This is a genomic window from Polluticoccus soli (assembly GCF_029269745.1).
Taxonomy (GTDB): domain Bacteria; phylum Bacteroidota; class Bacteroidia; order Chitinophagales; family Chitinophagaceae; genus Polluticoccus; species Polluticoccus soli.
The window spans coordinates 1840827-1898497 of record NZ_JARJHT010000001.1; the positions used below are offsets into that span (position 1 = coordinate 1840827).

Sequence of the window (57671 nt, forward strand, 5' to 3'; positions counted from 1 at the left end):
CCGGCCTATACCTATGCTGCAACCGCGCTCACTGTTATACATGCGGGTGCCACGCCCATTATGGTAGATGTGTTGGAAGATTGTACAATAGATCCGGAGGCAGTAAAAAAAGCAATTACGCCTCGAACAAAGGCAATACTTGCGGTTGATTTCGGTGGTTGGCCATGTAACTATACCGAATTATTGAAAATCGTGACGTCGCCGGAGGTTAAGACCGGATTTACTGCCACTAATGCTGTGCAGCAAAATTTTGCCCGACCCATCGTTATTGCCGATGCCGCGCATTCGCTCGGCGCTCAATACGGAGGGGCCGCAGCTGCGCTCGCTGCCGACCTTACAATATTCTCCTTGCATGCGGTGAAAAATATCACGACTGCTGAAGGTGGATTGATCTCATTGTCTTTACCCGAGCCTTTTGATAATGAGGAGGTTTACCATTGGATGAAATTGCATTCATTGAATGGGCAGACTAAAGATGCATTTGCTAAGAGCAACGAAGGAGCCTGGAAGTATGATATTGTAACTGATGGGCTGAAGATCAATATGACGGACGTGTGTGCAGCTATGGGTCTGGCACAATTACGCAAATACCGCGATCAGCTCCTACCTGCACGTAAAGAGGTGTTTGGCTATTATTCGTCGCTGCTGTCTGAAAAAGAATGGGCAATGATACCTGCATGTGAGGATGATAGCAGGGTGTGTTCGTATCACCTATTCCCATTGCGGATACGACAAGTTGATGAATCTCAAAGAGATAGGATAATTAAAGCACTGGCTGATAAAGGCATTGCCACCAATGTTCACTTTATCCCGCTGCCTATGCTGACCTTGTTCAAAAACATGGGTTTCAAGATTGGCGACTTTCCTGTTGCCTACCGTTGTTATGCCAACGAAATATCGTTGCCGCTATATCCAACGTTGAGCTTTAACCAATGCGTCTATATTGCAGAGCAACTGGAAAAAGCATATCTTGAAGTCATATAAGGCATGACGAGATTATTTGACATTTTATTATCTCTACTAGGAATTATTATTTTTTCGCCCATTTGGGTGCTCATTGTCATAGGGATAGCTCTAGATTCAAAAGGTCCGATCCTATTTCGGCAGCGGAGGGTGGGAAAAGATGGGGTCGAATTTAAGATGTTTAAGTTTCGCACCATGCGGGTGAACGCCGAACAAAAAGGTTATCTCACCGTTGGTAATGAGGACTCAAGGATAACAGCATTCGGCTGTTTCCTGCGCCGGTATAAACTGGATGAATTGCCACAACTGCTGAATGTACTGCGAAATGATATGAGTATTGTTGGTCCTCGCCCTGAAGTTAGAAAATACGTTGACCTATATAAGCCAGAAGAACGTGCCGTATTGACCGTGTTGCCTGGAATAACCGATTTCGCTTCCGTTGCTTTTAGAAATGAAAACGACCTTCTAGCTAAACAGCAGGACCCGGAAAACTATTACATCCAGTACATAATGCCCGAAAAGATCAGGTTAAACCAGACCTTTATTTCGGAACCCACTGCTACCAATTATTTCAGAGTAATCATTCTAACGCTTAGGAAGGTGTTTGAGCCCATATCGAGAAGCTAGTCAGATAGCTTGTCAATCTTTATTGACCCGTATATCGAATTCGCGCTTACAAACTCCGGCACCAGTTCCTTCATCTGTCCTACCGTTTCCAGCGTATAGTGCTGTTTCGCACTGGCAATCAGTTTCTCTACTTTTTCTTTCACGTAACCAAAGTCGTATTCCTGCACTTTCGCGATCATTATCTTATCGTGGTATGTGGGCTGCACATTTTCAGACAGATTCAGCAGTTCTTCGTATAGTTTCTCACCTGGACGCAGGCCGCTATACACGATCTTGATGTCGACGTCTGGTTCCTTGCCTGCCAGCTTGATAATCTTTTTGGCCAGGTCTATGATCTTCACTGGCTCACCCATATCAAATACGAATATCTCATTGCCCTGTCCCATCACACCTGCTTCAATAACCAGTTGACAGGCCTCTGGTATGGTCATGAAATAGCGTGTGATCTCTGGATGGGTAACCGTTATCGGACCACCCTGGCTTAGTTGCTGTTTAAACCTTGGAATAACTGAGCCGTTAGATCCAAGCACATTCCCGAACCTGGTAGTAACGAATTTTGTAGGACGAGCACCCTTATTAAGTGCTTCAATGTCTTTCAGGAGATTGGTATAGAAACTTTGCGTGAATATCTCGGCGATCCGTTTAGTGGCGCCCATTATATTGGTCGGGTTCACCGCTTTATCAGTTGACACCATCACGAACTTCTCAACACCATATTCTACTGACAGCTCAGCCAATATTTTGGTACCCAAAACATTGTTTAGTACTGCTACCGATGGATTGTCTTCCATCAATGGAACGTGCTTATAGGCAGCTGCATGGAATACGACGTCAGGATTGTAAATCTCGAACAGGTGCTCCATACGAACGTGGTCACAGATATCGCCGATGTATGCCTTGATATTGGTTTTCGGATAGTTGTCTTTTATTTCGAGGTACAGATCGTGCATTGGCGTTTCAGCCTTGTCGCAAAGAATGATGAGCGTGGGTCTGTAGCCACAAAGCTGTCTTACCAGTTCGCTGCCAATAGAACCTGCAGCACCTGTAACCAATATTTTCTTTCCTTTTAGCTCGAAATGTATTTTCTCGTTCTGGATGCGGATCACTTCACGTTCCAGCAAGTCCTCAATGTTGATATCCTTCAACTGTTGGGTATCAAGCTTACCATTTAGCCATTCCTGAACCGGAGGCACTTGTTGCACCTTGATGCCAACGTGCAGGCAGGTATCAACCAGGCGGTTAAGTTTATCTTTTGCTATTTTCCTGTTGGCAATTATCAACAGTTCCACTCCCTCGGCCTTCAGTTTTTTTAAGCTTTGTTCGTCGGTATTATATATAGGAATACCCTCCATCAACTTGCCTGTACGACTAAGTGCTTCATCCAGAAAAGCCACTACAGTAATACCGCTCTGGAAATCGTTGATCACCTTTTTGGTTTGTAGGCCATGCTCGCTTGTATCGTACACGGCCGCCTTTTTGGCTACTACACCTTCACTACCTTTCTGATGCATTTGGTAGTACCGGAAGCAATAACGCACAAGTAGTCGATATGTAATTACTACAAAGTTGGTTATGAAGAAGTTAATAACCACTACCGAGATAGGGAACAGTAAAATGCTACTGAATGAATAGCTGACAATAAAATTGATCGAAAAATAGAATATGGCTGCAATAGAGTTTACGATCAGTAGCCTGAAGGTATCTTCAATATTAGTATAGCGAATGATTCCGGCGTAGCTTTTTAGCAGGTAAAATAAGCTAGCATTCAATAGCAGGGCCACACTCAATATCAGCGACATATTGTAAGTCGCAACATCCTCAAGGTTAAAATTGAATCTTAAAACAAAAGAGAAGAAGATCGAGAACAACACGCATACCAGGTCTAGTATGAATATTAGCCAGCGGGGTAGTATCCGGATCTTATAGTGCATGGTTCTCGTCTAAAATTGCAAAACAGTTACATTGAATAATTACCCCATCTTAAAATGGTCCGTAAAGATAGCAGGAATTACATGTGGTCTGTCATCGCAACAAAAATATTAAAGACAGATCATTTTATTGAAAAAAAAATGTTTTTTATCGGTTAATAAAGTTGGTGCTATTTCCTGCAGAGTAAGCTGGTAGCGGTTGCTGCACATTGACTTAATTTCACCATATGGGAAATTGTATTAGTTTAGTACCTCATGCAGGAACCATTGATAGATTTCGATTTCCTACGGGAGATCTCGGGAAATGACCCCGAATACATGTTTGAGGTAATCCAGATATTCCTGGATTCTACACCTGCCGGCATTCGGAAACTAGACGAAATGATACGCGATCCCAAAAATTGGGATGATATCAGCAAACAGGCCCATTCGCTAAAATCCAGCGTCAGTGTCATAAAAATTCGTGGCGTATTTGAACAACTGGCTGAAATAGAGGGGCTTACGCGACAGAAGCAAGACCTTGCTGAAACTGAGAAAGAGCGTGTGAGGGAGTTAATGAGGGCGATCGCTACTACTTTTGGCGAGGCCGAACCGGTATTGGCTGACGAAATGAATAAATACAAACCCGTTGGGGAATAAATAAAAAAAGCGAAGTACATGCTTCGCTTTTTTTATGTTCTGTATATCAACGCATTACATACCGCCTATCCGGAACCCTATGCAATATGGGTTTTGCACAAGCGCATTTTCGTGCATAGGAGTAAGCTGGTAGCTGGCATAAAGCCTGAAATAATTGTCTAAACCGATTTCGGCTGTCAGACAGCTATTGAAATCACTAAAGTTGAATTTGTCGTGATTTTTTACTTTGCCTTCTTCGCCCGACACATGCTTTGTCCAGCTGGCTATACGGTAACCACCGGTAATGCCAACGCCGTATACCAACCAGGCCTTTTCCGCCAGTTTTGTTTTGAAAGTAGCCATCAATGGCACGCTCAGGTAGGTGAACGCTAGCTTGTTTTTGGTAAAAGGAACTGGCGACATGGTAATAGATGGAGTGCTGTCTACATAAACAATATCCTTGCTGAACCTGAAATTATACATCTGCAAACCCACGCCGGTAGAGAGGTATATCTTTTGTTTCTCAGTTTTTGACAGTCGGAATTTTGCAAGGATCGGATACACGTTTACGTTGATCGATTTGGCATTGTCGAGGGTAAACAGGTTCTCATTTTTCTGTGTGGCGTCTACACGCAAGAAATTTTTTGCTTCCTGGGAGTTATAGTCCGTTTGGTCGCGCAGGGCGTTTATGCCAAGCTCTACCATGCCCACCTCTATTTCAAATGGCTTTTCTTCTTTTTTGGCTTCCAGGTCGGCGCTATCGTTACCGATTTTTATGGCATTAGGGCTTATCGAAATGTATTTTACTTTTTTCCCCTTTCCCTTTTCCTGGGCAAATGAAGGGATAGAAATAACCGCTAATCCCAATGCTGCTATGACTTGTATCGGTTTCATAAATATCATTTTTAGAGTCTTACTGTAAGTTCTTTGTTTCCGAAACGGAACTGAATGTCCGTGTCTTTTATTCGTGATGTAATATTTTTTACTTTTTCTACTTTCTCGTTTACTGCTTGTCTAATGTCAGAAAATCCCTCAAATTTTTCCTGAACTGGCGCAAACGCTATCAACGATTGTTTTTGTTTGTTTTCAATTTTCGGAGCCGACAAGTTTGAGTTTTCAATTTCAGGTACCTGTACATATTCTTCGATCTTCTTCTCTGGTATAGGATCAACCTGGGTTGTTGGTTCTTGTTTCTGAGGCGCTACGGCAATATTTCCTTTTTCAATTACCTGTGCAGGCTCTACTATGTCGTTCTGTATGGTAACGGTATTTTTCTTTTTTATTCGTGCTATGATTTTTGACCGTTGCAACTGTTTGTTTTCAATAGCGACAGGGCTGTTAGGTGTTGAATGGAGCTCTTCTCCCGTTGTGGTTTTTGTATCAATTTTTGTTGGCTCTGTAGTGTGGGCTATAGTGTTAACAGGGTCATCATTACTCGGCTTTCTGAACAGTAAGATGGCAAGGGACAGGCATGCTGCTATTGCACCATAGGTCCACCAACTGCCCAGGCTTATTGTACGCTTGCCGGGCCCGGGCAGTGTTTTCATCAGGTCTTCTTTGCCCTCGTACACAATACTGGTATCCGGCTCCAGTTTCAATGCAGAAAAAAGTTCCATTTCATTTTTCAGTTCCGGGTGCTGATCCATGAATGCCTGCAAGGCTTTTTGTTCGGCTTCAGTCAGCTCACCATCTGCTTCCAGCAGCATATACTCTTCATAATTCCCCATGTTCACCATAGCTTTCCTGTTTTTTTATATTACGTGTTCAACACTTACTAAATATTCCTTCAAAGTTTTGCGCGCGCGGTGCAGGTACACTTTAACCTGTGTTACGGACAGGCCTGTTATTTGTCCTATTTCTTCGTAACTGTAGCCTTCGTAATCTTTCAGTAATACCAATGCTTTTTGCTGGTCATCCAGTCTGTTCAATGCCCTATCCAATACCCTTTTCAGGTCGGAATGTCCCGGTTTATGCACCTCTTCAGATTCCGGCTGTTCTTTATAAGTAACCCTGCTTTGTTTTCGGTAGTTATCCACGGCCTGCCGGTAAGCTACCTGGAAAAGAAAGGCCTTAGCTTTTTCGGCAGGGACGTCTCCCCGTTTTTGCCATAGTACCTCGAAGCTGCCTTGAACCACATCGCGTGCGTCCTCTGGGTTGCCCGTGCACTTGTAGGCAAACCTGAAGAGGGCATCGGCCCACTGCTTTACGCTCGCGTTGTATTCAATTAGCTCCATTCACTAGTATATCGGTACTGCACGCAAAAGGTTACAGAAACAATAAAATTTCTTTGTGAGCACTAAAATAGCAGTAAAATAGCGGCTTTAATAGCTGAAACGAACCATGAGACCGACTCCGGCAAATCCGTACTGTGGCCAGGTTGTGTCGCTTTTCTGGTCAAAAGGTTTGAAAACCTGGAATTTTCCAGTCAACCCAGTGTACCAATGCCTGCGCACCCTAAACAGGAAGCCAAATTCCGTTGATGCACCCCAGCTCAAGGTTTTTTGAGCCGAAAGGTGTTGTGAATGTCCGGCATTATAGCACGGCAAAAAATCTAATGTTGTAATGATCTGAGCCCGGTCGTCGCCCATAAGAAAGCTTAGCCCGATGGGGACATAAAGAATATTGGCAAAGCGGATACTATCCACCAGGGAATCCGCCGTGGCTAGGAGTCGACTGTTGAGCCGGGTAAATCCCAATCCCGTATTCAAATGCCAGTAACTGCCGATCTGGTACACGCCTTTGACTGCTGCTGAGTAACCTATACCAGCGCGATCCCCTTTCTCCACCCGAGAGCTTCCTGTCACAAAATCTATCTGCGGCGATACTTGGTATTTTTGCGGTGATACGATCAGTTTGCTTTGTTCAGGTGTGAGATAGGTGACAGTATTTCCAAAGGCATCGGTTTTGTATTGGCTATGTGCAGGCAGCGCAAAGCAGGCGAAAAAGCCCGACAACAGGTAAGGTATACAGTAAACGATAATATTATTAAGTGCTTTCTGCATATGAAACTCCTTACCTTTGCCGACTACACAGTTTTTTAGAATGAGAAAAAAGCCATCTTCCGAAGGAAGGAAATCAGATCAGGGAAAATCGTATAAAAAAAATGCCAGCGACAAGCGTGGCAGTGATGAAAGAAAGTCATTCAGGAAGGAAGGTGGCAGTGACAGGTCGTTCGGCAAACGTTCTTTTGATGACCGCGAAAGTTCAGGCGATCGTAAAGGACCGAAGCGTCCATACTCAGGTAGAGATAGTTTTTCAGGCGGCGACGATAAGAAAAAGCCGTATTCGGGCCGTAGTACTGATAAAACCACTGACAGATCTGAAAGGCCACGTCGCTTTGAAGAAGATAAACCCAAACGCAGTTTTTCAGATAAGGGCAAAACCCGCGATTTCGGCAAGAGCGAACGCCCTCGCCGCTTTGAAGAAGATAAACCCAAGCGCGGCTTTTCAGACAAGGGTAAAGCCCATGATTTCGACAAAAACGAGCGCCCACGTCGCTTTGAAGAAGACAAACCCAAGCGCAGCTTTTCAGATAAAGGCAAGACCCGCGATTTCGACAAGAGCGAACGCCCGCGTCGCTTTGAAGAAGACAAACCCAAGCGCAGTTTTTCCGATAAAGGCAAGACCCGCGATTTCGACAAAAACGAGCGCCCACGTCGCTTTGAAGAAGACAAACCCAAGCGCAGTTTTTCCGATAAAGGTAAGGCCCGCGACTTCGACAAGAGTGAACGCCCACGTCGCTTTGAAGAAGACAAACCTAAACGCAGCTTTTCCGACAAAGGTAAAACCCGCGATTTCGATAAGAAGAACAGCCGTAGAGACGACAGGGAAGAGAAACCTGTACGTGGTTTCGAGGAAACACTGAAGAAAGCGTTTATTGATCCAGATCGCCAAAAGAGGTTGGAAGAACAGAAACCGAAAGGGCCGGCTATAAATAAGAAGATAAAAGAACTGGATGAGGATAAGCCGGCAAAAGAAGAGAAGTTTGAACGTAAAGTAAGCGGTCCTTTCCGCAAGAAGTTCAAAGAAGACGCTGAAAAATTTGACCGTGAAGAGCGTCAATATAAAAACATGCGCTACGACGAGAACGAGCCGGCGAAAGAGATGACGCTGAATAAATACATTGCTCACAGCAGTACCTCGAGCCGCCGCGATGCCGCAGAGATGGTAAAACAAGGCAAGGTGAAAGTGAACGGTGAGTTGATGTTGGATCCTAGCTACAGGGTACAGCCGCACGATAAGGTCACCATCGCCGGTAAAAAACTCACACCTCAGAAAAACCGTACGTACGTATTGTTGAATAAACCTAAAGGGTTCATCACCACTACTGAAGACCCTGAAGGACGTAAAACGGTGATGGAACTGGTAGAAGGAGCAAGCGAAGGCCGCTTATACCCAGTCGGCAGGCTCGACCGTAATACAACAGGTCTGTTGCTGTTGACAGACGATGGCGACCTGGCACAAAAACTATCGCATCCTAGTTACGAAACCAAGAAAGTGTACCAGGTATCGCTTGATAAGGCACTTACCAAAGCAGACTTTGAAAAGATAGTTGCTGGTTTAGAATTGGAAGATGGTCCAGTACATGTAGATGAGCTGGCTTACCTCGAAGATAAAAGCGAGATTGGCATCGAGATACATAGCGGACGTAACCGCATTGTACGTCGAATATTCGAATCGCTGGGCTACGAAGTAGAGAAACTTGACCGTGTGATGTATGCCGGACTTACTAAGAAAAATCTTCCTCGCGGTACATGGCGTTTACTTACTGACAAAGAAATCATTTTGCTGAAACACTTCAAAAGCTAACAGCCCTTGTTACTGACAGCAGATAAGATACACGACGGCCACAGGTGGCTGCCTGCAGGAACTGTTGTTGAGGTGGATGATGCCGGAAATATTGTTGCGCTTCATGCTCATGGTAAGCAGGAAGCGCAATTTTTTGATGGAGTGTTGTGTCCGGGCTTTGTCAATACGCATTGCCACCTCGAGTTGTCGCACCTGAAAGGCAAGATACCCGAGCGCACTGGACTTGTTTCGTTTCTGCAACAGGTTATGGCTCTGCGTCCGCAGTTCGATCACCCTGAGCAACGAGTTGAAGCGCGCCGAAAAGAATTCCATACAATGTATGAGAATGGTATTGTAGCGGTGGGCGATATCAGCAATACCAACGATACACTTGACATACGTGGTGAGGGCAAGGTACACTTCCACACCTTTGTAGAATCCATAGGTTTTACTGAGACCCCGCAAAAACAATTTGCTGGCAGCACGGAAGTGCACAGCAACTTCACTACACAGGCAAGCGAAAAAGTGCGGTTGGTTCAATCTATTGTTCCGCATGCGCCTTATACGGTTTCGCACGTCCTCTTTCGTATGATCGATAAACACGACACTGGTTCGTTGATCTCCATTCACAACCAAGAAAGCCCTGCTGAGGATGATTATTATTTCATGAAGAAGGGCGGAATGCAAACGCTGCTACATGGCGTTGGTATTAATGATGATTTCTTCGTGCCTTCAGGCAAATCGTCATTGCAAACCTATCTTGAGTGGATGTCTCCCACTCATCCGTTCCTTTTTGTGCATAACACTTACACTAAACGCAACGATGTGGAGGTGGCCAAGACTTTGCTGCCGGAACTTTCGTGGTGCCTTTGCCCCGGCGCTAATTTATATATCGAGGACGCGCTACCTGATATAGGTATGTTTATACAGGAAGGTGTGAAGATCTGTATTGGTACGGATAGCCTGGCATCCAACCACCAGCTTTGTATACTTACAGAGCTGTCCACTATCAAACAACATTATCCTAATATTGAGTGGGCACAATTGCTGCGCTGGGGAACATATAACGGTGCCCACGCTTTGCAGATGGATGATCTCGTTGGCACCATTGCGCCGGGCATGCAGCCTGGTATCCTGCAACTGCAGGGCCTCGATTCTGATCAAAAACCGACCGTCAAACGTATTATATAAAAATAAAAAAGCCCGAGATCAATCACGGGCTTTTTTATTTATGTGATTGCTATTATTTAGTCATTGGCTCATCCTGCGACAGGTTGAACTCGCGTGTCACTTCTGTTTCTGGTCCTTCTACCCGGTTACCATTTTGGTCGACCAAGGTCAGTGTTATGCTGTTCTTACCCATCGGCAAGTGTTGCAGGAAACGTGGTTTCCATTCAGTCACCATAAATGTTGTATCCAGCCCGTTGCCAGTGACATGAGCTTTCACCTGGTGGCCGGTTGGGCTCAGCGTAGTATTCAACACGTAAAAATCGAATAGCACATTTTCTACATCCTTGCCGAGGTAGTCGCCTTTGGGACGGCTATAGAATACCATCGGGGTTTTGAGCGTAGGCGATTTCTGCAGTTTGCCATCAGCGTCCACTTTGAAAGAATACAGCTTAGATGCGCCTTTGCTTTTTACAGACTCATGGTATGAGCGCGACAGGAATACAAGCACGTTATGCTCGCTGTTCTTAGCTACTACTGTCTCGTGTTTAGCCTCATACAGGGCAACATACGGCTTATTGTCTAAAATGAAATGTATGTGCTGACCCTTATCTGAGTTGTTGCACAGCTTGCCGCCGGCATCAGATGTTTGAGCTTTCAGTTCATAGTTCTTCACATTGAAATTGAAGGTCAGCTTTACCGAATCGGCGCCTTGTGGAGTAGCAGCCACATTGCCAATTGTCAGCGAAGCGCCCGGATATTCAGGCGAAGGACTCACATCACTTAAGGTAATTGAGTGCTGCTCAGGAACCTCCATAACGGTAGTCGTGTCAACAGGTGACTCTACAGTTGAATCTGTGTTGCCGCACGAGGCGAACAATAAAGCGCTGCCAAGGGCAACGGGCAATAAATTCTTCATAGTCATTCCAGATAAAATTTGTTCAAATCTAAGCGGTTTGATTAATAAACATCACATTATGATTTTCAGAAAATTTTAAGTTTTTGACTCTGGCGTACAAACGGCAGAACTGATTACATTTGTTCTTTAAAATTAAAGGAAATGCCCGGCTTTGAACTATTTGGCGCAGAAGAGCGCAAGGAGGTAAACGACGTACTGGAAACTGGTATATTGATGCGCTATGGATTTGATGCCCAGCGCAATGGGATATGGAAGGCAAAAGAGCTGGAGCAGGAGATCACTAAAACCTTTGGCTGTGAGCATGCGCAAGTGGTGAGTAGCGGTACCGCAGCCCTGACGCTGGCAATGGCCGCACTCGGACTGGGGGCAGGTGATGAGATCATCATGCCGACATTCACTTTTGTGGCCAGTTTTGAAGCAGTTGTTTCAGTAGGTGCAATACCTGTGTTGGTTGATATAGACGAAACGCTGACGCTGAATCCTAAAGCAGTTGAAGAAGCCATTACACCACGCACTAAAGCTGTAATGCCGGTACATATGTGCGGCAGCATGGCCCAGCTCGATGAGCTGAAGGCAATTTGCGACAAGCATAATCTTATTTTGTTGGAAGATGCCTGCCAGGCGATAGGTGCGACATATAAAGGAAAGGCTGTAGGTACTATCGGCGCTGCCGGTACATTCTCCTTCGATTTTGTAAAGATCATGACCTGTGCTGAAGGCGGTGCTGTGCTCACCAGCAGTCACGAATTATACCAGAAAGTCGATCAGTTCAGCGACCACGGTCACGACCACCTGGGCAAAGACCGCGGTGCAGATTTGCACCCTTATCTTGGGTACAACTTCCGTATATCAGAACTGCATGCGGCTGTGGGCCTGGCGCAGATCAGGAAGCTGAACACCTTCGTTGAGATACAGAAGAAGAACAACCGTATTATATACGACGCACTGAAAGACGTACCGGGCATCACTTTTAGGGTTATACCTGACCCCGCTGGCGATACCGGTTCTTTCCTCTCATTCTTCCTGCCTACAGAAGATATGGCCCGTACAGCCGCTGCAGAACTGGCTGCTGCTGGCATAGGTGGCAACTTCTATTGGTTCGACAACAACTGGCACTACCTGCGCAAATGGCAGCACCTGCAGAATGGAGCTTTTATGAACCGCCTGCCGGAAGAGCAAAGGAAGCAGGTAATGCACTATGCTAATATGGCTTACCCCGCTAGCGACGCTATCATGAGCCGCTGTATCTCTTCGTCGGTCAGTTTGCTGTGGACAGAAGAGCAGGCAAAAGAGCGTGGAGAGAAGATCGCCGGCATCCTTAGAAACGTGATCGAAAAAAGTGTGGTGAACATTTAAGAGCATTTTTGCATTTTGACTGTTACATTGCGTTCCTGATTCATGTTGACCACTGCTGAAATACTCAAAAAGGTTAGACGGATTGAGATAAAGACGAAAGGGCTGAGCAACCACATCTTTGCCGGCGAGTACCACTCTGCCTTCAAAGGTCGTGGTATGTCGTTTAGCGAGGTGCGCGAGTATACACCGGGCGATGATGTAAAAGCCATCGACTGGAACGTAACTGCGCGTTTTTCTCATCCTTTCGTAAAAGTATTTGAAGAGGAGCGGGAGCTGACGGTGATGTTGCTCGTAGATATCAGCAGCAGCTCTCTGTTTGGTGTGCATCAACGCTCTAAGAGGGAGCTCATTACCGAGATTTGCGCTGTCATTGCTTTCTCTGCAGCTACTAATAACGACAAGGTAGGCGTCATCTTCTTTAGCGATAAAGTAGAGACGTTCATCCCACCTAAAAAAGGCCGCAGCCATATACTTCGTATCATCCGTGAACTGATAGCACTGGAGCCCGAACAAACTTCAGGTACCAATGTGCAGTTGGCTTTGGATTATCTCAACCACATACAAAAGAAGCGTTCGATAACTTTTGTGTTGAGCGATTTTATTAGTGGGCCGTATGACCAAGGACTACAGCTTGCAGCGCGCAAACATGACCTGGTGGGAATCCAGGTATACGATAAGTATGATCGTGAGTTGCCTTCAGCCGGTTTAGTACAAGTGATGGATGCAGAAACGCGGCAAATGGTCTGGCTCGATACAGATGATAAGAACGTTCGCTACCAATACTCAGGGCAGTTTGAACAGCATAAAAAATATTGCGTGCAGGCGTTTCGTAAAAGTGGCGCAGCATTAATGGACGTGCGTACGGACGAAGACTATGTAAAAGTGCTTCAAGGCTTTTTCAAAGGAAGGTAATTAAGACATGAAGTCATTGGTCAATAAACTCTTTGGAACTTTTTTTGTTGTATTGTCGACAAGCATCGCTGCCTATGCGCAGGGCGATGCCAAAGTAGACGTCAAGATGGACGCTAGCCAGATACTGGTAGGCGACCAGGCACGTTATTTCATAGAGGCGCAGCACAATGCCTCTCAAAGCAAGCTGCAGTGGGCTACGATACCCGATACTTTTAACAACCTGGAGATAGTTGAGAAGGGAAAGATAGATACGATCAAGCAAGGTGACCTTGTTACGTATAAACAACGCTTGCTCATCACAGGTTTTGATTCAGGGATGCACGTGATCCCTTCTTTTGTATTTCCGGTAATCCCCAATAGTGGCACAGCTTATACCATTCAAACTGATTCCTTACCACTATTAGTACAAACGGTAGCTGTAGATACAACCCAACCATTCAAAGGCATTAAGGAGATCATGCCGGTGAAAACGAGCTGGCTGGATTATATATGGTACATCCTTGGAGCATTGCTCTTTTTATTACTGATCACGGTTGTAATTATCTATTTCGTTCGGAATAAGAAGGTAGCTGCGCCGGTAACGACACCTCCACCACCTCAGGAAACGTTACAGGAAAAGGCCCTCCGTATGCTGGCAGAGCTGGAAAGAAAACATCTTTGGCAAGGCAACCAGGTAAAACAGTATTACGTAGAGCTGACAGATATATTGCGCGGCTATATAGAAGCACGGTTTAACACGCCGACTATGGAGTTGACAACCGATGAACTGCTACAGTCTGTCCGTCTAAACCGTGAGCTGAACAAACATGCTGAATTGTTGTCTGCTATTCTGTATACAGCCGACCTGGCCAAGTTTGCCAAAGCACAACCACTGCCTCACGAGCATGCAAACGCAATGGAGTTGGCTATAAAATTTGTAAACGAGACAAAACCTGCCGAAACGCCTAAACAGTCATGAGTGCTCTGTTAGATTGGAAATACATCAACTTTGCGCACCCGTATTTTTTAGGGTTGCTACTACTTATTCCGTTCATGATATGGTGGCAGCTGAGGAAAAAGAAAGGCGATCAGCCCGCTATGCGTTTGACAACATTGTCAGGCATGGCAAAGGCTAAACCTTCAGCGAAAGTGAGGTTACGCCCGGTGTTGTTCATACTGCGCATTATTGCCTTTACGGCTTTGATCGTGGCACTGGCGCGTCCTCAATCTAGCAACGTAACAGAATCAATAGATAGCGAGGGCATAGATATAGTCCTTTCTATTGACGTATCGGGTAGTATGTTGGCCGAAGATCTTCGGCCCAACCGCATAGAAGCTGCAAAAAAGGTAGCTATTGATTTCGTGGATCAACGCCCTACAGACCGTATTGGCCTCGTGGTGTTTGCTGGCGAGAGCTTTACGCAATGTCCTATCACCATCGATCATAACGTGCTCAAGGAGCAGATCAGCAATATAAAAAGCGGCGTACTGGTAGATGGTACTGCCATTGGTATGGGCTTGGCGACCGGTGTTGACAGGTTGAGAAATGCTACGGGTAAAAGTCGCGTGCTCATCCTGCTGACTGATGGTGTGAATAATACCGGGCTGATAGATCCAAGTACAGCCCTGGAGATCGCCAAAGCGTATAAAGTGCGTATATATACTATAGGTGTAGGTACGCAAGGCAACGCAGCCTATCCTGTACAAACGCCCATGGGCATGCAAAAGCAAATGATGCCCGTGCAGATAGATGAGCCATTGATGCGTAAGATAGCCGGCGAGACAGGGGGTAAATACTTCCGTGCTACCAATAATAAATCACTTGCTGCTATTTACACCGAGATCAACCAGCTGGAAAAGACGAGGATAGACATTAGTACCTATAAGCACTATGCAGAGCTTTTCTTTCCATTCGCGCTTATTGCCATTATTTGCCTGGTGCTGGAGCTGGCGTTGAGATACACTTACTTCAGAACCATTACCTAGTTTTTATTTGCTAAAAGTGGATTTTTGTTAACCGGTGGTTATCTGCGGGTTAATAAGATGGTAACGCGGTGTAAATCACTTACTTACCTGAAAAGGCTATATATATTTGACAGAATATTAGTTTCCGTGTCATTCAGATCTGCCTTATTTGTAGCCCTTGTCTTCTGCATTTGCAGCGTAGATCTTTTTTTCTTTTCCGGCGTATCTAGTCGGGCTTACGGAGCTTTTACGTTGTGTTCCCTGGTTTTGCAAAAGAAACAGCAACCTGTCCACAACGCAATTACATATTCCCCGCATACCGGGCATTAAACGTCTTATTATTCAACATTTATCCGTCATTAAAATATAAATAATAATATTATTGATAATAAATAATATTATTTGTAATTATTGGCAGTTAACTGCTGGTTATTGCTGAGTTAATGTGATGCTAATTTGGTGGAAATCATTCTTTTGCGATTTTGGTGTATATACATTTGTCGCAAATAGAATTTATGAGCTATAGATTTACATCAGCCTTAATATTTATTTTTTCGTTGTGTACTGTTGAAATGTTTGCTCAGTGCCCTACGCTAGAGTCTTACAACCAGGGAAACGGTGGCTCTCAAAACTGCGCGGGTGTTAGTGGAACTGCTGTCAATGCGGACTTCTCCGGGACAACCTATGCCACAGTACCTGCAGGAGGAAAAACCGGCAACTTTACCGCTCGTTGGGCCTCGACTCCTACTCCTACCCCAGCAGTAGCAGGTTTTTATGAAAATGCCCTTAAACTTACGCAAGTTGCTGGTCCTTCAACCGTACTTACTACAATTGGGGGAGGGTACGCTGGTTCTTATTGTTTTTACGGATCTGGCAACCTGCCAACTAATACTACCATCAGCGTGATGTATGTGAACCCTTCTACGGGGGCGCTTATGTATACCTGCAACTATACCATTCCTAACGGTAACAACGTGACTGCGTCCAGTGTTGCTGGCCCATCTATTACCAGTCAGCCAGTAAGCAAAGTTGGCTGCATTGGCTATGCAAGCAGTTTTTCCGTTACGGCGTCACCGGGCAATGCAGGTACGCTTAGTTATCAATGGCAGAAAAATGGTACGGATATCTCAGGTGCAACAAGCAGCACTTATACTATCAGCTCCGTATCTGTGTCAGATACGGGCACTAGTATTTACCGGGTTGTTGTAAAGGAAACAAAAGTCAGTACTGTAACGCTTGTGTCAAGCAATGAGGTGTCACTTACTCTCAATAGAGAAGCCACATGGGTAGGCACAACCAACAACTGGGCTACCTCAAGCAACTGGGTTCCTGCCTCATTGCCAGATTCTACTACGCACGTGTATGTTCCTTCTGGTGCCAGCAATATGCCGGCAATTACCAGCGGCACAGCAAAATGTAAATGTTTGACACTGGACGGTAGTTCTGTGATGGTGAATGGCGGAACGTTGGAAATAGCTGGCCGCATTAACCTTGTAAATAGTGGTAACATTACTGCTACTAACGGTACAATAGTATTGAATGGCACTGAGCTTGCTCAGGCAATACCTGCTGCGACATTTTCGTCAAATACTGTAAGCAATCTTACAGTAGCCAATACAAATGGCGTCACCTTAGCTGGTACGGTCAACCTTACAGGCACTTATACGCCTACATCGGGTATATTAACAACTGGTGGTTACCTGACGTTGAAAAGCAACAACACCGCTACTGCCCGCGTTGCAACGGGTAGTGCGTCAAGTGGTTATATTTCGGGGAATGTTACTGTAGAGCGCTACATCCCTGCGCATACTAACCGTGCATGGCGCTTGCTTGCTCCGGCTACATCAGGTACTCAAACTATCAAACAAGCCTGGCAGGAAAATGCCTCTAGTATCAACGACAATCCTAACCCCGGTTACGGTACGATCATAACCTGCAATGGTAACTATAGCACTTCTGCCGGTTTCGACCAGGTAATGCCTTCCAGCTCAATACAGGTATGGAGCGTAGACAGTCAAAGCCTTACCAAAGTGCCTGTTACAAATACCAATATTAAAACGCTGAGCAGCGAACAGGGGTACTTCCTATATATACGTGGCGACCGTACAGTAATGCCTTCTAATTCAATAGCTAGTCCTACTGCAACTATTTTACGTTCAACTGGTACTGTAGCTACTGGTGATCGTTCAGCCGTGTCTGTACCTGCCGGTAAAAAAGTATTGGTCGGCAATCCATATCCTTCTGCGATCGATTTTTCGACCATATCGGGCTCGGACAAGACCAATGTTGGTAACAAGTTCTGGCTGTGGGATCCAATGATGACAGGAAGTTATGGTCTTGGAGCTTATGTGTTATTCGATGCTGCAGCAAGCTGGGCTCCATCGGCGCCGGGTGGTAGTTATCACAGTGCCAATAGCACAATTCCTCTGGGAATGGCCTTTTTTGTTGAAAGTGCAGGTTCTGCAGGCAGCCTCACGCTTCGCGAAGCACACAAAGTGAGCGGCAGCACCAGCAACGGTTTTAAAACTACAGCAAACAGTGAGCAGCTGCATATACAGTTGAGCTACATTAAAGACAGCGCAACAATTATTCCGGCAGATGGTGCATTTGTTGTATTCAATTCTGCTTATGCAGACACCGTGGATGTTGATGATGCACAAAAGCTTGCGAACCTGGGTGAAAATATTGCTATAGGCAGCGGAGCAAACGACCTTGCACTGAATGCAAGATCGAACATCACTGACGATGATACAGTTGCATTGAAGCTCTGGAAGCTGAAGAAGGTTAACTACCGCTTAACAATTAAGCCTAGCTTCCAAACGCTGGGACTTGAAGCCAGGTTGGTAGATAAGTACCTCCAAAAGGATACTGCGCTGGACCTTACAGTACCAACAGTAGTAGACTTCAAGGTGAACAATGATACGCTGTCTTACGCACCTGACAGGTTCTACATCGCGTTCAGAATAGACCACGTAGTCTCGGTTAACGAGCCAAGTTTTATAAATAATGTCACTGTTTACCCTAATCCTACCGATGGTAAGAGCATCAATATCAAAGTAAAGAATGCACCTGCCGGCAATTACAGTGTCAAGCTGATGGATAATTCTGGTCGAATTGTATTCGTCGATGAGTTTGCCCATAATGCTGGGGTTTTGACCAAAAGTTGGCAACCGCGATCTCATCTGCCTTCCGGCACGTACTATATTGCAATTACAAACGACGGACTCCCCGTCTGGACCCAAAAACTTATCATTCACCAGTCAAACTAGCATTTCATGAAAAAGTCAATTCTATTGGCGATGCTGCTCGGCATCTGCACACTTTCTTTCGCTCAAGTCGATCCCGGCGATAACCCAGACATCGAAGTTCCCCTTGACGGCGGCGTTTTAGTAATGGCTGCGGCAGGCGCCGTTTATGCAGTGAAAAAACTCAGGAATTCAAAAGAACTTAAACAAAACGAAAGTAATCTCTAGTGAATAATCGGGGTGTCGGCGGTGTAACATATCGATTTGTGCTGCTGTTTTGTCTTTATTTCGGATTGTTTTACGGCTGCAGCTATTTCGTAATAGGTATTACATCGCCGACTCACCTTTATTCATCGATTATTCATGAGCGTCTCGATTTCATCTCCTCCTTTCGTAGCCTGCTGTTGCACGGCGCATCAGCGCTATTAGACATCCTGGGCATTACAAATCAGATAATTGACCATTCTATAAGCGTCCCTGACAAGATCCGGGTGACTGTGCATACTGCCTGCCTGGGTATCGGTATTTTAAGCTTTTGGTGGGCAATTGTTCTGGCCTATCCTCATAGCCTTAAGCTCAAGTTCAAATTTTTGCTGTCGGGCAGCGTTTTCCTGGTAGGTCTCAATATCCTCCGAATATTCTTCCTCGCGTATATCTACGCCGTGGGCATCGGAACGCGCTACAGTCACATTGATCACCACCTGGTCTTTAATGTAATTGTTTACTTGATCCTGGCAGCAATGGTCATTAAATGGCTGAACGCGTCGCCCGTTAAGCCGGCCCCAAAAGATGAGTCAGTACCAGTGCCGGTGATTCAAAAATAACCCCCTTTGAGCTTTCAGCACCGATCCTAATCATGCTCTGCTGCTACTTTTACCTTTTAACGGAGCAACTGGTCAGTCCTTCATTTTCCAATAAACACGTTCTGGATTCGTTTGAATAACCTCTGCCTTATGTTTATTGCGGAGATGTACTGGCGTTTTTTTGGTTTGCCTCAGCTTAATTCTGATCGTTAAAAAGCTATTGTCCAGTTACAGCTTGATGAGGTGTAAACAATCGATTAAACTATCACTGCTTACCCTCCCGTAAATCCTTTATATGTTATTACGCCGTTAGTGCGTAGTTAAATCATAGCAAACATACAATCTTTTTATGCTGTTTGGCACTAATAATTTTGTTAAAGCAGTTTTTGGTATCTCATCAATTAGTAAAAGAATTATCGATAACTGATTATTCTTGTTATAAACATTTATATGTTATTAGAGCGTTAGAATCCAGTTAAGTGCTTGCAAAGCCGCACCCAATAAGGCTTTCATCGTTTGCAGCGCGCATATTTTTGGTGCAAAAAAATATGTTTATGCGCAGCAAGTATTTTACCCTTTTAACGATGGCCTTGCTCCTGGTGGGGGCGAAGGTCTTAGCCCAATGTCCAACTCTCGAGAAATTTAACCAGGGTAACGGTAATCCCGGTAGTTGTGCAGGTGTGAGCGGTACTCCGATACCGCCAAGCTTTATCGGCACACCTTATGGCGTTGTACCACCGGGCTCCAAAACCGCCGAGCTGAATGCCAGCTGGCCTACTAGCCCGAACCCGTTACCTGCCGTTGGTGGCATTTACTTTAACGCGATGCCAACTGCGCACAAGGCTGGCCCGCCTACCATACCGGTTCTTCAGGGTGGCAAGTACAAGTCTCAGTATTGCTTTTACCATCCAACCGGTGCAGCCATTCCTAGTTTCAAAACGATCACTATTGTGTACATAGATCCTATACCTGATACGGTATTGAGAGTGTGCTCGTACGATCCGGGCGGTAATGAAATACCACCTCCTGTTATCACCAAGCAGCCGGAAGATCAAATAGGATGTCTGGGCTATAAAAGCAGGTTCGTGGTTGCGGCTATAAAAGGTGAACCTACCGATACCGCTGTCCACTACCAGTGGATGAAGGACGGTGTAGACATGCCTGGTAAAACCGACTCCATTTTAGAGATCGTGGTAACTGCTGCAGATACCGGAACAGACCGCTACCAGTGTCGCGTGATAGGTATGCCTAGCTTAGGTGTTGCGCTTACTGTAGAAGTGTCTCTGTTTTTGAACAAACCGCATATATGGACAGGTGCGATTAGTACCAACTGGAATACAGCCGGCAACTGGATACCTGCTACTATTCCCGACTCAACCAAACATGTGTATGTAGGTCCCAAGCTCAACAAACCGTTCATACCACTGGCCGACACCGGTCGTTGTAAATGCCTCACGCTGGATACCGGTTGGGTAAATCTTGATGGTAGGCTGGAGGTAGCCGGACGTATTCAATTGCTTGATTCGACAAGATACATATCAGCTCTTACCACCGGTCACCTGGTATTGAATGGTACCGAGCTTCCGCAAGACATTCCTGACGGTACGTTTTTACAAAACAGGGTCTTTGGCCTTACAGTAGCCAATGCGCTTGATGTGCACAATATCGATACACTGGATATTTATGGATTCATCAACCGTATTTTAGGTGTACTGACAACAGCGGACAAAATAACCTTGAAGAGCGTGCCTACCGGCACTGCCCGCGTTGCCCAGGGACCTGCACTTGGCGGATACATTTCGGGACAAGTGACCGTAGAAAGGTACGTACCTGTAGTACCCGGTGGTTACCGTGCATGGAGGTTCCTGTCTGTAATGACTATCGGAACACAAACGATAAAACAAGCATGGCAGGAAAACGGTAGCGGTATCTTTGATAACCCTTGGCCTGGTTACGGTACGTTCATTACCTGCAGTGCTGCCTCTGGCTTTGGTCCTGCTCAAGGCTATGATTTGGTCATGCCAAAGATGTCGATACAGACATTTGACGAAGGTGCTCAAAGCTTCACAAACACCAATGTTCCTAATACGAATGCAAAACTACTTAGTAGCGAACGCGCATATTTCCTTTACGTGCGTGGCGACCGCACAGTGCTACCTGCTCCTGTTTACGACCAGGGTGGTTCAACTACACTACGGTCAAAAGGTCTGTTGAGGATCGGTGACCAGTTGCCAATCGCTATACCTGCCGGCAATTTTGCAGCATTGGGCAATCCATTTGCAAGCCCTATAGACTTTTTGTCGCTCGACGCGCCTGAGCAGTTGGCTGTTGGTAACAAGTTCTGGTTATGGGATCCAAGACGCAGTGGTAGTTTCGGCGTAGGCCAATGGGTTCTGTTTTCTCTTACAAATGCTTTCCTGCCTCAAGCGGCTGGTGGTAGCTATCCAAACGTGCCCAATACGATCATTCCGTTGGGTATGGGTTTCCTGTTACAAGGTGGTCTTATCGGCAGTAACATTACGGTAAAGGAAGCTGCTAAATTCGCCAGCAATACCAACAATGGTTTTAAAGCTCCTAACAACGATCGTTTCCAAATAGCGCTCGACTATGTGAAAGACGCTACGACCGTTATTCCTGCTGATGGTGCATGTGCTGTATTCGGTAATTATACGAACGATATCAACGCAGATGATGCCGGTAAGATCGCAGGTGCAGGTGAGAATATTGCTATCAGCCACAGCGGCAATGACCTGACGCTTGATGCCCGTCCTGCTATCACAAATGATACGGTTAAACTGAAAATGTGGAACCTGGTGTATACGTATGACTATCGCGTAACTATCAATCCCATAGTAAGCACGCAAGGTATTAAAGCAACGTTTGTCGACAAATATTTGCAAACAACGATGCCTCTTGATATGACGAAACCTACGGTGATCGATTTCAAGATCAATAAGGATACGGCATCATTTGCGATCAATAGGTTCTATATAGCACTGAGTGCGGCCCCTGTTGTAACACATATTGGTGATCCGTCTGCAGCCGAAGTTGAGATATATCCTAACCCGACCGATGCACAAAACATCAATGTCAACATCAAAGCTGCTGACAAAGGTGAATATAGCTTCAAGATCATCGATGGTCAAGGCAGGTTAGTCCATGCAGAGACGTACAAACACGTAGGTGGTTCACTGAACAAGAGTCTGTCAGTACAAGGTCGTCTTGTTCCTAGCAATTATTTCGTTGTCGTATCGAAAGACGGACATGAATTGTCTACGAAAAAATTAATTATTAACAAGTAAACCGACCACTATGAGAAAGATACTGTTACTGATAGCTCTATTTGTGAGCTCAAGCATCATAGCGTTTGCGCAGCCAGACCCGAACGACAACCCGGATATAGAAGTGCCGATAGATGGCGGGGTGCTGTTTATGGCGGCAGCTGGTGCAGCCTATGCAATTAAAAAACTAAAAGCATCAAAAGCCGGACAAACTGAAGACTCGTCCGGTACTGAAGAACTCAAATAAGGGATGAGGGACGATTAACGTGTCTACGTTCGATCCATTTGCTGTGCGCTTGCTACTTTCTGGTTTGTAGCAGGCGCGCAGCCTTTTTATGTTATCACGTAGTTATTGCCGGGTTAACATACAGTAAAGCTGTCTGTTAGCAATATGTTGTTTGGCATATTGCTACGCTCTTCGAAAATTATTCTCCAGTTTTTAATCAATTCTATCGCAGTCAAAGACTTGATGAATCGATATGTTAAGGCCGGGTTAGCGAGCGGTTAAGTGCTCGCAAAGTGGCCACCCAAAAGCACTACAGGGGCTAGCTGTACATATACATTTGGTGCAAAACCAGAAATTTTATGCACGGCAAACTCTTTATCCTTATCGCCATGATCATGTGCCTCCTCAGCACTAAAATCTCAGCCCAATGCCCTACCAGGATTGAAAACTACACCTCAGGTAGCGCAAGCGCAACCAGTTGCCCAGGTGTTAACGGCAACGCCACCGCTGCCAACTTCGCCGGTACCTCTTATGCTACAGTTCCAAGTAGTACTAAAGCCGGAAACTTTCAAGCAAGGTGGGGCAGTGCACCAAGTCCTATTCCAGCGATAAAAGCATTCTATGATGATTCTGTGTCAGTAGCCGATACTGCTGGGCCGGCTTCGACATTAACTGTCAACGGCTCTAATAACCGGGTCAATTATTGCTTGTACGGCTCGACCCCCTTACCTACTAGCACAACCTATTCATTGATATTCGTAAACCCTCAAACGGATACCATACTCTACACCTGTTCTTTCAACAGCGCCAACGATGCCATTGCTCAGCCGACCATCACAACTCAGCCACAAAGTGTGGTCGGCTGTGTCGGATATAAAGCGACGTTTACGGTCGCCGCAACAGCTGTGGGCGGGCAAACCATCACTTACAGATGGCAGAAAAACGGCGTGAATATAGTTGGTGCAACAAGCACTACGTTTACCATCAATTCAGTTGCAGCTTCAGATACGGGGACCAATATCTATCGCGCAGTTATCGTACAGAACAATGGCGCTATACAAGTCAGCAAGGAAGTATCTCTTACGCTAAACAAGGAAGCGATATGGACAGGCGCAACAAGCACCAACTGGAAAACAGCAAGCAACTGGAGTCCCGCAACCATTCCTGACTCAACGAAGCAGGTATATATACGCAACACTACTAACAAACCCAACATTGCAGTGAGCGATACAGGACGGTGTAAATGCCTGACCCTGGATACCGGTTTTGTGACCGTAGTTGGACGACTGGAAATTGCCGGAAGGATCAACTTGTTTGCTTCAGGGCTTATCAAGGCATCTACCGGAACAGTTGCTATTAATGGAACCACGGTTGCGCAAACAATACCTGCCAGCAGTTTTGAGAATAATACGGTAAACAACCTGGTGTATGCGAACGCCACCGGAGTTACTATCGGAGGAGCAACAAATTTTACCGGAACACTTACAAGAGTGTCAGGCATACTAACAACTGGGGGCTTCCTTACGCTCAAAAGCACCAGCTCAGGAACGGCGCGGGTGGCGCCTGGCGTCGCAGGAGGAATTTCCGGTGATGTTACCGTAGAGCGTTACGTGCCTGTAGTGCCCGGTAACCAACGTGCGTGGAGATTGCTTGCGCCAGTCACCTCGGGATCTCAAACGATACTGGAATCATGGCAGGAGAATGCTACAGGTCTTCACCACAATCCCAATCCGGGGTACGGAACGATCATCACATGCGGTCCAACGTTTAACATCAGCGATGGCTTTGACACAGTAATGGCGAATATGTCCATATTAGCCTGGAGTGTATCTAATCAGAGTCTTACCAGTAACCCGGTCAGCAATACCAACACAAAACAGCTGAGTAGCGAGCCAGCATATTTTCTGTACATGCGTGGTGACCGGACCGTGTTGCCCGGTGCAAGTACATCGGAGGCAACAGCAACCACCTTGAGGTCAAAAGGTACGCTCAAACAAGGTGATCAGGCTGCGATCCCTATAGATGCAGATCAGTTCGTAGCGCTTGGCAACCCTTATGCGTCGCACATTGATTTCTCGACAGTATCGGCATCGGATAGGGTGAATCTTGGGAATAGGTTTTGGTTGTGGGATCCGAGATTAGTGGGCAGCTATGGCCTGGGCGGTTACGTGATGTTCGACGGAGGCGATGGTTTCTTCCCATCGGTGACAGGCGGTAGCTACAATAGCGCCAATTCTTTGATCCCGATGGGTATGGGTTTCTTTGTAAAAGCTACCGGAGGGAATGGCAGCTTCACTGCACGCGAAGCGCAAAAGGCGGCGAGCAGCAGCAATGTTGGGTTTAAGACTACCGGCAACGCAGAGCGCTTGCGCATGCATCTAAGCTACATGAAAGATGGCATAACCCCGGTGATAGCAGATGGTACGCTCGCGCTTTTCAATAGTGGTTTTGCTAGTGGCGTTGACGCCGATGATGCAGGAAAACCTGAGAACATGGGCGAGAACATAGGTATAGTCAGAGACAATGAAGTGTTAACCCTTGAAGCTCGTCCCAATATAACTGCGAGTGATACCTTGAACTTAAAGCTGTGGAAGCTGCGTGGTTCATCAAAGTACAGGTTCACCATGCAATCGGACTTTAATACACCAGATCTGCAGGCAAGACTCGTAGACCGGTTCCTGCAGACACAGCAAGCCTTTAGTTTGTCGCAGCCGGTAGATATAGACTTTACTACTACAGGCGATGCAGCCTCACTCGCGGCAGACAGGTTCTATATAGCATTCAGCATCGGCGATCCGGTGAATGTGAATGACCCAGTCAATGAAGACGAAATCACTGTTTATCCCAATCCAACCGATGCGCAGAACATCAATATTAACCTGAAGAATGCTGCACCCGGTGAATATCATTTCAGCATCATAGACGTGCAGGGCAAAACAGTGTACCGCGAAAACTATGAACATGCCGGCCACTCGCTGACGAAGCGCCTCGATCTGCATACCCGTCTTGTTTCCGGCAACTACTTCATTGCTATCACTAAAGATGGCCAGGAATTATCTACACGAAAACTCATTATAAACAAATAATCCTATCGCTATGAAAACACTCTTATTAGCGCTTCTTTTAAGTGCACTACTATTTGAACAAGGCAACCCGGATGAGGAACCCGAAACACCGATATACTATGTTGGATTGTTCCTTATTGCAGCCTGCGTGGCTTACGTCATAAAAAAGCTAAAGGCTTCGGAGGCAATAAATTCAAGACGCTCTGCCGGGCCTGAAGAGCTTAAGTAAGAATTGAGGGACGAATGGCGTGTCTACGCCGTCCATTTGCTGTGGGCCTGCTACTTTCTGGTTTTTTGTAGCGGGCACACAGCTCTTTTTATTTCATCTTCTCTTTCTCAGCTTGTAGTTGAAAGAGCTTGTCCCTAAGTTTGGCAGCTTCCATAAAATCCAGGTCCTTAGCAGCCTTCTCCATGCCTTTACGTGTTGCAGCTATCAGTTTATCCAGTTGCGCGGCGGTGCGGTATTCTACCTCGTCTTCCGCTGCGCGGCTTAGCTCCTGGTGTACGGCATATTTGCTTTGGTCGTCGTAGCCTTTGATGTCGAGCACCGACGTTTGTTTGAATATCTCTTCGGTAGACTTCCGTACAGTGCGCGGTATTATGCCGTTGGCTTCGTTGTACTTCACCTGTTTTTCGCGGCGTCGGTCGGTTTCGTCTATAGTCCGTTGCATGCTATCGGTCATCTTGTCGGCATAGAAGATAACCAGGCCGTCCACGTTACGTGCAGCGCGCCCTGCCATCTGCGTCAGCGAACGTTCATCGCGCAGGAAACCCTCTTTGTCTGCATCCAGTATCGCCATCAGCGATACTTCAGGAAGATCAAGACCTTCCCTAAGCAGGTTCACACCTACCAATACATCAATGTTCCCCAAGCGCAGATCGCGTAGTATCTCTACACGTTCCAGTGTATCTACCTCGCTGTGTATATAGCGCGAGCGGATGTTGATGCGTTTTAGGTACTTGTCCAGCTCCTCGGCCATCCGCTTGGTAAGCGTTGTTACCAGCACACGGTCATTCTTTTTTACACGCTTGTCTATTTCATCCAGCAGATCATCAATTTGGTTGATGCTGGGGCGTATCTCGATTGGTGGATCTAACAACCCGGTTGGTCTTACGATCTGTTCGGTGAATACGCCATCGCTTTGTTCCAATTCATACTTGCCCGGCGTGGCACTTACAAACACTACCTGGTTCAGCAGCCCTTCAAACTCGTGGAAGTTGAGCGGCCTGTTATCCAAAGCACTCGGTAACCTGAAACCAAAGTCCACAAGATTCAGCTTGCGGCTACGATCGCCACCATACATACCACTTATCTGTGGTACGGTTACGTGACTCTCATCTATTACCAACAGGAAGTCGTCTGGGAAATAGTCGAGCAAGCAGAATGGTCTTGTACCCGGATTCCTTCTGTCAAGAAAGCGCGAGTAGTTCTCGATACCGGGACAGAAGCCCAGTTCTTGTATCATTTCAAGGTCGTAGTTCACGCGCTCTTTGATGCGTTGCGCCTCGAGTGGTTTGTTGATGCTCTTGAAATAATCTACCTGCCGCGCCAGTTCATCCTGTATCTCGTAAATGATCTGGGTCATCATGTTTTTAGGTGCCAGGTACAGGTTAGCAGGGAAGATGGCAGCATGTTCCATAGGAGCTATGCGTTTGCCGGTATCGGTCTCGAAGCTTTCTATCTCTTCTATTTCGTCGCCAAAGAAGGTGATGCGGTAGCCATAATCAACATAAGGCAGGTTGATATCTACGGTATCGCCCTGCACGCGGAAGGTACCTCGTGTAAACTCTCCCTGGCTGCGATGATACAGCGCGCTGACAAGGTTATGCAGGAAGCCATTCCGGCTCATGCTGTCACCACGTTTGAAACGGATGATGCTGTTGGCATATTCAGTAGGGTTACCCATACCGTATATGCACGATACTGATGCTACTACTATTATATCCCTGCGACCGCTAAGCAGGTTGCTGGTAGCGCGCAGCCTTAGCTTTTCCAGCTCCTCGTTTATCGACAGGTCTTTTTCTATGTAAGTGTCAGATGTAGGGATGTAAGCCTCGGGCTGGTAGTAGTCGTAGTATGATACAAAGTACTCCACCGAATTGTTGGGGAAGAACTGCCTGAACTCGCCATACAGCTGCGCCACCAGGGTCTTATTGTGCGTGAGTACAAGGGTAGGTTTGTTCACCTCCTGTATCACGTTGGCCATGGTAAAGGTCTTACCGCTACCGGTTACCCCTAGCAGCGTCTGAAACTGTTCTCCTTCCTTTAAGCCCTTCACCAGCTCGGCAATGGCCTGGGGCTGATCTCCCGCTGGTTGGTAAGGGCGCTCTATCCTGAACATAGACTACAAATTTACTGAATCCCGCAACTCACTTGTTTTCAAATACTGCCGGGCGGCTAAACATTGACAATCACCTAACTGCTGTTTTATCGTTTACATCCCATTAACAATGCTTGTAAAATTTCCATTATATTTTTGACGCTTGATTTCTGACCCTTTACGTTTATTGTTATGAAGAAGAACTATACCCGCCCGGTTTTCCTGATCCTGCTTTTGTTCATGGTTGCTTGTCCCGCAATATGCGGGATCGGTTTTGCCCAGCAGGTCACTACGTTCAGTTTCATTAATGGCGTGCAAACCTATACTGTACCCGTAGGTGTTACCTTTCTTGATGTAAAAGTGCGTGGTGCCATTGGTGGCGCCGGTACCGGCACTGGAGCTGCAGCTGGTGGCGGTGGTAGTGAAGTGACCGGCAGGCTGGCCGTTAGTCCCGGAACTGTACTCTATATATATGTGGGCAGCGCCGGCACTGCATTCAGTGGCGGCTTCAATGGCGGCGGTACTCCCGGCACCAGTGGTGGTGGCGGTGGCGGCGCTTCTGACATCCGGATAGGGGGCACTACTACCAGCAACCGGGTGATCGTTGCCGCAGGCGGCGGCGGTGGTGGAGGTGGAAGTGCAACCGGTTATATTGGCGGCGGTGGCGGTAGTACTACCGGCGTCGGCCAGGACGGTGCTCCATCGGCTACGCTGGGCGGCAAAGGCGGTACGCAAGCTATTGGTGGCCCCGGTGGTGGCAGTAGCTGCAGCGGCGGCACTACAACAGCGGGCTCTATGGGCAGCTTTGGGCAAGGAGCCAATGCTGTAGGCAATGGTGGCGGCGGCGGTGGTGGCTTTTTCGGTGGTGGTAGCGGTGCTACTAACACAGGTGGTACTTGCGTGACCGGTGCTGGTGGTGGTGGCGGCGGTTCGTCTATGGTGAGCACCAGTGTGGTGAGCAATTATGCCATCACTACAGGAACCATCAATACTAATGGCAGCGTGGAGATCACTACACCACTGGCTCCATCGGTTACAACAACAGGTGTTACTGTTAGCTCGCCCAATTATACCCTCGAAGGTATCGTCACTGCGAATGGTGCGACTGTTACTGCAAGTTTCGAGTATAGTAACAGCCCGGGCCTTTCTTCGGGTGTGTTTACTGTGAGCGCTTCGCAGAATCCCATAGCTGCTAATGCGGTCAACACTACTGCCACAGCTACTATCGCTGGCCTGATAGCTAATACTACTTATTACTATCGTATTAAAGGACAGAACTCGGTAGGTACTGTCAACGGAGCTATATTGAGCTTTACCACTCCTAACACGGCTCCCAAGCCTATATCGGGCAATCTTCAGAACATCACCATGTGCCAGAACAGTAAGGACTACCAGCTCACTGCATTGCTGCATGTCAACGATACCGACCCTGCTCAATCTATTACCTGGAGTGTAGCTGCCATGCCTTATAAGAACGGCAGCCTAGGTGGTTTTTCCAGCTCTAATACGTCCGTTGCGGGTAGTGCCAATATCACTCCCGGCAACGCCATCAGCTACACACCAATTACCGGTTTCAAAGGCAACGATACTTTTAAGATCCAGATAAGCGATGGCAAGGCCAGTGATACCATCACGTTTGTAGCTACGGTAAACCCGCTGCCTGCACCCATCATAACGCGCAACGGACTGCAGCTGAGCACCGGCGCTTTTGACATCTACCAGTGGTACCGCAACAACATTGCTGTAATAGGTGCTACTACGCAAGACTATACGATGACGGAGGGTGGCGAGTATCATGTTACGGTGACTGATGTGAACGGTTGTTCTGCTACTTCCAATTTATATAAGTACCCCACTGTGTCTGTCGACGAGGTGGAGGCGCCAGCTATACATGCATACCCCAACCCTGTGCTGCACGTGCTGCATGTGGATGCGCCCGACGGCAGCAACCTCAGCATTACCGGTATGGATGGCAAACTGGCTATTGCCCAGGCTGCCGGGCGTGTAGATGTAAGTGCGCTGGTACCGGGCGTGTATGTGCTGCGCATATACAACGCCACCGGCAACCTGTTGCAAACATCTAAGCTCATCAGGACAGCTGAGTAATTAGATAGGGGGTGATTCCTCATTATGATTCATTTGTGGAAGCTCATCTGGAGCGCCCGTCATCGCGGTCTCGTTCGCGCTGACGGTCATGTTCCTCCTGCTTGCGGATGCCGGCGTTGTCGTCTTTCTCCTTGTTGATGTTGTCGATACGCTTTTCCAGCTCGTCTTTACTGATGACCTTTTGCTGCTTGGCAGCCTTAGCCATACGTTCCCTTCTGTTCGGATCTCTGTCTCTCATAACCACCTCCTTTTTAGCGCCCCTAAAATCATTAAAAAGCCATACCAGCCGATGAGTATGCACTGTTTTTTAACTATTTGACAACCAACCTTTTCAATATTTATAACCCTAATTAGATACATGTAACAGTTGTAATTACATATATTGCGCGCGCAGTAATGGGCGGCAACCCGTTATTGTTATTTTTTTGTTTTGTGTGGGGCGTTTTCCAGCGCCCCTACAAACAAAATCTCTATCTTAGACGCAACCTGGTGGTCGAACCCATATCGGCTGCCGTTTGTTACAGCCGGGCGTGGACCGCCAAAACGCTCCGGCTGGCGAGAACCGCTCTAAGAGCGGTTTTTCGTTGGAAATTGTTACAGTTTGTTGTCGTTTTTCAATCTCTCGTCACGTTTCTCCAATAGGTAGATATAATTCTCGTATGCTGCTTCTGTAGCGGATCTTCCTTCCAATTTGTTACAGATTGTTGCCGTTTTTGAACGACTACAATTATGCAGGTCGCTGACCTCCTGCCGGCTCAGCGGATGTTTACTTTTGTTTACATTTTCAGGGTTTTGAAAAAGAAAAAATTGGTCGTGATGGTTAATGCCGGGCATGCGGCGGCGTGGCGTATGGAGTGATAGGGTGTGCTCATACGGGTGCGGTTTTATCTATAGCAAATTTACGATTTTTTGTCCAATTGTCAGTCAATTAATAACGGCATCGAACGATCAGGAGTTTACTAGTATGTGATTGCCCACAACAAATTCCATTTCCAGCCAGTACCACGGTTCCGGCTGGGATTTCGGCCCTCGTTTCAATTTTGGGGTGCCCTGCCCATCCAGGCACATGCGACACTCGGCATAATAGATCTCGTAAGCGCGGCCTTTTTCTGCATTGCGCCTGCGCAACGTAACAAAGTATAGCCCAGCTTTGTGCTGCACAATAGTGCAGTCGAAGCTACCGTAGGAAGTGGTAACAATGATTTCAAGCATAACGCCAGTTTTTAAATGACGTTGATAAAAAGGCAGGCGGGTAAAGATAGGATTGGTGACACTACATTGTTGGGAGTCAAAATATTGGGTTCACGGTGGCGGTAATAATTTGATTTTAAACCCAATTAAAAAATTACTTAGATAAAATATTATGTGCGTGTAAAATGGTCAACATCAAAAAAATACCGTGTTTTTACGTTTTGTATTTGTCTGATATGTCATATAATTAGGGTATGAAAATCCTACTCGATACCAATATCATTATTCACAGAGAAGCCAATAAGGTGGTGAAGGATGATATAGGTATTTTATTCAACTGGCTAGATAGGCTAAAATTTGAAAAATGTGTTCACCCGATTACCTCTGAAGAGATTGAAAGAAATCCCAACAAAGAAACTGTGAAGACGATGAATATAAAGCTGGGTAACTACAACATTCTAAAAACAGTTGCGCCATTGAACGGTCAAATCGAAGCCATTGGTAAAAAATTTGATTTAAGTATAAATGATAAGAATGACACGCAGTTACTAAACGAAGTCTACAGTGACCGAGTAGATTTTTTGATAACGGAGGATAATAAAATTCATCATAAGGCTAAAGCCTTAGGCATTTCTAACCGCGTGTTTAGAATTGATAGCTTTTTAGAAAAAGTTACAGCCGAAAATCCCGCACTTGTAGACTACAAAGTCTTGTCGGTTAAAAAGGAATACTTTGGAAATGTGGACTTAAAAGACACTTTCTTTGACAGCTTTCGAGAAGATTACGTCGGATTTGATCAATGGTTTAATCGAAAGTCAGACGAGATTGCATACGTGTGTTACAATGAGGGCGTGCTTGCAGCTTTTTTATTTATTAAGCTGGAGCGCGAACAAGAAAGTTATTTAGACATAACCCCGACTCTTGATAAGAAAAGGCGCCTTAAGATTGGTACCTTAAAAGTGATTAGCAATGGGTTTAAGATTGGAGAGCGTTTTCTAAAGATTGTTTTTGACAACGCTGTACGCTATCGAGTTCAGGAAATCTACGTTACAATATTTGACAAACGTCCCGAGCAAGCTCGATTGATTTCGTTGCTAGAGGAATTTGGCTTTCGCTATCACGGGATTAAACAAACGGCTTCAGGATCGGAAAAGGTTTACAAAAGGAATCTTTGGCCGGAAGCAAACCGTTCAAACCCTAAGTCGACATTCCCGAGGCTAAGTAAACAAGCAAATGTTTTTCTAATTCCAATAAAGCCGGAATATCATACAGAGTTACTTCCAGATTCTAAACTTAATACAGAGTCCGCGGTTGATTTTGTTGAGAACGAACCACATCGCAACGCAATTAGCAAGATTTATGTTTCGCATTCACCAACAAGATTGCTAGCTCCAGGTGATATCATAGTTTTTTACCGAACCGGGGGGATATATAAAGGGGTGGCAACGACTATTGGCATTGTTGAAAACGTAGTAGACGGTATTCCATCGTTTGACGAACTGCTCCAGCTATGTCGGAAGCGCACAGTTTTAAAGCCCGAAGAATTGCTCGGCTATTGGAATAGAAATCCTCTTAGTAGGCCCTTTGTAATTAACTTCTTGTATGCTTTCTCATTTAGGCGCAGAATTACTCTTAGAGAGATGTTGGATGAAAAGATACTTCCAAACATGGACGCAGTTAAAACTATTACCCAAATTGAGCCTGCTAACCTGTCTAAACTTATTAAGTTAGCTGGTGTGTAATAAATTGTTTTATGATTTTCGTCTTGTCATCATTTACTTATTACTTTTGGTTTGATTAATGTTTAGCTATTCTCATGAAGGTCGTATTGTCAATTAAACCTGAATTCGCGGAGAAAATTTTTGATGGTACCAAGAAATTTGAGTTTCGTCGAGCAATCTTTAAGAATGCCGTAAAAACTGTTGTAGTGTATGCCTCGTCACCAACTCAGAAAGTTATAGGCGAGTTTGATATCGAGTCGATTATTAGCGACGATTTAGATACACTTTGGCAGCAAACCCGCGAGTATGCAGGCATCAACGAAGATTATTTCTACAGTTATTTCGGGGATAAGAAAAAAGGCTTTGCTATTAAAATCAAATGCACTCGTAGGTACAAAAAGCCCCTGTGCTTACGTTCTGACTTTAATTTGCATCCACCACAGTCATTCTTGTATTATGATGCGTAGCTAAAGTTGTAAAGCACCGAACTAACTCTTAAAATGTCATCTAACATGAATTACTGGGTATTTCAAGCTACTCCGAAACGTTACAGGATTATAGAAGCTTTGACAGAAACCGTTGACGCAACCAATTGGAATTGGATGGTGAATCAGCATAAGGGTTTGATTAAAGAGAATGACAAGTTTATTCTTTGGGTAGGTGGCACCAGTTCTGGGGTATATGCCTTGGGTACCATTACTTCACCAATCAAATTAATGCGCGACAAACCCCACGGTTATGTGATTGATCCAACACTCAATGAACTATTAGATCGAGTAGAAATTAAGCTTGACTACAATTTGGTGCATAATCCAATAACAAAAAGTGAGGTAGAAATTATAGATGCGTTGTCTGAGATGAAGTATGGAATACGCGGTCTTACGAATTTGGCTTCAAATCACGACGAGTTCAGCGCCTTAGTAAAGATGGCGGAACAGAAAGTAAAGAAAAGTTCCATTCAGTAGCTATCCGAAACCTGAACGGTGCCAACGCCGTGAGTGCTCAATAGAAAGATTGCAGCTGGCTACATAACGCCCTCTACTTATCCTTCATTTTCTCTTCCAGCTTTTTGCCAGGGATCTCGTTCTTTTTGCGGGAGTTGATCTCGTCTACTTTATCGAGCAGGTGGGCCTGTTTTTGGTCGCGTTCCTTTTTCTGTTCAGCTGCTTCCTGTACTGCCTCGTTGGCAGTTGCCTTATGGTCCTTATCGGTTTTCTTTGCCTTAGCCATATAGGCTAAGTTACTGTATCCATGTCTATTAGCCAGCGGCTGTAAGCACTGGCACATCCTTTTTAGCCCATCAGTAAAAAGGACCTTTATGCAACAAGTGCAGTTTGAAATGGGATTTATGATAGAGGGTAAGGAGTCGGTGTGCGGCTTCAGGAGCATGGAAGATGACAAGGGCCAGTATATACTGCTGTGCGCCAGCCAGGGCGACTATAGCCGTGAGTATGAGCTGCGTATGGAGGGCGAGGGAGAGGACTGCAGTTTCCACTTTGTAACCCCCGATGTGCCCGAAGACCTGAAGCGCCACGAGTGCGAGATCAGCGATGCGATACTGGAACAGATGAAATAGCAGTCTTTAGCCGGCTGCAGCCGTAAATGCGTCCAGCAGGTCGTCGGCTATGCTGCGGGCATCCTCTTCAGTCTCGGCGCGTACATAGGCCGAGGTCAGGAATTTGCCGTGTTGCCGGCAACTAATATCGCCATCGAAAGGTGGTGGGTCATAGACCTCTATGCACGACAATATATCGTCGAGCGAGAAGGTCAATCTAAAAGTATGTTGCATGGCCGTTTGGGTGTGCTATCTGGCGCACCTACTACAAGTTACCGAAAATAAACCAGAGTTATGCTGAAGCAAATGTTCCCAGCAGTTCTTTGCCAATCTCAATAGCCTTCTCTTCGCTGCGGGCGCGTATATATGCAGACACCAGTATGTTGCCTGCCGTTTTGGTGCGGACATTTCCGTTAAACTCCGGCGGAGTGCTGACCTGTGTACACGAAATGATCTTATTCCTGGAAAAAATGAGGTGAAATACTTGCATTGCTTCATGGGCCCTTGTACGTTTTCATTGCTGATGGCCCAGTAATGCTAAAAGGATATAGTGAAGGTACGGATAAATAATGGACTGAGGTTCATTAAGTTTTAATGAAAGAAGCCCCGGAGTATGTCCGGGGCTGTCCTCATGGAAATGAGAGTATTATGTTTTCGTACTGTTTTACAGATCGTCGCCAAACCACCAGCCAACACCCACACCAAAGGTGCGGTTGTGCGCGTCGAACGTGCTGTTGTTAGACAGGTTAGACAAGCCCATGTGGTAGAAAGGGCGTATGAACAGGCCCATATCAAAATCGTAACCCACATTGAACATAAGGCCAATGTCCGAACGGTCGAGCTGGTTGATATCAGAACCAAAGTCTATGTCGTCCTCAATTTTGCTTTCTACACCCCCCGGGGTAGTTGTAATGGTTTTAGTTTTACCGCTGATAGCGATGCTGGCCGTAGGGCCAAGACCGAGGAAGAAACGACCGGGGCCGGCGTTGATGTAATACTCAGCCAGCAATGGTATTTCAATATAGCCCAGGTTAACATTATACTCTACGTCGTTGCCCAGCAGCGTGAAGTCGCTTTCGCCACCCCGCATGCTGTAGTAAATGCCCGGCTGTATGGTAAAGTGATCAGTAATGCAGATGTCCATTGCCGCACCTATGCGCAGGCCTATGTTGGTAGACTCTTCACCCATATCCGGATCGAAATCGAACTTGCTCACATTCAATCCTATTTCAGGTCCGTATCGTAATTGTGCGTTTGCAGAAACCGCAAACAGGCATGCAGATGCGGCGAGTAGGAATAATTTCTTCATAACGGTTGTCCAATTTGATGGTTACGAAATGTTAAAAAAAAGCGTGCCCGGATGAGCCTGAATGAGGATGGCTCATACGACCTCGTGGTGACTTATTCTTTTAACCTATTCAAAGTGAGCGGGATGTGAACCGGCTTAGAAAAATTGGCAAAGGAAAAATCACGCAGCTTGATTTTTCCTTTTAGATGAGCTCACCTTCTTATTGCTAAGTTCCCCAAAAAAAAGAAGTCCCGGGACTGCCGGGGCTTCTTTTAAAAATGTGGAATTTATGTTCTTATGTGCTGTTCTAATTTTTGTTTTTGCCGCCAAACCACCAGCCGAAACCAACACCAAACGTTCTGTTGTGGATGTCGATGTTGTCGAAGCGATCCTGGTGCGAGAGATTAGACAGACCCCAGTTGTAGAATGGGCGTACAAACAAGCCAAAATCGAAATCGTAGCCTACGTTAGCCATGATGCCTATGTCTGAACCCCTCAGAAGACCATCGTCCCCGAAGTCTAAGTCATATTCATTGTCAAGATCATGGACACCGTTATTAGGCTGATCGATCTCAAGATGCAGATCGCCATTAACACCGAAACTGAATGTAGGGCCTGCGCCTATGAATATTCGGCCTGGACCTGCATCGAAATAATAGTTAAGCAACAGCGGGATCTCAATATAGCTCAGAACTACGCGTTCCTGTATTGTAGACCCATCCGCAATAACGTGATTATTACCAAGAATGACATTGTCGGTGAATGGGGTTACAACCGGCCGGTTGTTCCAGAATGTGAAGAGACGTTCTCCACCTTTCCTGCTGTAGTAAATACCTGGCTGTAGCGTTAAGTGGTTGGCAAGACAGATGTCTACGGCTACACCCGCACGGATACCTGTAAAACTTTTCTCGTCCAGGTTCCAGTCATCAGCTACATCGAAGTCAGTGTTGTAGTGGAGCTTGCTGATATTAAAACCCACTTCTGGTGCAAACCTCACTTGTGCATTTGCCGAACCTGCAAACAACATTGCAGAAGCAGCAACTAGTAGTAATTTCTTCATAACAGATAAAATTGATTGTTCATAAATAAATGTTGAAAAAGCGGTTCCGGGAAGGTTTAAGCATGGTTGGTAAGTGTTTCGTTATGAAACAAGATCCAGGAATTGAATGGTATCCGTTCCATTTCGCGCTTAAAAAGACAGGATGTTCCGGGGCTGCTCTATACTATGTAAATGAACGTACTCCAGGTTCGTATTGTTATTTGTTATGATGATTGCCGAACCAATAGCCTAAACCAATACCCCATGTGCGGTTATGGATAGTGAAATTGTCGTTGTTAGACAGATCAGACAGGCCCCAGTTGGCGAATGGACGAACAAACAGGCCAAAGTCGAAATCATAACCCAGGTTTGCCATAATGCCAAAGTCAGTTCCTTTGATATGGCCATCATTACCGAAGTCGATATCAAATTCGTCTTCTGCTACAACACCATTACCAGGTGTGTGTATTTTGCGTCCATAGTCGCCATTGATACCGATGCTCAATGTAGGACCTGCACCAACGAATATACGTCCGGGACCTGCATCGAAATAATAGTTAAGCAATAGTGGAATTTCCAGGTAGCTGAGGTCTACTTTTTCTTCAACCTCGGCGCCATTAACGATCACCACATTGTTGTTGAATGGAGTCACCACAGCGGTAGACCTGATAAAGTCACGCTCACCACCTTTGCGGCTCCAATACAGACCTGGCTGTAGCGTTAGGTGGCTGGCCAGGCATATGTCAACAGCGGCACCGACACGCCAACCTGTGTTTGAGGACTCATCGATATCGTCGATATCGTAATTAAAGCTATTGCTGGTAATTCCGACCTCAGGACCAAACCTTACCTGTGCATTTGCCGACACTGCAAATAGACATGCAGATGCAGCGAGTAGTAGTACTTTTTTCATAGTGATAGATTTTCATCTGGCAAGTGTTAAAATAAAAACGTGCCAAAGGGGCGTTAAAAACTGGAATGCAGTAGGGAAGCGGCTGGCACGGTCTTTTTTCAGCTAGAGGTGTACTAAAAGGGGAAGCCCTGCAAAACGTAACGATATGAAAAAGAGCACAGCAATATTATTAGGAGTGGCCGGTGCGGCAGCTATACTGTATGCATTGTCGCGCACAAGAAAAGGACGCGAACTGACAAGCGAACTGGGTCACCAGGCCGAAGAGTGGAAAGATAGCTGGACAAAATTTGCCGGCAGCACAGGTACGCGTCTTACACACCTGATGGAATCGTTAAGCCACGAGCTAAGCGGTCTGACTCATGAAGCACGTGAAAAAGTACTGGCTATGCTGGGCGAAAAAAGCCACAACGGTACGCACATCAAAAACTAGGTAGGCGTTTATGCCGATCAATATATACGAGCGCCCCGCTGACAAGCGGGGCGCGTTTTTGTTTTCTACTTTCCGTCACTGAATAAAAAGATCCCCGCCTTGTGGGCGGGGATCTGTACAATATTTCAACAGGAATTAAGCCTGTACCATTTCTGTTTTGAAGTTGGCGAGGTCGGCGAATTGATTTACACGTTCGTCGATCTCTGCAGCATTGAGTTCTTCCAAACGGTTGGGACCAAATTTCTCTACGCAGAAAGAAGCCATTGCAGAGCCCATGATGATGGCAGTCTTCATGCCTTCGAAAGAGGTATCGCCTGTGCGTGCAATGTGACCAATGAAACCACCTGCGAATGTATCGCCGGCACCTGTTGGATCGAACACATCTTCCAGAGGCAGTGCAGGTGCGCTGAATACACGACGACCGTGGAACAGCAGGGCACCGTGTTCACCTTTCTTAATGATAAGGTATTTTGGACCCATAGCCTGGATCTTCATCGCAGCCTTAACCAGTGAGTGCTCACCGCTCAGCTGGCGTGCTTCGCTGTCGTTCACCATCAGCAGGTCTACCATACCCAGCACTTCTTTTAGTTTGTCCAGTGCGATATCCATCCAGAAGTTCATCGTATCCATAATGATCAGCTTTGGACGACTCTTCAGCTGGTTGATCACGCTGATCTGTACATCAGGAGAAAGGTTGCCCAGCATCAGGTATTCAACATCAGTATAGCTTGCAGGCAGTTTCGGATCGAACTGTGCCAGTACATTCAGTTCAGTTACCAGCGTATCGCGGGTGTTCATGTCCATATGGTAGCGACCGCTCCAGAAGAAGCTCTTGCCATCTTTTACTACCTCTACACCTTCCAGGTCAACACCGCGTGCAGCGAGTTTGTCCATTTCAGCTTGGGGAAAATCGCCGCCGACGATAGACACTTGTTTGATAGGCTGGGTGAAGTAAGAAGCCGCCAGTGCAGCATAAGTAGCTGATCCGCCTATTATGCGGTCAACCTTACCAAATGGTGTTTCAAGCGCGTCGAAGGCCATAGTGCCTACTACCATTAAAGACATATGTATAAAATTTGAGGAGGCAAAGGTAATGCTGCTGGAGCGATATTGGATAGTAGATGTTGGATTAAAATTGAAATCAGATGGTAAAATATCCAATATCTGATATCTAACATCCAACATCTAATTTCGCAGCATGAAAGCAATGCTATTTGCAGCGGGTCTGGGTACGAGGCTGAAGCCCTTTACGGATCACCATCCGAAGGCACTGGCTGAGGTGAACGGGAAGACCTTGTTGGAGCATAATATCCGCTACCTGCAGCGGTTCGGGATAGAGGATGTGGTGGTGAACGTACACCACTTCGGCGACCAGATAATAGAGGTAATAGAAGAGAACAGTGGTTTCGGTAGCTGGGTGACGATATCGGACGAGCGCGACGAGGTGCTGGAGACGGGTGGCGGCTTGAAAAAGGCAGCCGAGCATTTCAGGGATGAAGAATCGTTTCTTGTGATGAATGTAGATGTACTCACCAACCTTGACCTGAATAAACTGATAGAAGAACACAACCGCAATCTGGCTTTCGCTACACTGGCGGTGATGGATAGGGATTCGTCACGCAAGCTGTTGTTTGATCACCAGATGATATTATGCGGATGGGAGAACAAAGAAACCGGTAAGCAACGCATTGTACGCCCGACTTCATTCCGCTCTATGGCTTTTAGTGGCATACAGATCCTGACACCGCAAATACTCGACATGCCTTTTGAAGGTAAGTTCTCGATGATAGATGTATACCTGCATTTTGCCGAAGAATACCTGATAAAAGGTTTCGATCATACAGGCAATGTGTTTATTGATGTAGGCAAACCCGATAGCCTGGAGAAAGCTTCTTATCTTTTTGAATAGAAAAACGGCTGCCTTTTGGCAGCCGTTTTAGTTTTGCCTATTTCGTTACTGAACGTTCTTAAACATTACCGGCGCATTTCCATACAACGGCGTGCGGCCATCCCATTTTTCAATGAACTGCTGTTGTATCAGCAGCGGTGTCAAGGATTGTTGTTTCAGTTCGTTGGCTCTCTTTTCAGCTTCGGCTTGAACAATCAGCTTACGGGCTTGCGCTTCGGCAACCTTTAGTTCGTTCTCTACCTGCATGGCTTGCTGTACCGCGCGGTTCTTTGCATCGATGGCCTGGGTGATGGCCTCAGGGTATTGCAGGCCACTGGTCAGCTGCTCCAGGTGAAAGCCATCGCGTGCAAATTGCTCGCGCATCGATGTTTCCACTGCATGCTCAAAACGCTGACGGTTACTGATGATCTCTTCGGTTGTGTAGTTGTTGAACTGTATGCGGTAAGCATCCTTCACATAGTTGAGCAAAGTAGTCGCCGTGATCTCGTCGATGGTTTTACGATACTTCACAAAGATGTGTGGACTTTTACCGGGTATCACGTTGTACGATATCGTAGGGTCTACTGTGAACACACTACCGTCTTTCGCGTTGACCGTAAAAGATCCATAATCCATCGTTTGTATGTATGTAGGGAACTCGTACACACTCTCTGTGATGGGGTTATAGAATACACGACCCGTCACAAGTGTCACATTGCTGACGCCTTTGCCGGTACCGTACAGGTTTACTTTAATGCCCTCGTGACCTGCGTCGATACGGGTACACGAAGCTGCCATGGCGATGGTCACTAGGATAGCGCCAACGCCAATCAAAATGATGCGTTTCATTTTATCTGGTTTGTTTGGTAATTTTTAAGAGGTATGCGCCGGCAAAGTAGTTGGCTGCTGCTAATATACACAGCAGCACTAAGCCTGTCCATACAGAAGCATCGCTGGCGGCGGAAATAAGGGAAAAGGTTTTACTGAACAACATCATGTCGACGGCCCCAGTAAGAGTGGTGTTAAGAACCAAAGGTATTTTTTCATTGTTTTTCCCGAAGGAAATTTATCGTGCTTATATATCATCAAATCTGGTGCCATTTCTAATTGCAACCCATAGAAAAAGCCCGGACAATTGTTTGTCCGGGCTTGCTATATAATAATAAGGTATAACTATTCTGCTTTCACACCCATCTCATCCAGGCGTTCTTTTACAAACGAGCCTAGCTCAGCAACATAAGCTGGTGAAAAGTCGAATTTGATACCAGCGGTTTGATACAGTTCCTTCAGCGTTTTGGTATAACCCAGCGAAAGTGCTTTCATATAGTTATCCAACGCCTGGTCTTTGTTTTGACGATACTGACGCCACATAGCTATGGCACCCAGTTGTGCGATACCGTATTCTATATAATAGAATGGTACTTCGAACAGGTGCAGTTGTTTTTGCCAGAAGTGCGCGCGGTAGTCTTCAAAGCCACTCCAGTCGGTAACACCGGTAGAGAATTCGTCGAGTATGCTCAACCATTGTTGTTTGCGTTGCTCAACGGTATGATTTGGCGTAGTATAGATCCAGTGCTGGAATTTATCGATAGTAGCAATCCATGGCAATACGCTGATGACACGTTCCAGTTCTTCCAATTGCGCGCGATGCAATTCGCCTTCGTTGCTGAAGAATACATTCCAGTGCTCCATAGAGAACAGCTCCATGCTCATGCTGGCCAGTTCTGCTATCTCCATCGGGTACTCTTTGAACGACGACAACGGCAGCGGGTGTGACAGGAACGAGTGTACTGCGTGACCGCCTTCGTGCATCATGGTGATCAAATCGCCCATAGTGCCGGCTGCGTTCATGAAGATGAAAGGCACGCCTGTTTCCGCCAGTGGGCAGTTGTAGCCGCCGGGCGCTTTGCCTTTACGGCTTTCCAGGTCAAGGCGGTTCATGTCTACCATGGTATTGATACAATCAGCGAAATAAGGGCGCAGATTGTTGAATACAGTTATCGTTTTATCTGCCAGTTCCTTACCGTTTTCGAACGGATGCAACGGCTGGGTACCTGCCGGTTCGGCATCGGTATCCCACGGGCGCAGTGTGTCAAGGCCTAACCTTTTTCTCCTGTGCTCTACCAGCATTTTCTGCAGCGGCAGTATGTGCTCGCGCACTGCATCGTGGAAGGCAAAACAATCATTAGGTGTATAGTCGAACCTGCCCAGCTCGCGGAATTTGTAATCGCGGTAATTCTCAAAGCCCGCATTGTCGGCTACTTTGCCGCGGCGTTCCACAAGTTTATTGAAGAGTTCGGTGAGTTGTTCCCTGTCTTGCAGGCGGCGTTCTGAGATTTTGCGGAACACAGTTTCGCGCAACGTGCGGTCGGGGTTTTGCAGGAACTTGGCTGCTTGCTGGAGCGTGTACTCCTTATCATTCAGCATAATCGTCATCTTGCCGGATATCACACCATACTGTTGAGCTAATACACTCATCTCCGCCTGTAAGGGTATGTTTTGTTCACGGTACAGGTCAACAGCATTTTTCACGCTGCGGAGGTAAGGGTAATACACCGCCTCGTCCAGCTCCTTCAGGTACGGCGAAGCCAACAGCTTTTTGTTCAGCTCAAAGAAGTATGGTTTCATCTTCGGCTCTATCTCAAGACAAAAATAGGTGAACGCCTGCTCGTACTCCTGGTTGGTGGTGTCGCAGGTCATTTTGATCTGGCGCCAGCTGGCGTCTTCGCTGATCACAGCTTCCAGTTCGCTGATATCAGACAGCCAGTCAGCAAGACCTTCCCTTGTGTGGATGGGACGATCTTTCAGCTCGTCAAAATATGGTTTCAATACTTCCCAGGTGGTAACGGTAAAGTCTTTTGGTAAGAATTTACGAGGTATTGGTGCAATTGTCTCGTTCATATATATGGTTGTTGCGTTTGCAAAATACAGCTGCGACTAATGTGTTGTGTATAATAATTAATAATAGGAGATTATTGAATTGTCATTATTTATTATATAAATAAACTATGTATGTTAATTGTCTACTGCCAAAATGATGATTTTTGGCTGCCTAATATGATAAAATATATCATAAATACTGACAGTCAACATAATTGATTTTTTATACAATATGTATATCTTTTAATATTTAAAAAAACTACAAGCCAGTCAGGAAAACCATTTTTTTCCTAGCCGGGGGATTGCTACATTTGTATCAAGTTGTGAATTTAATGGGTTAGTAAGTAAGAGCCGCCGGATTCTTCCAGTGGCTCTTTTTCATTTCTGCTATCTTTAAAACAATTATGCCCAAAACAAAATCTGCTTACTTCTGCCAGCAATGCGGATACGAATCTCCTAAGTGGAATGGAAAATGTCCTTCGTGTGGTGCATGGAATTCATTTGTTGAAGAACTGGTGCAGCGTGATGATAAAACGAAGATAGAAACGATATGGAACGACGGTGCGAAGGAGCAACAGAAAGCACACAAGCTTTCCGAACTCGTTACTACACAAGAACAAAGAATAGCAACACCCGATAGTGAATTGAACCGTGTGTTGGGTGGTGGTTTGGTTGCAGGTTCTGTAGTGCTTGTGGCTGGTGAGCCAGGCATCGGTAAGTCAACATTGTTCTTGCAATGCGCGCTGCTATGGAAGAACCTGCGTGTGATGTATGTATCGGGAGAGGAGAGCGCTAACCAGATAAAACTTAGAGCACAACGTATAGGAATACAAAACGATAACCTGTATTTACTCACGGCTACAGATACACATACGCTGTTCCAGGAAGTGAAGAAAGTGCAGCCGCAATTGCTGATTGTGGATTCGATACAAACACTCGAATCACCGTTCGTGGAATCGCCGGCAGGTAGTGTGTCGCAAGTGCGCGAAAGCGCGGCTGAGTTGCAGCGATTTGCCAAGGCAACTAACATACCTGTTTGTATAATAGGTCATATCACCAAAGAGGGATCGATAGCTGGACCCAAAGTGTTGGAGCATATGGTAGACTGCGTGTTGCAATTTGAAGGCGACCGTCATTATGCCTACCGCATACTGCGTACCACCAAAAACAGGTTCGGCTCTACTTCGGAGTTGGGCATTTATGAAATGGTGACACGTGGTATGAGGCCTGTGACCAATCCATCCGAAATATTATTGTCGCAGCATGAAGAACCGTTGAGCGGTGTAGCGATAGCTGCCGCTATGGAAGGTCTTCGTCCGCTAATGATAGAAGTGCAAGCCCTGGTAACACAGGCAGTGTATGGCACGCCGCAGCGCACAGTGAGCGGTATAGACCTGCGCAGGTTACAGTTATTGCTGGCGGTTCTCGAAAAACGTGGCGGTTTCCACTTTGGTACGCGCGATGTGTTTGTGAACATAGCCGGTGGGCTGAAAATTGAAGATCCCGCAATAGAACTGGCAGTAGTATGTTCGTTGCTATCGTCTTACGAAGACAAAGCTTTACCATCTAACATTTGCTTTGTGGGCGAAATAGGTCTATCAGGCGAGATAAGGGCAGTGAACCGTATTGATCAGCGGATAGCTGAGGCCGATAAGCTGGGGCTGGACGCCATTTTCATACCCAAAGTCAATGCCAAAGGCCTGGATAAGAAAAATTACAAGATCGAAATAAAAACTGCCAATAAGGTGGAGGATATTTACCGCCTGTTGTTTTAAAATGATCCGGCAAATAGTGAAAGGATTGGGCCATTTGGTGTACCCGCGCTTATGTATGGGTTGCAATAAGTCTCTGCTTGAGGAAGAAGATATATTGTGTTTGAATTGTAACGTATATAACATACCCCGCACAGCCTACCATCACATTGCCGAAAACGAAACTGCGATGCGTTTTGCCGGCCGGGTGCCGGTCCAAAAAGGTACCTCATTTGCCTATTTCACCAACGAAGGTTTGTTGCAACACCTGCTGCACGAACTGAAATACAACGACCGCGAGGATATAGGTTTATACCTGGGTAAACAACTGGGATACGATCTCAAACAGACAGACTGGGCGGCTTCTATAGATGCGATAGTGCCCGTACCGCTGAACTCGGAAAAGGAAAAACTGCGCGGTTATAATCAGAGCCAGCGCATAGCCGAAGGAGTGAGTAGTGTCTTAGGTTTGCCGGTATTGGCTGATGTCATTGAGCGTGTACGGAATACCGAAAGCCAGACGCAGAAAAGCCGTGAAGAGCGTATCGAAAACATGAAAGATGCATTTGCCATCAAGTCGCCCAAAGAAATTGAAGGCAAACACCTGCTGTTGCTGGATGATGTGCTCACCACCGGCGCTACTATAGAAGCCTGTGCGCTGGCACTGCTTACAGTTCCGGGCGTGACCATCAGTGTTACCACTATAGGGGTCGCCAGCTAAAAAATCCTGATTTTTTGCCTTTATGGCCAGCCGTATTGCTTTTTAGGGTTATTAGAGGTAATTTGATGGCTGATTTTACAAATCATCTCTTATGAAGAAACATGTTTTGATCGCTACTACGCTAGCGCTTTCATCGGCCATGTCTTATGGTGCAGGTTATCAATTGAACCTGCAGGGCCTGAGGCAAATAGCCATGGGTGGTAGCGGTACAGCAGTACCCTGGGATATGTCGACCATTTTTTACAATCCCGGCGGTATGACAGCTATGGACCATTGGCAGATATACGCGGGTGCAGCTTTCGTGACGCCACACACCAAATACGTTGAGTCAACAGGTACATACGAAGCAGAAACTCAGTCGCAGACTTTTGTTCCTTTCAGCATCTATGCTGGCGGTCCTACCTCGTGGAGGAGCCCGGTAAGTATCGGCGTAGGCATCTACACACCATTTGGCAACGGTGTAAAATGGGATGATAACTGGAGAGGTCGTTACGTATCACAGGAAGCAAATCTGCATACGGTATTTATCCAGCCAACTGTTAGCTATAAGTTCAGCGAAGTAGTTTCAGCGGGCATCGGTTTGATATATGCAACAGGACGTATGGAGCTTCGTCGCGCAGTGCCGATAGCGGATGAGAACAATGTTGACAGCCGTGTAGAACTAGCGGGCAACGGTCATGGCTTCGGTTTTAATGCCGGTGTGCATATCAACGCTTCAGAAAAAGTACAAGTTGGTTTCAATTTCCGATCGAAAGTGAATATGGACGTGGACAGGGGCTATGCATCTTTCACTGTACCTCAATCACTGCAAACAGCATTCCCTTACACTGCATTCAGCTCTAGCCTGCCGATGCCGATGGTGACCAGCCTTGGTGTTGGATATGCAGTGAACGAGTGCCTGACGCTGCAGGGTGATATCAATATCGTTGGCTGGAGCGCTTTTGACAATTTAGATATCAATTACGAGAACAATACTCCTCAGTTACAAGATCAAAGCTCGGTACGCAACTACCGCAATACTGTATCGGTACGCGTAGGTGGGCACTATACAGTAAGCGACCGCGTTGCGGTGATGGCTGGTGCTGCTTATGACCCGACACCTGTACGCGATGGGTATGTAACGCCTGAGTTGCCGGATGCTAACCGCGGCATATTGTCGGCTGGACTTACTTACAAGCCTTTTGAAAGGTGGACGGTAATGGGTGCACTTGAATTTGCTTCATCTGTCAATCGTCAATCAAGTTTCGATGAAGGTGGATTCTCTGGCAGGTATAAAACAAACGCATTTGTACCAGCAATAGGTGCTTCTTTTGATTTCTAACAAACGTATTCAAACAAGACAATGAAAAAGCTATATATCTTTTGTTTGGCGGTAAGCGGCCTGGCTGCATGTAAACCAAAACTGGAACCTGAGAAACCAGAGGCCGGCCAGCTGCAGCTGTCGCGATATCTTGCGGTTGGTAGTTCATTTACTGCGGGATTTTCTGATGGAACGCTTACCAAGACTGGGCAAAATTTTTCTTTCCCCAATATGCTGGCTGAGCAATTTGGCCTGGTAGGTGGAGGAGAATTCAAGCAACCGCTGCTGCCTGGAGACAACGGTTACCCTAATCCTAAATTGGTACTTGCCGCAAGACGTGGCCCTTGTGATACCAATACGAGCATAACTGCAGTTCGTTACACAGGTGCGCTTGATTCTTCCAACAGCTCTAACAGCGTAGCAATAGGTGGTCCATATAATAACACAGGGATCCCCGGCATACGAGCCGTCGATTATATCAAATCCGGTTATGCATCTGAACCATCGGGCAATCGTTTCGCACGCAGGTTTTTTGCCAACCTTGGCGCCCGCCCGATAGATGAAGTAACGCGCGTTAATTCTACCTTCTTCTCTTTGTGGATAGGTAGCGAAGATGTGCTGGGCTATGCAACCGGTGGTGGTAAAGAATCAGCTATACAGTTGTCAGGAGTTACCGAATTTGCCGCTGCTTACGACAGCGTTGTAACCAACCTGGTTAAAAAAGGTGCAAAAGGTGTTGCAATGAATATTCCTGATATCACCTCTATGCCATTCTTTACTACGATACCTGGTAAATTTGTTAACCTGACCCGCAGGCAGGCAGATGATCTGAACGCAACGAATACAATGACGTTTGTACGTTTTAATGAAGGCGCTAACTATCCGGTGATACAGGATGGTGCTGATCTTCGTTTATTGGTAGAGGGTGAAATGGTGTTGCTCTCGCTGCCGATGGATTCAGTAAAATGTGCAGGCTGGGGTACTAAAAAGCCAATACCCGGGAACTATGTGCTGACGCTTGCTGAGATCGCTGCCGCCCAAAAAGCGACAGATGATTTCAATGTCATCATTAATACTGTGAATAAGGCAAAGAACATCGCTACTGTCGATATGTTCGGTTATTTCAAAACGATACAATCGGGTGTTGCGTTCAATGGCATCAGCTATAACGCAAACTTTATTAACGGTTCATTCTTCTCATTAGATGGTATTCATCCTTCAGCCCGTGGTTATGCGCTGGTGGCAAACGCGATCATCCGGGAGATAAACCTTTTCTACGGCGCGAAAATATCATCGGTGGATGCAAACAAATTCCCTGGCGTTAAATTCCCTTAATAGCAACTTATAGAAATCAAAAGGCCGGCAATTTGCCGGCCTTTTTTATGGTCAGTAAGTACTTCTTGCCTATTGAGAAGGTCTGTAGACATTAGAGCTACCGTCAACTACGGTGATCTTTTGTCTGAAAGCATTTCTTGGGTTTTGATAGAATGGTACAGTGCGGCTGTCGATATACACGTTTTCCAACGGACGAATATCTGAAAGGCCATTAGTAAGGCGAAGAACACCGCAATAGGCAGCGTCCAGTTCCTGCAACCGCGTGCATCCGGCTATTGATTCCGGTATTTCATTTATTCTATTGCGACCAATATAAAGGAAACGGAGTGAACGCAGTTTGCCAAAATTGTGGGGCAGGGTTTCGATCATGTTGCTACCTATATCCAACGTTTCTAGTTTTGCCAGCTGTGTGATGTCGTCGGGCAGAATGGTCAGATCGTTGAACGAAAGACGTAGTATCTCCAATTTTGAGAGCCTGCCAATAGCGGTCGGAACGCTGACTAAATGATTACCTGAGGCGCTGAATTCGCGCAGGTTTTGCAAGTTGCCTATAGCTTCAGGAAGCGTGGTCAGTTTGTTATAGCTCAGTGAGAGTTCTTCCAGCTTTTCCAGTTTGCCAATATCATCGGGCACCGACTCAAGCTTGTTGCGGAGAAGAATGAGTTTCTTGAGGTTTTTGCACTTGTATAACGAAGGTGGTAAAGAACGAATATTATTGTTGCTCAAAACAAGTTCCTCAAGACGAGGGAATTTATCTAATATATCAGGAATACTGTCGGTGCTGCTAAAACGAATTTTGATCGCTCTTACCTGGCTCCTGTCGGCCAGGGCTTCGTCCCAATTATTATATACACCGCCGGCCATAGCCGCAATGCACGATAGCATCATAGCTACCAATAGGTATAATCTGTGGAGCATGGTTGACGCGGTTTGGTTCATTATAAATTTACGAAATAGATGGAATAGAATTGTCAGCGTCCTGTAATCAGCTGGCGTAATTTAACACAAACAAAAAAGGCCGACGAAAGCCGGCCTTTTCAATATTATTCAGTCACTTATTGACGAGTGAATTTGCGGGTTCCAACTACTCGACCCTGTGCATCCGTAAGACGGATAAAGTAAATGCCAGCAGGCACGTTCTGGATATCAAGTTTTGCACTGTTAGAGGCAGAAACTTTGTAAACAGTCAGCGCTTTGCCGATCATATTGTATAACGTGATGTAATTAATCCCGGTATTAGCGTTAAACTTAACGTTCAGTTCGTCGCGTGCAGGGTTAGGGTAAACACTTATACCATCCGTAGTCCTGTTTACAGAATTAACCGACGTAGGGAACTTCTCAACAACAAAAGTCATTGTGTCTGTGTAAGTGCCATCTGACACACTAACCGAGAAATCGTAGCTTCCTTGAACGACAGAAGTAAAGTCCATAGACATTTTAAATGGCATGGTTCCACTTGCTGGTATCGGAGAGCTCGTTTGAGTTGTGCCGTTTAGAATGTTGGTGCCATAGCACAATACATTATCGCAAAGCCCGAAACCGGTCTCCCACGAAGTTGGAAGGCTTTCCGAAATTATTTTCCAGGTAAGGCTAAGCTGGCCTGTAGTTTCATTCTTAATATCGTTGTGTACATCTTCAGTGCCATACCCTTGAACGGCGTACTTCACGGTATCCTTAGGAAAACTGAAAGTTGCCTGAGCAAAGCTGCTTTCTGACGCAGCTATAGTGAACAAACTTAATCCAACAAGTAAAAATTTCTTCATGTTACAATATTTCTCGTGTGCAAAATAACAAAATATTAATTGTCATCCAAATGGTTGGAAAAATTATGACTTGTTAAAATTATTATTGGCAATACCGTGACAGGGGTGAAGTACGTTTATTTCGTACATTGCTGCATATAAGCGTTTTTAATAGAATATGAAATTTGATAATATCAAGGCTGGGCTGAAAAGGGTTAAGGGTTTTTCTATAGGTGTTGTATCAGCGGTAGTTATTATGTTGTTTTTGCAGGCCAAAACAACAGATTCGTACTTCGAAATATCTAAAAACCTCGACATTTTTACCACCATATTTAAAGAACTGAATACGTTTTACGTAGATCCTATTGAACCTGGAAAATTGGTAAAAACCGGCATTGATGCGATGCTGGAGGACCTTGACCCGTATACCAATTATATTACAGAATCAGATATTGAAGAATATGAGTTCCAGACAACCGGCAAATACGGCGGTATTGGCGCTACTATGAGGAAAAAAGATGATGCGATCATTGTGGGTGATGTGCATGAAGCCGGCCCGGCCCAGAAAGCTGGTGTACACCCTGGCGATCAACTGTTAATGATCGATAGCCACGTAATTAAAGGCAAAAACACGGACGATATCAGCGTATTGCTGAAAGGTAGCCCTGGTACTCAAGTAAGCCTGAAAGTCAAAGACGCTTATACCGGGCAGGAATCAGTAAAGATCGTTACTCGGGGCGAAATTGAAGTTTCGAGCGTGCCTTTTGCCGGACTGGTTGGTCCCGCTAATAATATTGCATACGTGAGGCTGACCCAGTTCACTCCCGGCTGCAGCAGGCTGGTACGCAGCGCGCTGGACAGCCTGAAAAAAGCACAACCTAACCTGAAAGGTGTGGTAATGGATCTGCGCAATAACCCCGGCGGCCTGCTGGATGAAGCTGTAAGCATCTGTAACCTGTTTGTAGACAGGGGACAGTTGGTAGTGAGCACCAAAGGCAAAATGCCTGAGTGGGACAAAGATTTTAACACGATGGGTGCGCCATGGGATACCAAAATACCACTGACTGTACTGGTGAATAGTTCGTCTGCGTCGGCATCTGAAATTGTTGCGGGCACTACACAAGATCTTGATCGTGGTGTTGTGATTGGGGAGCGTTCTTATGGTAAAGGACTGGTACAAGTAACTAGACCACTCGGCTACAATGCCCGTCTCAAACTGACCACAGCGAAATATTACACGCCGAGCGGTCGTTGTATACAAGCGGTAGATTATGCCTCGCGCAACCCTGACGGTAGTGTTGGCAAGATACCCGATTCGTTGAAAAAAGAATTCAGGACCAAAAGCGGTAGGAAAGTATTGAGCGGCGGCGGTGTGGAGCCCGATGTGAATGTAGAGGACGAACCTTACAGTAAACTGGCTATTGCGCTGTATACGAAGAACTACATGTTTGACTATGCAACACAGTATGCCACTACGCATAAAACGATCGCCCCTGCGGGTGCGTTCGCTCTGTCGAAAGACGACTTCAATGAGTTTGCAAAATGGCTGGGTAATAAGGACTATTCTTACAAATCAGAAACCGAAATAGCACTCGACTCGCTGAAAGAAGTAGCGGTGCGCGAAAAATATTTCGAGGCAATGAAACCGGAATATGCAGCGGTGCAAAACAAATTGACCCACGATAAAAAGCAGGATCTGATGAAGCACCAGGATGAAATATCCCGCTTCCTAGAGAACGAGATCATATCAAGATACTACTTCCTGAGGGGACGCATAGAGCATAGCCTTAGATCAGACGACGACCTGAAAAAGGCAATTGCACTTATAGAACAGCCAACACAATACCAGGCTTTGTTGGTGCCACGCAAGGCCAACTAATGTTGTTTCCATTGTTGCAGTGCTTCAGCAAGCTTACGGTCGTTGCTGAGGCGCGGCACTTTATTCTGTCCACCAAGTTTGCCGATAGAGCGCATATACTCGATAAAAGCATTTTTACTGAGTGGCGTGATCTTGAGCGGTTGTAAAATGCCGCCAGTGATCAGGTCGTTGTAGTAAATATTCTTTTTGCGCAGGCTGTCGTCAATTGTTTTAGCAAATGCATCCAGGTCGGCTGGTGTATGCTCAAATGAAACAAACCATTCGTGGTAAGGCAATTCTCCCCGGGTTTGTATCTGTGGCGCTACCGTGAACTCGATGATGTGTGCATGGTGTTGTTTGGATGCCTGCAGCATAGCATGCTCCACTTCTTCGCCAATAACGTGTTCGCCAAAGGCGGAGATGAAATGCTTGATGCGGCCCGTTACCACGATGCGGTAAGGGTCTGTGCTTACGAAGCGAACGGTATCGCCAATGTTGTAACCCCAGAGTCCGGCATTGCTGTTGATGATGAGCGCATAATTCTCGCCCACCTTTACATCTGCCAGCGATAGGCGGGTAGGATTCTCGTTAAATATTTCACCTGCCGGAATGAACTCGAAGAAGATGCCTGAGTTGGTGTTGAGCAACAATCCTTCTTTATCTAATGTATCCTGGAAGGCAAAGAAGCCTTCTGATGCGGGGAAAGTTTCTACTGTATCTATATGGCCGCCGATGGTTTCGAACAGCTTCGATTTATACGGTTCGAAGTTCACGCCACCGTGTACGATCACCTGCAGGTTGGGGAACAGGTTTTTGATCTTTTCACCGCTGCGTTGCTGCAACCAGTCGAAATACATCTGCACCCATGGTGGTATGCCGCTGATGAGCGACATGTCTTTATTAATAGTCTCTTCTACGATCTTACCCAGCTTGGTTTCCCAGTCCTCAATGCAATTGGTCTCGTACGAAGGCAACTGGTTGCCCCGCAGATAACCAGGCACAAAATGATTGACAATGCCGCTAAGACGCCCGGTTGGAATGCCACCTACACGCTCCAGCACTGGCGAGCCCGACAGGAAGATCATCTTGCCACTGGCGAAAGCAGAATTGCCGCTTTCGGACATATAACATAATAATGCATCGCGTGCGGTGTTGATATGGTTAGGGATCGAATCTTTTGTAATAGGTATATACTTTGCCCCGCTGGTAGTGCCCGACGTTTTGGCAAAGTACATAGGCTTGCCTTTCCACAACACATTCTGGTTACCATCCTTTATCTGGTCGATATAGGGACGGAACGCTTCATAATCGCGGATGGGCACGGCCTGTGTATAGGCGGTGTGGTCTTTGACCTGGTCTAACTTATGATCTTTACCGAATGTGGTTGCGGAGCCTGTTTTTAGCAGCTGTTGCAATATTGCCTGCTGGTCCTGCACGGCGGTTGCCATATTCTTTTTTATTCTGCTGGAAACGATAGCAGCGTATGGCTTGGCAAGAAAAGATTTGATCTTCATTCGCTCTTATTGCGGGGCAGTAAAGGTATAATTAATTGATACCTTTGTACAGATAAATAAAAGGATAATAATAACCGACAGTTGGTGAGCTATATTTTAGCAAAAAGCAGGACTGGCACGGTTTATACAGCTGAGTTACTGGTATGGAGTATCAAATTTTATAAATTTGCCATTTTTATTTGCTGAAATAGAAAAAACTACCTTAACTTTGCGCCAAATTATTTTAGGAGCGTCATGTTTGCGATAGTAAGTATAGCAGGTCAACAATTCAAGGTTCGTAAAAACGACGAATTGTTTGTTCATCGCCTCGAGGGAAATGCAGGCGATAAGATCGAGTTTTCAGATGTACTGATGACCGGTAATGAGGGTAATATCAAATTTGCTGGTTCAGCAAAGGTTCAGGCTGAGATCATTGATCACCTGAAGGGCGATAAGGTTATCGTTTTCAAGAAGAAACGCCGCAAGGGCTATCAGAAATCGAATGGCCACCGCCAGTATCTGACCAAGATCAAAATAAATGATATTGCTTAATTTATTTTTTGTAAATTCGTAAATAGTATAATAGACAATGGCACATAAAAAAGGTGAAGGTAGTGTAAAGAACGGCCGGGACTCGCAAAGTAAGCGTCTTGGTGTTAAGATCTACGGTGGCCAGCCTGCTATTTCAGGCAACATCATCGTACGTCAGCGTGGCACTGTGTACCATCCAGGTAACAACGTAGGTCTGGGTAAAGATTTCACGATCTTTGCATTGACTGATGGTATCGTTGAGTTCCGCAAAACACGTACTAAGACATTAGTATCAGTAAAAGAAGTATCAGCAATCGCCGAAGCCTAACCCCTTCTGCGATTTTGCCATAAGGTTTTTGTTCAACCCTTAAATTCACAATGTATGGCAACAGCAAAAAAAGCCGCGGGAGCGGTAAAAAAAGCAGTCGTTAAAAAGGCTGTGAAAAAAGCAGCCGTTAAAAAGGCTGTAAAAAAAGCAGTCGTTAAAAAGGCTGCGAAAAAAGCAGTGAAAAAAGCAGTCGTTAAAAAGGCTGTGAAAAAAGCAGCCGCTAAAAAGGCTGTAAAAAAAGCAGTCGTTAAAAAGGCTGTAAAAAAAGCGGCCGTTAAAAAGGCAGCTCCTAAAAAGAATGCTGCGCCTAGAAAGGCAGCCGCTAGTAAAAAGAAATAATCCTTTTTTCAGCGAATTTAAAAGAGACTGCATTTTTTGCGGTCTCTTTTGTTTTTGTGCAATCTTCTTTAATCTGCGTCTAATGTTTTAACGCAGAGTTTTTTATACTTAATCTGCTAAGTTTGCAACCGCTAATAACAGCTTAATGAATTCCGAAGAAAGAAACAGCTCCAGCCGGAGCATGCAGCAATTTAGGGCCTCGTTGCACATTGGTATGGGTGTATTTTACATTGTGGCCGGTGCGTTGGTATTGTATGTCAAACACTTTGGTGCTATGGAGTTGCCCTCCGCACTTGCCTATAGCCTCGGTGCGCTGATGCTGGTTTATGGCGTCTTCAGGATATGGCGTGGCGTGATGGATATGCGTCATCTGCCGAAGCGCGATATGAACCGGGACTTTCCCAGCCTCAGCAATAAGAAGAGTGAGAATTGACAGTAAAATGACGTGCTGTTAATTTAATGTTACAATAGAAAATTTCACCATTCGTTATTGAAAATAATGAGTAAAATTGCAGCCCCGATGGGAAGGCTTTATAAGATATTACCCGTAGTTCTCGCTCTTCATTTATCTGCTTGCACCGATAATGAAAAGAATAAACCTACTGATACGCTGACAACCGGTAACATAGAGATATCAGTTGACGAAACATATAAGCCCATCATTGAAGAACACCTCAAGGTTTTCGACAGCAGTTTTCCTGATGGACATATCACAGCGCATTACAAGCCCGAGTCTGAATGTATCAAAGACTTCATGGATGGTAAGGCGAGGCTGATATTGGTAACAAGAGATCTTTCGAAAAATGAGCGCGAGGTACTCGAGGCAAATAAAGTAGTGGCTACTGCGCTGCCCGTTGCTAAAGATGCCGTTGCCGTGATACTAAATAAAGACGTGGTGGACACGATGCTTGACGTAAGTGCCATACGCGGTATACTCACCGGTGTTTACTCGAAGAAATACACCGTAGTGTTCGATCACCAGGGCTCCAGCACTGTAAGGTATATGATGGACTCACTGATACCAGGCGAGAAACTGGGTTCCGGTGTGTTTGCTGCTAAAAGTAACGAAGAAGTGATAGCTTATGTGGCAAAGAACCCGGATGCGATCGGTTTCATTGGCGTGAGTTATGTAAGTGATTTTTCAGACCCCGAGGGTCTGGCATTCATCAACAACGTAAAGATCGCGTCGATATGGCACGACTCGCTACGCGAAGCCTTCAAACCCTACCAGGCTTACATAGCGCAGGGATCATACCCGATGACGCGCAGCCTGTACTACATTAACCGCGAAACATACCCCGGTCTTGGAACCGGTTTTGCCAACTTCCTTTCAAAAGAAAGAGGACAACTGATATTTAAACAAGCAAGATTATTCCCGCTGCGTAGCAACATAGTATTGAGAGAGGCAGAGGTAAATCGTTAAACCTTAACAATAATTAACTATCTATAGTATACATATTGCATTACCGATTAAAAGTATGATTACAACAATGAAAAAACAGGTCTTAATGATGGCTGCAGTAGCGTTCACCGTTTCAGTGAGTGCGCAGTCGTTACAGGAAGGGATCAAGATGTACCACTACGAGCGCTATGAAAGTGCAAAGAAACAACTTACAACTCTTGCGGCAACTGACCCGGTGGCCAACTACTACCTGGGCCTTTCCGAATTGAAGAGTGGTAATGTTGACAACGCAGCTACGATCTTCTCTAAATATCCGGAGAACTACGCAAATATTGCAGGTACTGCGATGGTAAACTTTGCAAAAGGTAAAACATCAGAAGGTACCCAGATAGCACAGGGCCTTGCTGCGAAAGCAAAAAAGAAAGAATGGGAACAGTTGAAATTTGCAGCAGATGCGATCACCAACTCTCCTAACAGCAATAAACAACTGGCGATAGATTGGTACAAAGAAGTGTTGGCCCGTAATGGCAACAACGCAACTTCTGAACTGCTGATCGCTATGGGTGATGCTTACCAGGAAATACCAGGTGGCGGTGGCCAGGCACAAACCAGCTACGAAAAAGCTTCTGAAAAAGATGCTAAGAACTCACTGGCATTTTCTCGCCAGGGTAAGCTGTGGTACGATGCCCGCAACTACGATCTCGCACTGGGCACATGGAAAAAGGCTAGCGATGCTGATCCTGAAAACCCGCTACCTTACCGCGACCTCGCACAGGCTTATGCAGCTTCAGGTAAATATGACCTGGCACTGCAGAACGTAGAGAAATACTACGAGCGTTCTGATAAAACACTGGCAGATAAAGCAAGTTATGCTGACATCCTGTTCCTGTCTAAAAACTACGACAGGGCGGCGCAAATGGCGCAGGAGATCATCAATGCCGGTATGAACACACCACGTGTTTATGGTCTGCTCGGCTTTGCCCAGTACAACATGAAAGACTCTCTTTCTAAAGTAAATGCTATTAAGAATACCCGCGTGTATATCGAGAAGTACGACAAAAAAGTACCTGCTTCAGATTACATCACCTTTGGTAGGATGTTCCTGACCACAAACCAGCCCGACTCAGCAGAAGTATACTTCAACAAAGCGCTGGCTTTGGATACAACTGGTGCTGCTAAGATCGGTACGTATCGTGAGATCGCTGAAGCTTTCCGTGTTGGCAAGAACTGGAAGAAATCGGCTGAATGGTATACAAAGGTTATTGCGCTTCCTGAGGCCAATGCTACAGACTACTTCTGGGCAGGTGCCATGTACTACTACGACAATAACTACGCTGATGCAGGTAAGATGTTTGAGACAATGGAAACAAAATTCCCTGATCAACCATCAGCTACTTACTGGCGCGGTCGTGTAGCAGCAGCTATCGATAACGAAGCTAAGGAAGGTAAAGCCGAAGCTTTCTACACAAAATGGTTGGATAAAGTTGGCCCGACTTATGACAAGAAAGCTGACCTGATGCAAGCATATCAATACCTGTTCCTGCTGTCTTACAACAAGAACGATAAGGATGCGATGAAAAAATATCGTGACCTGATCCTTGCCATCGATCCCAAAAATGAGCTGGTAAAGCAAATAGATGCTGCAGCGAAGAAATCGTAATAATGTGTCAATGTATAGAAGCCGCCTTCGGGCGGCT

At 45.9% G+C, this 57671-nt stretch carries 55 protein-coding genes (1 of these 55 only partly in view); 34 read left to right on the forward strand and 21 right to left on the reverse strand.

Annotation, left to right across the window (positions count from 1 at the left end; genetic code table 11):
* Window positions 1-984 carry the 3' portion of a DegT/DnrJ/EryC1/StrS family aminotransferase gene (locus tag P2W83_RS08030; protein WP_276133197.1) on the forward strand. It extends 258 nt beyond the left edge of the window, so the window shows 984 of its 1242 coding nt (coding positions 259-1242); its start codon lies off the left edge, out of view; its stop codon occupies window positions 982-984.
* Between the two features lie 3 nt (window positions 985-987).
* A complete protein-coding gene (locus tag P2W83_RS08035; protein WP_276133198.1) occupies window positions 988-1590 on the forward strand; it encodes a sugar transferase in 603 nt (200 codons plus the stop codon).
* Here the strand turns inward: P2W83_RS08035 and P2W83_RS08040 are convergent.
* Entirely contained in the window at window positions 1587-3521 is a 1935-nt protein-coding gene (locus tag P2W83_RS08040) for a polysaccharide biosynthesis protein (RefSeq protein ID WP_276133199.1), read from the reverse strand. The genes P2W83_RS08035 and P2W83_RS08040 overlap by 4 nt on opposite strands.
* A gap of 252 nt (window positions 3522-3773) precedes the next feature.
* On the opposite strand from P2W83_RS08040, the gene P2W83_RS08045 reads away from it, so the two are divergent.
* A complete protein-coding gene (locus tag P2W83_RS08045) occupies window positions 3774-4157 on the forward strand; it encodes an Hpt domain-containing protein (protein WP_276133200.1) in 384 nt (127 codons plus the stop codon).
* Between the two features lie 54 nt (window positions 4158-4211).
* Here P2W83_RS08045 and P2W83_RS08050 read toward each other — a convergent pair whose 3' ends face one another.
* The 4 genes from P2W83_RS08050 to P2W83_RS08065 all read right to left on the reverse strand — a co-directional run bounded on the left by P2W83_RS08050 (window position 4212) and on the right by P2W83_RS08065 (window position 7138).
* Window positions 4212-5030 (reverse strand): outer membrane beta-barrel protein, encoded by an 819-nt coding sequence (locus P2W83_RS08050; RefSeq protein WP_276133201.1) that lies wholly within the window; start codon window positions 5028-5030, stop codon window positions 4212-4214.
* Between the two features lie 11 nt (window positions 5031-5041).
* Window positions 5042-5863, reverse strand: coding sequence for an anti-sigma factor (locus P2W83_RS08055; RefSeq protein ID WP_276133202.1), 822 nt, complete (start codon window positions 5861-5863; stop codon window positions 5042-5044).
* Window positions 5864-5887: 24 nt separating this feature from the next.
* Window positions 5888-6370 carry an RNA polymerase sigma factor gene (locus P2W83_RS08060; protein WP_276133203.1) on the reverse strand — a complete coding sequence of 161 codons (483 nt, stop codon included), beginning with the start codon at window positions 6368-6370 and terminating at the stop codon, window positions 5888-5890.
* Window positions 6371-6457: 87 nt separating this feature from the next.
* The gene (locus P2W83_RS08065; RefSeq protein ID WP_276133204.1) at window positions 6458-7138 is read right to left on the reverse strand and encodes a hypothetical protein; all 681 of its coding nucleotides are present in this window, start codon (window positions 7136-7138) and stop codon (window positions 6458-6460) included.
* Between the two features lie 40 nt (window positions 7139-7178).
* Between P2W83_RS08065 and P2W83_RS08070 the strand changes: the two genes are divergently transcribed.
* Together P2W83_RS08070 and P2W83_RS08075 are read left to right on the forward strand one after the other, a co-directional pair.
* On the forward strand, window positions 7179-8945 hold the full coding sequence (locus P2W83_RS08070; RefSeq protein ID WP_276133205.1) for a pseudouridine synthase: 1767 nt from the start codon (window positions 7179-7181) through the stop codon (window positions 8943-8945).
* Between the two features lie 6 nt (window positions 8946-8951).
* Entirely contained in the window at window positions 8952-10115 is a 1164-nt protein-coding gene (locus P2W83_RS08075) for an amidohydrolase family protein (RefSeq protein WP_276133206.1), read from the forward strand.
* A 52-nt stretch (window positions 10116-10167) separates the two neighbouring features.
* Here P2W83_RS08075 and P2W83_RS08080 read toward each other — a convergent pair whose 3' ends face one another.
* The gene (locus P2W83_RS08080) at window positions 10168-11010 is read right to left on the reverse strand and encodes a hypothetical protein (protein WP_276133207.1); all 843 of its coding nucleotides are present in this window, start codon (window positions 11008-11010) and stop codon (window positions 10168-10170) included.
* A 141-nt stretch (window positions 11011-11151) separates the two neighbouring features.
* Between P2W83_RS08080 and P2W83_RS08085 the strand changes: the two genes are divergently transcribed.
* From P2W83_RS08085 to P2W83_RS08135, 11 genes are all read left to right on the forward strand, one after another.
* Window positions 11152-12366, forward strand: coding sequence for a DegT/DnrJ/EryC1/StrS family aminotransferase (locus tag P2W83_RS08085; RefSeq protein WP_276133208.1), 1215 nt, complete (start codon window positions 11152-11154; stop codon window positions 12364-12366).
* A 42-nt stretch (window positions 12367-12408) separates the two neighbouring features.
* A complete protein-coding gene (locus P2W83_RS08090) occupies window positions 12409-13278 on the forward strand; it encodes a DUF58 domain-containing protein (RefSeq protein WP_276133209.1) in 870 nt (289 codons plus the stop codon).
* 7 nt (window positions 13279-13285) lie between these two features.
* Window positions 13286-14236: a hypothetical protein gene (locus P2W83_RS08095; RefSeq protein ID WP_276133210.1), complete on the forward strand. Its 951-nt coding sequence runs from the start codon at window positions 13286-13288 to the stop codon at window positions 14234-14236.
* Window positions 14233-15243: a vWA domain-containing protein gene (locus P2W83_RS08100; RefSeq protein ID WP_276133211.1), complete on the forward strand. Its 1011-nt coding sequence runs from the start codon at window positions 14233-14235 to the stop codon at window positions 15241-15243. Before P2W83_RS08095 ends, P2W83_RS08100 begins: the two co-directional genes overlap by 4 nt.
* Window positions 15244-15737: 494 nt before the next feature.
* Complete coding sequence (locus P2W83_RS08105; protein ID WP_276133212.1) at window positions 15738-18491, forward strand: T9SS type A sorting domain-containing protein; 2754 nt, start codon at window positions 15738-15740, stop codon at window positions 18489-18491.
* Between the two features lie 6 nt (window positions 18492-18497).
* Window positions 18498-18695 carry a PID-CTERM protein-sorting domain-containing protein gene (locus P2W83_RS08110; protein WP_276133213.1) on the forward strand — a complete coding sequence of 66 codons (198 nt, stop codon included), beginning with the start codon at window positions 18498-18500 and terminating at the stop codon, window positions 18693-18695.
* Between the two features lie 38 nt (window positions 18696-18733).
* Window positions 18734-19291, forward strand: a complete 558-nt coding sequence (locus tag P2W83_RS08115; RefSeq protein ID WP_276133214.1) for an exosortase/archaeosortase family protein — start codon at window positions 18734-18736, stop codon at window positions 19289-19291.
* 533 nt (window positions 19292-19824) lie between these two features.
* The gene (locus P2W83_RS08120) at window positions 19825-22572 is read left to right on the forward strand and encodes a T9SS type A sorting domain-containing protein (RefSeq protein WP_276133215.1); all 2748 of its coding nucleotides are present in this window, start codon (window positions 19825-19827) and stop codon (window positions 22570-22572) included.
* Between the two features lie 10 nt (window positions 22573-22582).
* Window positions 22583-22798: a PID-CTERM protein-sorting domain-containing protein gene (locus P2W83_RS08125; RefSeq protein ID WP_276133216.1), complete on the forward strand. Its 216-nt coding sequence runs from the start codon at window positions 22583-22585 to the stop codon at window positions 22796-22798.
* A gap of 338 nt (window positions 22799-23136) precedes the next feature.
* The gene (locus tag P2W83_RS08130) at window positions 23137-25863 is read left to right on the forward strand and encodes a T9SS type A sorting domain-containing protein (RefSeq protein ID WP_276133217.1); all 2727 of its coding nucleotides are present in this window, start codon (window positions 23137-23139) and stop codon (window positions 25861-25863) included.
* Window positions 25864-25873: 10 nt separating this feature from the next.
* A complete protein-coding gene (locus P2W83_RS08135; RefSeq protein WP_276133218.1) occupies window positions 25874-26071 on the forward strand; it encodes a hypothetical protein in 198 nt (65 codons plus the stop codon).
* Between the two features lie 88 nt (window positions 26072-26159).
* Here P2W83_RS08135 and uvrB read toward each other — a convergent pair whose 3' ends face one another.
* Window positions 26160-28184 carry an excinuclease ABC subunit UvrB gene (gene uvrB, locus P2W83_RS08140; RefSeq protein ID WP_276133219.1) on the reverse strand — a complete coding sequence of 675 codons (2025 nt, stop codon included), beginning with the start codon at window positions 28182-28184 and terminating at the stop codon, window positions 26160-26162.
* 171 nt (window positions 28185-28355) lie between these two features.
* On the opposite strand from uvrB, the gene P2W83_RS08145 reads away from it, so the two are divergent.
* The gene (locus P2W83_RS08145) at window positions 28356-30269 is read left to right on the forward strand and encodes a glycine-rich protein (protein ID WP_276133220.1); all 1914 of its coding nucleotides are present in this window, start codon (window positions 28356-28358) and stop codon (window positions 30267-30269) included.
* A gap of 43 nt (window positions 30270-30312) precedes the next feature.
* Here P2W83_RS08145 and P2W83_RS08150 read toward each other — a convergent pair whose 3' ends face one another.
* Both P2W83_RS08150 and P2W83_RS08155 read right to left on the reverse strand, forming a co-directional pair.
* Window positions 30313-30507 carry a hypothetical protein gene (locus tag P2W83_RS08150; protein ID WP_276133221.1) on the reverse strand — a complete coding sequence of 65 codons (195 nt, stop codon included), beginning with the start codon at window positions 30505-30507 and terminating at the stop codon, window positions 30313-30315.
* 710 nt (window positions 30508-31217) lie between these two features.
* Window positions 31218-31481 carry a hypothetical protein gene (locus P2W83_RS08155; RefSeq protein WP_276133222.1) on the reverse strand — a complete coding sequence of 88 codons (264 nt, stop codon included), beginning with the start codon at window positions 31479-31481 and terminating at the stop codon, window positions 31218-31220.
* Window positions 31482-31714: 233 nt separating this feature from the next.
* Here P2W83_RS08155 and P2W83_RS08160 point away from each other — a divergent pair, with 233 nt between their 5' ends.
* The 3 genes from P2W83_RS08160 to P2W83_RS08170 all read left to right on the forward strand — a co-directional run bounded on the left by P2W83_RS08160 (window position 31715) and on the right by P2W83_RS08170 (window position 34146).
* Window positions 31715-33202 (forward strand): PIN domain-containing protein, encoded by a 1488-nt coding sequence (locus tag P2W83_RS08160; RefSeq protein WP_276133223.1) that lies wholly within the window; start codon window positions 31715-31717, stop codon window positions 33200-33202.
* Window positions 33203-33276: 74 nt separating this feature from the next.
* Window positions 33277-33648 carry an ASCH domain-containing protein gene (locus P2W83_RS08165; RefSeq protein WP_276133224.1) on the forward strand — a complete coding sequence of 124 codons (372 nt, stop codon included), beginning with the start codon at window positions 33277-33279 and terminating at the stop codon, window positions 33646-33648.
* Between the two features lie 45 nt (window positions 33649-33693).
* A complete protein-coding gene (locus P2W83_RS08170) occupies window positions 33694-34146 on the forward strand; it encodes an EVE domain-containing protein (RefSeq protein WP_276133225.1) in 453 nt (150 codons plus the stop codon).
* Window positions 34147-34219: 73 nt separating this feature from the next.
* Here the strand turns inward: P2W83_RS08170 and P2W83_RS08175 are convergent, their stop codons facing one another.
* Window positions 34220-34411 carry a hypothetical protein gene (locus P2W83_RS08175; protein ID WP_276133226.1) on the reverse strand — a complete coding sequence of 64 codons (192 nt, stop codon included), beginning with the start codon at window positions 34409-34411 and terminating at the stop codon, window positions 34220-34222.
* A gap of 88 nt (window positions 34412-34499) precedes the next feature.
* Between P2W83_RS08175 and P2W83_RS08180 the strand changes: the two genes are divergently transcribed.
* On the forward strand, window positions 34500-34757 hold the full coding sequence (locus P2W83_RS08180; RefSeq protein ID WP_276133227.1) for a hypothetical protein: 258 nt from the start codon (window positions 34500-34502) through the stop codon (window positions 34755-34757).
* 6 nt (window positions 34758-34763) lie between these two features.
* Here the strand turns inward: P2W83_RS08180 and P2W83_RS08185 are convergent, their stop codons facing one another.
* The 5 genes from P2W83_RS08185 to P2W83_RS08205 form a co-directional block, all read right to left on the reverse strand.
* The gene (locus P2W83_RS08185; protein WP_276133228.1) at window positions 34764-34970 is read right to left on the reverse strand and encodes a hypothetical protein; all 207 of its coding nucleotides are present in this window, start codon (window positions 34968-34970) and stop codon (window positions 34764-34766) included.
* A 58-nt stretch (window positions 34971-35028) separates the two neighbouring features.
* Window positions 35029-35226: a hypothetical protein gene (locus P2W83_RS08190; protein ID WP_276133229.1), complete on the reverse strand. Its 198-nt coding sequence runs from the start codon at window positions 35224-35226 to the stop codon at window positions 35029-35031.
* Between the two features lie 174 nt (window positions 35227-35400).
* A complete protein-coding gene (locus P2W83_RS08195) occupies window positions 35401-36045 on the reverse strand; it encodes a porin family protein (protein ID WP_276133230.1) in 645 nt (214 codons plus the stop codon).
* 286 nt (window positions 36046-36331) lie between these two features.
* Window positions 36332-37084, reverse strand: a complete 753-nt coding sequence (locus P2W83_RS08200) for a porin family protein (protein WP_276133231.1) — start codon at window positions 37082-37084, stop codon at window positions 36332-36334.
* Window positions 37085-37280: 196 nt separating this feature from the next.
* Entirely contained in the window at window positions 37281-37976 is a 696-nt protein-coding gene (locus tag P2W83_RS08205) for a porin family protein (protein WP_276133232.1), read from the reverse strand.
* 145 nt (window positions 37977-38121) lie between these two features.
* Between P2W83_RS08205 and P2W83_RS08210 the strand changes: the two genes are divergently transcribed.
* Entirely contained in the window at window positions 38122-38406 is a 285-nt protein-coding gene (locus P2W83_RS08210; RefSeq protein WP_276133233.1) for a YtxH domain-containing protein, read from the forward strand.
* A 135-nt stretch (window positions 38407-38541) separates the two neighbouring features.
* Here P2W83_RS08210 and P2W83_RS08215 read toward each other — a convergent pair whose 3' ends face one another.
* Window positions 38542-39471, reverse strand: a complete 930-nt coding sequence (locus P2W83_RS08215; protein ID WP_276133234.1) for a PfkB family carbohydrate kinase — start codon at window positions 39469-39471, stop codon at window positions 38542-38544.
* Window positions 39472-39604: 133 nt separating this feature from the next.
* Here P2W83_RS08215 and P2W83_RS08220 point away from each other — a divergent pair, with 133 nt between their 5' ends.
* On the forward strand, window positions 39605-40315 hold the full coding sequence (locus P2W83_RS08220) for a nucleotidyltransferase family protein (RefSeq protein ID WP_276133235.1): 711 nt from the start codon (window positions 39605-39607) through the stop codon (window positions 40313-40315).
* A 45-nt stretch (window positions 40316-40360) separates the two neighbouring features.
* Here the strand turns inward: P2W83_RS08220 and P2W83_RS08225 are convergent, their stop codons facing one another.
* Together P2W83_RS08225 and P2W83_RS08230 are read right to left on the reverse strand one after the other, a co-directional pair.
* Window positions 40361-41143, reverse strand: coding sequence for a prohibitin family protein (locus P2W83_RS08225; protein ID WP_276133236.1), 783 nt, complete (start codon window positions 41141-41143; stop codon window positions 40361-40363).
* Between the two features lie 324 nt (window positions 41144-41467).
* Window positions 41468-43195, reverse strand: coding sequence for a M3 family oligoendopeptidase (locus P2W83_RS08230; protein WP_276133237.1), 1728 nt, complete (start codon window positions 43193-43195; stop codon window positions 41468-41470).
* A 383-nt stretch (window positions 43196-43578) separates the two neighbouring features.
* Here P2W83_RS08230 and radA point away from each other — a divergent pair, with 383 nt between their 5' ends.
* The 4 genes from radA (at window position 43579) to P2W83_RS08250 (ending at window position 48281) form a co-directional block, all read left to right on the forward strand.
* Complete coding sequence (gene radA, locus P2W83_RS08235) at window positions 43579-44949, forward strand: DNA repair protein RadA (protein ID WP_276133238.1); 1371 nt, start codon at window positions 43579-43581, stop codon at window positions 44947-44949.
* A 1-nt stretch (window position 44950) separates the two neighbouring features.
* Complete coding sequence (locus P2W83_RS08240) at window positions 44951-45646, forward strand: ComF family protein (RefSeq protein ID WP_276133239.1); 696 nt, start codon at window positions 44951-44953, stop codon at window positions 45644-45646.
* A 91-nt stretch (window positions 45647-45737) separates the two neighbouring features.
* On the forward strand, window positions 45738-46967 hold the full coding sequence (locus P2W83_RS08245) for an OmpP1/FadL family transporter (RefSeq protein WP_276133240.1): 1230 nt from the start codon (window positions 45738-45740) through the stop codon (window positions 46965-46967).
* A 21-nt stretch (window positions 46968-46988) separates the two neighbouring features.
* The gene (locus P2W83_RS08250) at window positions 46989-48281 is read left to right on the forward strand and encodes an SGNH/GDSL hydrolase family protein (protein ID WP_276133241.1); all 1293 of its coding nucleotides are present in this window, start codon (window positions 46989-46991) and stop codon (window positions 48279-48281) included.
* A gap of 69 nt (window positions 48282-48350) precedes the next feature.
* Here the strand turns inward: P2W83_RS08250 and P2W83_RS08255 are convergent, their stop codons facing one another.
* Both P2W83_RS08255 and P2W83_RS08260 read right to left on the reverse strand, forming a co-directional pair.
* Complete coding sequence (locus P2W83_RS08255) at window positions 48351-49199, reverse strand: leucine-rich repeat domain-containing protein (protein WP_276133242.1); 849 nt, start codon at window positions 49197-49199, stop codon at window positions 48351-48353.
* Window positions 49200-49336: 137 nt separating this feature from the next.
* Window positions 49337-50044, reverse strand: a complete 708-nt coding sequence (locus P2W83_RS08260) for a T9SS type A sorting domain-containing protein (protein ID WP_276133243.1) — start codon at window positions 50042-50044, stop codon at window positions 49337-49339.
* A gap of 157 nt (window positions 50045-50201) precedes the next feature.
* On the opposite strand from P2W83_RS08260, the gene P2W83_RS08265 reads away from it, so the two are divergent.
* Window positions 50202-51902: a S41 family peptidase gene (locus tag P2W83_RS08265; RefSeq protein WP_276133244.1), complete on the forward strand. Its 1701-nt coding sequence runs from the start codon at window positions 50202-50204 to the stop codon at window positions 51900-51902.
* Here P2W83_RS08265 and P2W83_RS08270 read toward each other — a convergent pair.
* Window positions 51899-53395, reverse strand: coding sequence for a GH3 auxin-responsive promoter family protein (locus P2W83_RS08270; RefSeq protein ID WP_276133245.1), 1497 nt, complete (start codon window positions 53393-53395; stop codon window positions 51899-51901). The two genes, P2W83_RS08265 and P2W83_RS08270, sit on opposite strands and share 4 nt — an antisense overlap.
* A gap of 234 nt (window positions 53396-53629) precedes the next feature.
* On the opposite strand from P2W83_RS08270, the gene rplU reads away from it, so the two are divergent.
* From rplU to P2W83_RS08300, 6 genes are all read left to right on the forward strand, one after another.
* Window positions 53630-53926 (forward strand): 50S ribosomal protein L21, encoded by a 297-nt coding sequence (gene rplU / locus P2W83_RS08275; protein WP_276133246.1) that lies wholly within the window; start codon window positions 53630-53632, stop codon window positions 53924-53926.
* Between the two features lie 37 nt (window positions 53927-53963).
* The gene (gene rpmA / locus P2W83_RS08280) at window positions 53964-54233 is read left to right on the forward strand and encodes a 50S ribosomal protein L27 (RefSeq protein WP_276133247.1); all 270 of its coding nucleotides are present in this window, start codon (window positions 53964-53966) and stop codon (window positions 54231-54233) included.
* Window positions 54234-54287: 54 nt separating this feature from the next.
* A complete protein-coding gene (locus tag P2W83_RS08285; protein ID WP_276133248.1) occupies window positions 54288-54572 on the forward strand; it encodes a hypothetical protein in 285 nt (94 codons plus the stop codon).
* Between the two features lie 181 nt (window positions 54573-54753).
* Entirely contained in the window at window positions 54754-55005 is a 252-nt protein-coding gene (locus P2W83_RS08290) for a hypothetical protein (protein ID WP_276133249.1), read from the forward strand.
* A gap of 87 nt (window positions 55006-55092) precedes the next feature.
* Entirely contained in the window at window positions 55093-55995 is a 903-nt protein-coding gene (locus tag P2W83_RS08295; RefSeq protein ID WP_276133250.1) for a PstS family phosphate ABC transporter substrate-binding protein, read from the forward strand.
* A gap of 67 nt (window positions 55996-56062) precedes the next feature.
* Window positions 56063-57634, forward strand: a complete 1572-nt coding sequence (locus P2W83_RS08300; protein ID WP_276133251.1) for a tetratricopeptide repeat protein — start codon at window positions 56063-56065, stop codon at window positions 57632-57634.
* Window positions 57635-57671 lie beyond the last annotated feature (37 nt).

Bases quoted from the DNA above. Each gene is read 5' to 3' on its own strand.
- P2W83_RS08035 (WP_276133198.1), top strand. From the start codon at position 988: ATGACGAGATTATTTGACATTTTATTATCTCTACTAGGAATTATTATT.
- P2W83_RS08040 (WP_276133199.1), bottom strand. From the start codon at position 3,521: ATGCACTATAAGATCCGGATACTACCCCGCTGGCTAATATTCATACTA.
- P2W83_RS08045 (WP_276133200.1), top strand. From the start codon at position 3,774: ATGCAGGAACCATTGATAGATTTCGATTTCCTACGGGAGATCTCGGGA.
- P2W83_RS08050 (WP_276133201.1), bottom strand. From the start codon at position 5,030: ATGAAACCGATACAAGTCATAGCAGCATTGGGATTAGCGGTTATTTCT.
- P2W83_RS08055 (WP_276133202.1), bottom strand. From the start codon at position 5,863: ATGGGGAATTATGAAGAGTATATGCTGCTGGAAGCAGATGGTGAGCTG.
- P2W83_RS08060 (WP_276133203.1), bottom strand. From the start codon at position 6,370: ATGGAGCTAATTGAATACAACGCGAGCGTAAAGCAGTGGGCCGATGCC.
- P2W83_RS08065 (WP_276133204.1), bottom strand. From the start codon at position 7,138: ATGCAGAAAGCACTTAATAATATTATCGTTTACTGTATACCTTACCTG.
- P2W83_RS08070 (WP_276133205.1), top strand. From the start codon at position 7,179: ATGAGAAAAAAGCCATCTTCCGAAGGAAGGAAATCAGATCAGGGAAAA.
- P2W83_RS08080 (WP_276133207.1), bottom strand. From the start codon at position 11,010: ATGAAGAATTTATTGCCCGTTGCCCTTGGCAGCGCTTTATTGTTCGCC.
- P2W83_RS08085 (WP_276133208.1), top strand. From the start codon at position 11,152: ATGCCCGGCTTTGAACTATTTGGCGCAGAAGAGCGCAAGGAGGTAAAC.
- P2W83_RS08090 (WP_276133209.1), top strand. From the start codon at position 12,409: ATGTTGACCACTGCTGAAATACTCAAAAAGGTTAGACGGATTGAGATA.
- P2W83_RS08095 (WP_276133210.1), top strand. From the start codon at position 13,286: ATGAAGTCATTGGTCAATAAACTCTTTGGAACTTTTTTTGTTGTATTG.
- P2W83_RS08100 (WP_276133211.1), top strand. From the start codon at position 14,233: ATGAGTGCTCTGTTAGATTGGAAATACATCAACTTTGCGCACCCGTAT.
- P2W83_RS08105 (WP_276133212.1), top strand. From the start codon at position 15,738: ATGAGCTATAGATTTACATCAGCCTTAATATTTATTTTTTCGTTGTGT.
- P2W83_RS08110 (WP_276133213.1), top strand. From the start codon at position 18,498: ATGAAAAAGTCAATTCTATTGGCGATGCTGCTCGGCATCTGCACACTT.
- P2W83_RS08120 (WP_276133215.1), top strand. From the start codon at position 19,825: ATGCGCAGCAAGTATTTTACCCTTTTAACGATGGCCTTGCTCCTGGTG.
- P2W83_RS08125 (WP_276133216.1), top strand. From the start codon at position 22,583: ATGAGAAAGATACTGTTACTGATAGCTCTATTTGTGAGCTCAAGCATC.
- P2W83_RS08130 (WP_276133217.1), top strand. From the start codon at position 23,137: ATGCACGGCAAACTCTTTATCCTTATCGCCATGATCATGTGCCTCCTC.
- P2W83_RS08135 (WP_276133218.1), top strand. From the start codon at position 25,874: ATGAAAACACTCTTATTAGCGCTTCTTTTAAGTGCACTACTATTTGAA.
- uvrB (WP_276133219.1), bottom strand. From the start codon at position 28,184: ATGTTCAGGATAGAGCGCCCTTACCAACCAGCGGGAGATCAGCCCCAG.
- P2W83_RS08145 (WP_276133220.1), top strand. From the start codon at position 28,356: ATGAAGAAGAACTATACCCGCCCGGTTTTCCTGATCCTGCTTTTGTTC.
- P2W83_RS08150 (WP_276133221.1), bottom strand. From the start codon at position 30,507: ATGAGAGACAGAGATCCGAACAGAAGGGAACGTATGGCTAAGGCTGCC.
- P2W83_RS08155 (WP_276133222.1), bottom strand. From the start codon at position 31,481: ATGCTTGAAATCATTGTTACCACTTCCTACGGTAGCTTCGACTGCACT.
- P2W83_RS08160 (WP_276133223.1), top strand. From the start codon at position 31,715: ATGAAAATCCTACTCGATACCAATATCATTATTCACAGAGAAGCCAAT.
- P2W83_RS08165 (WP_276133224.1), top strand. From the start codon at position 33,277: ATGAAGGTCGTATTGTCAATTAAACCTGAATTCGCGGAGAAAATTTTT.
- P2W83_RS08170 (WP_276133225.1), top strand. From the start codon at position 33,694: ATGAATTACTGGGTATTTCAAGCTACTCCGAAACGTTACAGGATTATA.
- P2W83_RS08175 (WP_276133226.1), bottom strand. From the start codon at position 34,411: ATGGCTAAGGCAAAGAAAACCGATAAGGACCATAAGGCAACTGCCAAC.
- P2W83_RS08180 (WP_276133227.1), top strand. From the start codon at position 34,500: ATGCAACAAGTGCAGTTTGAAATGGGATTTATGATAGAGGGTAAGGAG.
- P2W83_RS08185 (WP_276133228.1), bottom strand. From the start codon at position 34,970: ATGCAACATACTTTTAGATTGACCTTCTCGCTCGACGATATATTGTCG.
- P2W83_RS08190 (WP_276133229.1), bottom strand. From the start codon at position 35,226: ATGCAAGTATTTCACCTCATTTTTTCCAGGAATAAGATCATTTCGTGT.
- P2W83_RS08195 (WP_276133230.1), bottom strand. From the start codon at position 36,045: ATGAAGAAATTATTCCTACTCGCCGCATCTGCATGCCTGTTTGCGGTT.
- P2W83_RS08200 (WP_276133231.1), bottom strand. From the start codon at position 37,084: ATGAAGAAATTACTACTAGTTGCTGCTTCTGCAATGTTGTTTGCAGGT.
- P2W83_RS08205 (WP_276133232.1), bottom strand. From the start codon at position 37,976: ATGAAAAAAGTACTACTACTCGCTGCATCTGCATGTCTATTTGCAGTG.
- P2W83_RS08210 (WP_276133233.1), top strand. From the start codon at position 38,122: ATGAAAAAGAGCACAGCAATATTATTAGGAGTGGCCGGTGCGGCAGCT.
- P2W83_RS08215 (WP_276133234.1), bottom strand. From the start codon at position 39,471: ATGTCTTTAATGGTAGTAGGCACTATGGCCTTCGACGCGCTTGAAACA.
- P2W83_RS08220 (WP_276133235.1), top strand. From the start codon at position 39,605: ATGAAAGCAATGCTATTTGCAGCGGGTCTGGGTACGAGGCTGAAGCCC.
- P2W83_RS08225 (WP_276133236.1), bottom strand. From the start codon at position 41,143: ATGAAACGCATCATTTTGATTGGCGTTGGCGCTATCCTAGTGACCATC.
- P2W83_RS08230 (WP_276133237.1), bottom strand. From the start codon at position 43,195: ATGAACGAGACAATTGCACCAATACCTCGTAAATTCTTACCAAAAGAC.
- radA (WP_276133238.1), top strand. From the start codon at position 43,579: ATGCCCAAAACAAAATCTGCTTACTTCTGCCAGCAATGCGGATACGAA.
- P2W83_RS08240 (WP_276133239.1), top strand. From the start codon at position 44,951: ATGATCCGGCAAATAGTGAAAGGATTGGGCCATTTGGTGTACCCGCGC.
- P2W83_RS08245 (WP_276133240.1), top strand. From the start codon at position 45,738: ATGAAGAAACATGTTTTGATCGCTACTACGCTAGCGCTTTCATCGGCC.
- P2W83_RS08250 (WP_276133241.1), top strand. From the start codon at position 46,989: ATGAAAAAGCTATATATCTTTTGTTTGGCGGTAAGCGGCCTGGCTGCA.
- P2W83_RS08255 (WP_276133242.1), bottom strand. From the start codon at position 49,199: ATGCTCCACAGATTATACCTATTGGTAGCTATGATGCTATCGTGCATT.
- P2W83_RS08260 (WP_276133243.1), bottom strand. From the start codon at position 50,044: ATGAAGAAATTTTTACTTGTTGGATTAAGTTTGTTCACTATAGCTGCG.
- P2W83_RS08265 (WP_276133244.1), top strand. From the start codon at position 50,202: ATGAAATTTGATAATATCAAGGCTGGGCTGAAAAGGGTTAAGGGTTTT.
- P2W83_RS08270 (WP_276133245.1), bottom strand. From the start codon at position 53,395: ATGAAGATCAAATCTTTTCTTGCCAAGCCATACGCTGCTATCGTTTCC.
- rplU (WP_276133246.1), top strand. From the start codon at position 53,630: ATGTTTGCGATAGTAAGTATAGCAGGTCAACAATTCAAGGTTCGTAAA.
- rpmA (WP_276133247.1), top strand. From the start codon at position 53,964: ATGGCACATAAAAAAGGTGAAGGTAGTGTAAAGAACGGCCGGGACTCG.
- P2W83_RS08285 (WP_276133248.1), top strand. From the start codon at position 54,288: ATGGCAACAGCAAAAAAAGCCGCGGGAGCGGTAAAAAAAGCAGTCGTT.
- P2W83_RS08290 (WP_276133249.1), top strand. From the start codon at position 54,754: ATGCAGCAATTTAGGGCCTCGTTGCACATTGGTATGGGTGTATTTTAC.
- P2W83_RS08295 (WP_276133250.1), top strand. From the start codon at position 55,093: ATGGGAAGGCTTTATAAGATATTACCCGTAGTTCTCGCTCTTCATTTA.
- P2W83_RS08300 (WP_276133251.1), top strand. From the start codon at position 56,063: ATGAAAAAACAGGTCTTAATGATGGCTGCAGTAGCGTTCACCGTTTCA.